The following is a 41310-nucleotide window of genomic DNA, read 5'->3' on the forward strand; positions in this document are numbered from 1 at the left end:
CTATAATCCCACGTTTTTTGCCTTCACTGCCTTCACCACCCACAGAAAAACACCTCACAACAACCTGATTCGCCTTTACAACCTTTGCTTTTCACCTCTATATCTTCACTCTTTCCCTTCACCTTGCCTTCACCCCTATTCCCCTGATTTTCAACCCCTCTCCCCCATCGGTGAAGGAGTGAAGGCAATTTGCACACAATATTATAGTGTATACGCGCGTGCGCGCGAAGGAGGCGAAAGGAAAGAATAGAGAGGAAGCGGGGGCGGGAAAAAAGGGTACAGCTCCTCACTTCACCTTTCTTTTCTTGGGCTTCGGTTCGGGGAGGGCCCGACAGGTGGCTCGAACAAGCGCGGCGAGGTAGTCGCGGTCTTCAACATCGGCGATATAAAAATAATCTTTTGCATCGGGATAGGGTGGCCGCATCTCCTCTGTGCGTAGCAAGGCGCGGCCGGGTTCAGTGGGTTTTATATACAGCCCATCGTTGCAAATGAGCCCAAAGATCTTGCCATTGCAATAAATGCAGTAGCCGCCAAACATCTTTTTGGTAGCGATTTCGCCGGCACCGGCACATTGATCGGCTACGTATTGTACAAAATCGGGGTTACAAGCCATGGTTTTTCCAATCGTTGAAAGTAATTTTGGTAAAATGCTCCGTGCGAACCTCGTTCAACAATAGAACAGGTTTATTGTCTTCTGTATGACTGTAAATGAATCCGCATTTCTCTTGTGCACGACGCGATTTTTCATTGCCGTCGTAATAACCGCACCAAACGGAAGAAAGATGCAAATCCTCGAAGGCGTGACGAAGTATTTCGCGTATGGCTTCGGGAATCAATCCTTGTCCCCAGTAGGGTTCACCAATCCAATAACCAATCTCGCATTCAGTGTCTGAAATCTTCACAGTGTGAATTTCGCTTCTTGCGGTCATTATTCCAATGCTGCCAATGGGTTCACTGGTTTCTTTCAATACAACAGCGTAGGATTCTTCGCCCGAGAGGACGGTTTTGATTATTTCTCGGCTGTTTTCAACGCTTGTGTGTGGCGGCCAGCCTGCAATCGGCCCGACGTTGGGATTGGCGGCATACTTGTACAGCGCTTCGGCATCGCTTTCCTGCCAGGGGCGTAGCAAGAGGCGCTCAGTTTCGAAGGTCTTTCTTTCCATAGTTTTACTTGTATCTTGATAATAATGAAACGGCCTCTTCGGTCGAGGTGGTGAAGTTTACCATGCGTCCTCTGTTACTTTCGACGATGAAAGCGGCGAAACTATGGCTGGTATATTTCAACCAATCACCGACAATAGCGAGACGGACGCGATAGTTAGAAAATTTTTGAAGGATTTCGCCTGCAAACTTGGTTTTCAAGTCGAAGAAGCGAGGGGTGAAACTCCCTTCATGGAGGATAATTCCATCGTAATATCGCCCAAAGAGTTCACCGAACAGGTCTAGGGCATCTTGCACATTGTTGACGAATTGACCTTCCGAGTTGATTTCAAGGAATGTTTGTCCGCCGATTTGATGAGAGATGACAGACTTTTCTTTCATGTTTTGTTGTTTTTGTGAACATCTAATTATTTTACAGCGACAAGTGAGATAACTCGTCATTCTTAACACTGGTACTCACCTACTTAACCTTTTACTTATTCTTCGGAAGTTTTTGCGAAGCTTGTTCCATCTTTTTCTCGTCTCGCGCCACCTTGCGTTCCAATTTCTTAATATCTTCTGCCGGTGGAAGCTCTTCAGGCTTGATGCCACGCTGTCCCAACATATCACGCACACTTTGGTTGTTTTGGATGTGTTCGTGCGTAATGGGCTGTTCTCCGTGCAGGTCTTTGTTTTCTACATTGTAGTTGGTCATTTCCGTGGCAAGGTTCTTGGCGGCTATGGTAAGGGTGGGCAGAAAGTCTGCCAACGGTCTGTTAGGCTTCACGCCCAGTCGGTTTTTCATATCTTCGGTGGTGTGTCCTCCGAAAAGTGCCGTGTCGCCTTTGGAGCGTATGCGCCCGAAGCCTTTGTCATCAACGCCTCGCTGATATATGTTCTGCGACAATTGTTTTTCTGCGGCTCTTAGTTTGTCGCGGGTTTCCAAGCGAGATAGTAGGTTTAGTCGCTCTTCTATCAATTCAGCTTTTCGTGTTTGTACGGCAAAGTAGCTTTGAGCGAAGGCTATTTCTTCTTTCTTTGGGTCGCCGTTTTGAGCGATAAGATAGCAGGCATAGCGGGTAAGCATAAAATCCGCGACTTCTCGTTTTCCACCTTTGCCTATTTCTATCATTTTCGTGACCTCACGAAAATGATCCTCGACATTGATATTCTGCGTTTTACACGAATCTACTGCACGGTGTATGGCAACGAGAAAGTTTTCCCAGCGCGCATAGCCTAATATCGTTTGCAGTTCGCGTGCAAACCACACTTCTACTTGTTCTTCTGCATCATCGCTTTCAATATATCGGACGATACTGTCGAACGATGATTTGTATTGTAATATGCTATTTTTGTCCATTATCTTTTGCCAAATTAAGAATAAAGGGTGACTTGATTCTCCGAGTTGATTTCAAAGAATGTTTGTCCGCCGATTTGATGGGAGATGATTGACTTTTCTTTCATATTTTGTGGTTCTCAGATTATTTTTGCGCACTCAATCCCGACGAAGAGCGCCACGAAACCCAAAGCAACACTCAGCCCTAAATAGAGCGCGCAAAGCAGCAGATTGCCGAGGTGCAGCAGCGTTGCGCTTTCGTTGATGAAGGTACTAAATGTAGTAAGTCCGCCGCAGAAGCCCACCGCCAGCAGGAGATGCAGCGACTCGCTACCGCCCAGTGCCTTTCCGAGCCATGTGGTGAGAAACCCGATGAGCAAGCACCCCACGACATTGGCCAAAAGCGTGGGAAGAGGAAAACTGCCCGTAAGTGCCAACGGCCAGATGCGAGCGATGAGGTAGCGCACTGCGCTACCCAAACCACCGCCAAGGGCTACTAAAAGAAGGTTACGTATCATGATGAAAGATGGGTTTCAAGTTTGGGGAGGTTGCTATCTTAATTGTAGAATATTCTCTATTTTGAACACCTACTTATCATCTCACAGCGAGCGCGGTCACTTTCGGCTTCCGCAACAGCCAAAGGCCGAAAGCCGTAAGCGCCCCATTCAGAAGAAGAAGTTCGTAGCCAAAAGTATAGTTCCACCAAAGAGGGGCATAGTGGTCGAGGGCGAGACAGAGCGTGGGTGCAAGCACAGCCACAAGGGGCACCCAACGGTCGCACACCTGGCGGCGGGTGTAAAGCCCATAGAAGAAAAGGCCGAGGAGCGGGCCGTAGGTATAGGAGGCCAGCACAAAGATGGTGTTGATGATGCTGCCCCGTCCGACGGCGTGGAAGAGCAAGAGGCAGAGGTAACAAAGCAGGGCGATGACAAAATGGACACGCCGACGCAAACGCTGATCGTCAGGACGGCGGAAGAAGTCGATGCAGACGCTGGTGGTAAGGGCGGTGAGGGCACCATCGGCAGCTGAAAAGGCTGCGGCCACGATGCCGATGCTGAACGGAACGATGACCCACATCCCAAGTTGGCCGCTGACAATGAGCGTGGGGAGTAGTTGGTCGGCCTTGGCAGGCAGGGAAATGCCGTGGAGCGCAGCGAGATGATAGAACAAGACGCCGAGAGCGAGCAAGAGGGCATTGATGGGAAGAAAGGTAAGGCCGTAGAGGCACATATCCTTTTGAGCAGAAGGAAGATCGCGGCAGGTGAGATTTTTCTGCATCATATCCTGATCCAGCCCCGTCATCACAATAACGATAAAGATTCCGCTGACGAATTGCCGCCAAAAGGATTGTGTGCTGCCTGCGTCCCATTCAAAAACGCGGCTCATAGGGCTGTCGGCAATGATGCGCCACGCTTCGACAGGAGAAATCCGGAGAGCGTGGAGTGTGGCGGCAGTGATACCGACCAGAGCAAGAAGGAGCATGAGGGTTTGGAACACATCGGTGTAGAGCAGTCCGGCTTGTCCCGAACGCCGGGTGTATGCCCATATCAGCAGAAGACAGACGGCTGTGGTGAGCGGGAGAGGAATGCCGAGCGGAGCCGCCACAAAGGTGTGCAGCACGAGGGTGGCCAAATAAAGACGTGCCGCTGCGCCCGTGAGTTTGCTCAGAAGAAAAAAGAGGGCACCAGTGCGGTGGGCAGTGAGTCCGAAGCGTTGCCCGAGATAGGCATAGATGCTGGTGAGATTCAGACGATAGTAGAGCGGAAGAAGGAGAAAGGCCACGGCCACATAGCCCAAAATGTAACCCATACACATTTGCAGATAGGTCATACCGATGCCGGCCACCCATCCCGGCACACTGATGAGCGTAACGCCTGAGATGCTGCCGGCAATCATCCCCACAGCTACGAGCGGCCACGGGGCACGGCGGTGGGCACGGAAAAAGGCTTCGTTGGAAGTGGCATCGGTGCGGCGTGTGCCCCATCGGGACACGCCCATCAAAAGGAGAAAATAAAGAACGAGCGTAGAAAGGACAATAATGGAAAAGAGAGGCATAGGGGCGGTTTAGTTAGGGTGTGCCTGACGGAGGGCTTGTCGAGCAATGTCGCGTGCCAGTTGGAGCAGGTGTTCAAACTCCGGCGCGGTGTGATAGGCGGTGTGCTTACGCAGCATTTCGTCATAAGGTGCAATGGCGTGGCGATAGGAGGCCAATTCGTTTTGCTTCTGCACGTTGTGGCAGGCCAAACGGGTGATGTCGCGCTCACGATCGCGCCGCAGGGCATCGCACACTCCGCTAAGGAGCGGGCCGACCACCACATCTACCAAGTCGTGCCCACGCATATAGAGATAGGCCGTAGCAGGTGTTACACCGAGGGCAACGATTTGCTCACGCAGCGGTTTGTAGGTCATTCGTCCTTGTGGAAAGCGATGTTGCAGCCAGTTGATTTTCTTATTGACACGATGGCGTAGTTGCTCAAGCGTCTCCTCCGGATGATGAAAATTGATGCGGCGCAATTCGACCACCGCGGCAAAGTCGGAAAGAGAGAATTGGCTGAACACGCCATACTTATAGCACCACACATTCCACACCAAGAGAGGGAAAACGATTTCGGAGAATCTCGTCATAAAACTTTCAAAATCGAAAAGATGCCGATCGTTGAGCGTGGCCATCACGCAGACGTTGTGGAGCGTAGCGGCGTAGCACTGGAAATTCTCGATGGAATAGACATGAGTGTGGAGCACGAAAGGAGAGGTGCAGAGCAAGGTGCTGGTGGGTGTGGCTCCCTGCATGAGGTAGTCGTAGTCGGCATCGACACAGGCTATCATGTGAGGGCCGAGCCGATTGGAAAGCGCGATTTTCTTGCCGCGCCCCAAGGAGGTGCGAGAGGGGAGCATCACCTCAAATTCAACGCGGTCGTCTTCAATCAGTGTGAGGAGGTCGTTCCAAAAGAAAATGTCGTCGTAGCTCTCGACATAGACCACAATTTTATGGCGCGACGCTCGGCTCTGCAAACGGTTGGCAGCAGAGATATAGGCCGAATTGAGGTGGGTAGTGAGGTGGGACGATGAGCGAGACATGGGGCGAAGCATTTAGACAGTGATGTCGGAAACCTCGGTGACGGTATCTTCCCACCCGTCCATAATCACAGCCGGCGAATGCGTGGTAAGAATAATTTGCGCATTAGGGTTGAGCATGCGCACCATCGAGATGAGTCGTTTCTGCCAGTCGAAATGCAGGCTCACCTCGGGTTCGTCCATGAAGAGAACGTAAGGTTGGCGGTCTTGGGTGAGGGTGGTGAGGAGGATGATGAGCATTTGTTTTTCGCCGGACGAAAGGATGTAGGGCGAAATCACCTCGTCATACTGGTAAAACCGCAGCTCGTTACTCTCGCGGTCGATGCGCTTTCCGGTTTCAGAAAAAAGGTCATCAACCAAATCGAGAAACTGCTGTTTGGCCGCCGAAGCCTCCGCCGCTCTCTCTCGGGCTTCAGGGTGTCCGCTGGTGAGGAGGGCAATCATGCGGTTGCCCACATTGACCTGATAGTCAAGGTAACGGCGCTGGAGCTGATAGAGCTGCCAATCGAGTTCGGTCGAAATGCGCCCATCGGAAAGGGTGGAGATGTGGTCGGCCGCTACCAGCTGCCGGTCGAAGGAGCGGATGATGTCGTAGCGGATGCAATCGGCATCGGAAGGCGAGAAGTCGACCTCCACACCCAAATGCGTTCCGCCACGAATGGCACCACTGGGGGCTAATCCACTGATGTGCTGCACAAGTCGGGCTAAGATGGTGCTTTTGCCTGCGCCGTTCTTCCCACTGAGCACATTGACACTCGGCGAGAGGGTCCACACGATGTGCTTGTGGCCGCTCCACAGACTCTTGATTTCGATTTTGGCAATGTAGTTGGCATATTTAGGCATAGCGCAAGAGGATTTGATTGCCACAAAGTTAGACAAAAAAGGAGAGACAGCGGCGGTTTCGTCTTCAAAAAAAGTGGTTTCATCGACTTTTGCAGCGCTTCGCGTGGCGGTTTCGGGAATAAATGGTCGAAATTGCGTACATTTGCAATCCTCCCCTCTCGCCACAGCAAGGCTTCCGGCGGTCTCACTCCGTGGATGCCGACGGTGCAGATGGGACGCAGTGGAGTTTTCAACACGGTGAAAAGACATTTTCAACGTGTTGAAAGATTGTTTTCTACACGGTGAAAACTCATTTTCATCATGTAGAAAACTCCACCACCTCACTCCCCGCGGCGACGCTCCTCCTATACAACACAAGACCTCACAACACAACAACACAGACTCATGACAAAACGTAAATTCTTGACTTTCGCCTTCCTGCTCGTCACCCTCGCCCTCGCAGCACAGCGCACCACCCACGTGGACGGCACCGTGGTGAGCGCCCGAGAGGCACGCCCCATCGAGATGGCCACCGTGCGTTTGCTCCAACTGCCCGACAGTACGCTGGCGGCAGGAGCGGTGACCGACTCGCTGGGCCGATTTGCCCTCACCGTCCCACAAAGCGGGCGGTTTGCCCTCAAAGTGAGCTATATCGGTCTGCCGAGCATCGTGAAAGCCATCGATCTTCCCACCGACCCCGATAGTCTGCACTTGGGTACGCTCGAGCTCAAGGGCGAAGACATTGCCCTACGTGCTGCCGTGGTCAAAGCCGTGCTGGCACGCGTGGAGCAGAAGGAGGATACCACGGTGTTCAACGCCGGCGCCTTCCGCACAGCCGAGGGCAGTACCCTCGAAGCGCTCGTCAAGCAACTGCCGGGAGCGGAAATTGCCGACGACGGCACCATCAAAATCAATGGGAAGACGGTGAAAGAGTTTCTCATCAACGGCAAGGACTTCTTCAAAGGCGACACGAAGGTAGCGATGAAAAATCTCCCCACCGACATCATCTCCAAGCTCAAGACGTACGACAAGAAGAGCGACTATGCCGAGCAGACGGGCATCGACGACGGCGAAGAGACATTCGTGCTCGACATCTCCACCAAGCGGGAGCTCAACCAGAGTTTCATCTCCAACATCGACCTCGGCGGCGGATGGGACTACGCCGACCGGGGGCTTTACGCCGGACGCCTCTTTGCCACGCGCTTCACCGACCGCACACGCTACACCGTCTTTGCCAACCACAACAACGTGGGCGACCGCGGATTTGGCGGGCCGCGCGGATTTAACAACAACACGGGACTCACCACCTCCTCGATGGTGGGCACCGACTTCTCGTGGAGCAACAACAAGAAGCGCTTCTCGCCGCAATACTTTGAGGCGGGCGGCAGCGTGCTCTATTTCCGTTCGGACAACGCCACCGAAAGCACCACCGCTTCGGAGACGTTCCTCAACTCGGGCACGGGAAAGAGCAGTTTTGCCAACACCCACGCTTGGAACACCAATCTCAATCAGCGCATCTTCTCACGCTTCAACCTCCAGTGGAGCCCCGACTCGCTCACCTCGCTCTCCTTCCGCCCGCATTTCACGTGGAGCCGGACGAACACGACCGGCAGTTCGCGCACGGCGACTTTCGATGCCGATCCCTTTGAGCGCTACGATGTGGACACGACGGACGAGGTGCTCAAACGCGCCTTCCGCAACACGCCTGCCGGTGGGGTAGTGACCACCACGGACGACTTTCTGGCCAACCTCACCCGGCGCGACCAGCGCGGACGGAGCACATCGACTTCGGCCGACGGCCATCTCGAAATGACACGCCGTCTCGGCGGACGCAAGGGGCGCAACATCTCGCTCCAAGCCGAAGGCAGCTACTCCAACAGCACGTCTTTCTCCTACTCCAAGGCCGACATCTATGCCCGCACCACGCCTGCCGGCACTTCGCCCGCCCTACTCACCGACAACGGCACGCACCAGTTTGCCGACAACGACTCCAAGACGTGGAGCTACCGCCTGGGCGCAGGCTACGTCGAACCCCTCTTCGGCAAACTCTACGGTGAGGTGCGCTATCATTTCGAACACAAGTTTACGGATGGCAACCGCTCGCTCTACAACCTCCACGACCTGCAAGCCTACCCCACCCTCGCGGCCTTCATGGCGGCTCATCCGGCCTACGGCGTGGTGAACAATGTTTACCTCCCCGGCGCCGACAAACTGACACCTTGGATGGATGCGGCACAGCTGCTCAGCACCCTTAACGCCACGGATGTGCAGGCGGCAGTGCGCGATGCGCAAAACTCACAGTACGCCACCTACCACTACAACACCCACAACGCCCAACTGCGACTGCGCTTCAACACGGAGAAAATCAACCTGAGCGCCGGCATCAGTTTCACCCCCGAACGCACCCGCTTGGACTACGAGCGCCCCATCGTGGGCCGGATGGACACCGTGCGCAACGTCTTCAACCTCTCCCCGCAGGTGCGCTTCCGCTACAACATCTCCAAGACCGACCGCCTCGACATCTTCTATCGCGGCAGTTCGTCGCAGCCCTCCATGACGCAGCTGCTCAACGTGGTCGACAGTTCCGACCCGCTCAACATCGCCGGCGGCAATCCCGGTCTTAAACCCGCGTGGAACGACAAGCTCCACGCTTTCTACAACGCCTACAACGCCGAGTGGCAACAGGGTACGATGGCCTACGCCAACTTCAACCACACACGCAACGCCGTCTCCACGCTCATGGTCTACGATGCCGCCACCGGCCGACGCTTCACCCGACCCGAAAACCTCTCGGGCAACTGGAATGCGGCCGCCGGCCTGACCTTCAACACACCGCTCGACAAGCAGAAGGTCTTCACCCTCGCCACCTCGACCAACGCGGCCTTCACCCGCAGCGTGGGCTTCGTCTCCTCCTCGTCGTCCACAGCCTTCAGCGGCATTCCCACCCTCGAACAGCTCAACGCGCTCTTCGCCTCCGTGGCGGCCGAAAAGAGTGTCAGCCGCGTCCTCACCTTGGGCGAAAACATCGACCTGGCCTACCGCCGTTCGCTTTGGGACGTGGCCCTCAACGGCCGTGTGAACTATCAGCACTCGCGCGCCTCCCTCCAAGCGGGCACCAATCTCGACACGTGGAGCTTCGCCTATGGGGCCACGGCCAACCTCAACCTGCCTTTCGGTCTGAGCCTCTCCACCGACATCCGCATGCAGTCGCGCCGCGGTTTCTCGGCCTCTTCGATGAACACCAACGAACTGCTCTGGAACGCCCAACTCTCGCAATCCTTCCTCCGCGACCGATCCCTCACGCTCAGCCTCCGCTTCTACGACATCCTCTCGCAGCAAAGCAACATCTCCCGCACGGTCAACGCCATGATGCGCGCCGACACGTGGAGCAACTCTCTCACCGCCTATGTCATGCTCCACGTCATCTACAAGCTCAACATCTTCGGCGGCAACGCCAAGACCGAAAACCCGGGCAACCGCCCCGGCCCCGACCCTCGCGGCCCGATGATGCCTCCTCCCGGCGGTGGCCACCGCGGTTTCGGCGGCCCCGGCCATTTCTAAGCCCATACTCTACACAAAAAGCGATGCCCGACACTTTCGTTGTGTCGGGCATCGCTTTTCTTTCTGAAAGCCTTTGTCTAAAAACTATGCAACTTTCCCACCACGCGGTAGAGTTGCAGAATGCGGCTGATGGGATAGCGCTCCACGCCAAACTCGGGGTTGCTCGCCACAAACTCCAGCATCGTCGGGTCGTCGGGCACGCGCCGCAACTTCTTCACCGTCCGCAGGTCGTCCAGCACCACAGCGTAGATGTGCCCCGGTTCGAGGTTGTCGAGCGTGCAGGCGCGCAAAGCCACTTTGTCGCCCGGCTCGATGTCGGGCACCATGCTCTTCCCCTGCACCGAACACCAGAGGTCGGCCGAGCGGTTCAGCGGCGTGTCGATGTAGTAGCTCGGTTGCAGCGTCTGGTCGTTCTCCGTTTCCCAAAATCCGCAGGTGAAGTCGCATTCGTACACCGGCAACCCCTCGGGACAGCTTTTCTTCGCCTTGGCTGCCTTGCGCTCCTCTTCGGCTTGGCGCGCTTCTTCGATTTCGCTCACCAGCATCGGCCCATCGCCCGAGATGAACCAGTCCACCGAAACGCCGAGCCGCTCGCGCAGGGCTTTCAGAAAGTCATACTTCGGCATCACCGCCCCCGTCAGATAGCTGCGGATGCGGGCCTCGCTCGTCTCCACGATGTGGGCAAACTGCGTGTTCTTGCCCTTGGCAAAACGGTCTATCAGAAGTTGTAGTCGAGCGATCATTTTCTTGCGAGATAATGTAGTGGTCAGAAATTCTGAAATCGCATCTCGGCCGTTCTTTGCGATTTACGCCTACCTCCGACACGATTTCACCGCAAAATTACGAATTTAGTTCGACTATTCAAAACTTTCATCGTGGCTTTCATCTCAAACAATTGCATCCTTGTACAAAATGGTAGAGTCATTCACCATCACCTTTTGCGGCTTTCATTTCTTCTCCTCTTCTCATGCCTTGTGGGATGTTCTTCCTCTTCCTCGCGCGCGTATACCCTACAATAGGCTGTGTTTTTTGCCTTCAATCCTTCACCCATAGGGGTAAACGTCTGATTTCCTTGGGATTGCAGGTGAAGGCAAAGTGAAGGCAAAGCTTCACCATAAGCAGTGCCTATCCAGCACTTTATCCAACGCGGTGAAGGCAGTGAAGGCAAAAAACGCCCTTATCGTGTAGTGTAACGCGCGCGTGGGCGCGTGCGAAAGGCGCGAAGGAAGCAAAAGATTTTTCATCAGAGGTAGTTTTGCGCCGCTCTGAGATAAATCAAACTGCCTCTGAGTTAAATCGACATTCTTGCCGGGAAGATGCGCAAGTGTTAAATTCAAGTTAAATCCGGGGATGAGTGGCTGAAATCAAAGTCGAGATGTCTATATATAAACAGAGGAAAGCCGATAGCAAAAACTACGGCTTTTCCACGCCATCTTTTTCGGTACCTCGCACAAACCAATGTTAATCCCCAATCGGTCATTAGACGGAATTGTGTTTGGCAAAGTGCCCATACAACACAGAGGGACGATGCCGTCGAAACCAGCGCCCATACGCCGCACGGGGTCCCCGAAGGGGGCTTCTACCAATAGCCGTAGTGTGAGGAGGACGAAGGACGACGAACCTACGGAACACAATCGTGCAGGGCCGTGCGTCCTCGAAGAGGGCGAATATCGGTTGACCAAAACCGGCAGTTGTGTTTCTACCGATAGGAGTCCCCTTCGGGGGCGTTCCTTTCGGTGTTGGGTGGTCCGTAGGTTCGTCGGGCAAGCCCTCCTCGCCTACGGCTATTCAGATTCGCCCCCTCCGGGGACGCTGCTGCCCACACGCGGTTCAGGGACAACATACCCTTACGACACAGAGGGACGATGTCGACGAAACATAATCCTCAATCGGTCATTAGGCGGAATTGTGTTTGACAAAGCGTCTCATCCCGAAGGTAGGGGCACTTTTCCTTAAGGCAAACGAGCAGAGTAAATGAGTGGAGCGAAATTTGAACTCTGCCATCGCGTGGAAAAGTCTCAAAGAAACGCCCTCTCCTTTTGGGTGGGCAAAATGACCAAAAATGCTCTAATGACCGATTGGAATTAAGTTAAAACGTACCGGTCGGTGCCCACAAATCGGTTTTTAATGTTTATCTTTGTCCCGATTTATATCTTCTACGCTATGCACCACACGATTGCTCTCTTTCTCTTCATTTGTTTGAGCCTTTCCCTGGGTTTGAACAGCAGTGCTCCTCCCGCCATGAAGGGGGAGAAACTGCGTGTGTTGTACCAACTGCCCTTTCAGACAGAACTGGACTACTACGACCTCTCAAACGATGGACTCACTGAATTTCCCAATCTCTCGATGTACAAGATTAAGCACCTCAATATCTCCCACAACGATATTGAGCGCATAAACGAGAGCGGCTATCATAAGAAAAAGGAGCAACAGATGGCTCCCTGCCTGCCCGAGGGCATAGAGACACTCGACATCTCACACAACAAGCTCCAGCAGCTTTTTATCCCTATGGACTATGCCCCTCAGTTAAAACGTCTCGATGCCTCCTACAATCGATTAGAAGGGCTGCAGCTTACTTGTAGAAACCTTAAGGAGGTCAATCTTTCACACAATAAAATAAATTTCCCGATGGAACTCAACAGCTGGGCCTACCCGCCTTGGAAAGTGCATCTCCATAAGCTCAATCTTCGCGACAATCCTCTAAATTGGATTCCCGACTATTATCAAGAGTATGTCGATACCCTCTTGTTTAATCCCCCCTTGGTCAATCATAAATGAGATGAAACGGATACTTCTCTTGTTGGGCTGTATGCTCTGCCTCGGTTGCAGTCCTCAGCGGCAAAAAGATGCAGCGGCAGCAGACAAGACAGCCCAGGATGACGCACCCGGAGCTGCACATCCGAAACTTTTACGGCTGCGCCGTCTGCCTTGGGGGACGCACATCGACACGCTCGATTTGAGCAACGATGGACTGCGCGAAATCCCCAGTTTGAGCATGTATTTCATCAAGCACATCAACCTTGCTCACAACTTGATAGACTCTATCAATGTGCATCGGTTGCCCAATGGGTTGCACAGCATAGATTTGTCCTACAATCGCCTAAAAGGACGCATAGACTATTGGGACGCTTCGATACACCAGCAACTGCGGAGTATCAATCTGTCGCACAATCGCATCACCATATTCCTGACCAATGCTGGTTCGGACTGGGCACTCCTCGACCTCTCGCACAATGACTTGCAGTGCTATTGTCCCCCGACGGAATATCATTGTCATCCGCCTCTCCGGGTAGACCTCTCGCACAATCCTCGCTGCTCGCACCTTGTCTTCCCTTGGTATCGCGACATCGGCACAAGTTTGCGCCGCACTCGGTTTGTTCGGAACGGCACAAAGGGGGAGCATCTGCCCCTTCGATTAGCGCCACGCGAGGCCTCGGAAAAGGAATGGCGCAAAGGCACGATACGCTTGATTTCTCCCCTCATCGAGATTATCAATTGAACACAAAAAAATCCCCTCGCTCGTTGAGCGAGGGGATTGGCATAAGTATGTGGTGTTGTATTATTCTGCAGTCTTTTCTTCTGCAACAACTTCTGCTTCAACAGCAGGAGTTTCGGCCACTTCGGCAGCAGGAGCAGCTTCGGCAGCCTTCTTGGAACGACGAGTGCGCTTAACCTTCTTTTCGGTCTTGGCCATGTTCTCGTTGTAGTCAACCAACTCGATGAAGCACATCGCAGCAGCGTCTTGGGCGCGGAAGCCGGTTTTGATGATGCGGGTGTAGCCACCGGGACGATCAGCTACCTTCGCACTTACTTCCTTGAAGAGTTCGGTGACAGCGTACTTATCTTTGAGGTAGGAGAAGACCACACGACGGCTGTTGGTGGTGTCTTGCTTCGACTTGGTGATAAGGGGCTCAACGTACTTCTTCAACGCCTTTGCCTTTGCTACAGTCGTAGTGATTCTTTTGTGCTTGATCAACGACACAGCCATGTTGGAGAGCATGGCAGCGCGGTGAGAAGCAGTACGACTGAGATGATTGAATTTCTTATTGTGTCTCATTTTTGTACTTTGTTTTAATGGGATAGTTGATCAATCGATCACGTTGGTGAACGTGGGATTAGTCCTTGTCCAATTTGTATTTTGAAATGTCGGTTCCAAACGACAGATTCAGACTCTCGAGCAAATCATCAAGCTCCGTGAGCGATTTCCTACCGAAGTTGCGGAATTTGAGCAGGTCGTTCTTGTTGTATTGAACGAGGTCGCCCAGTGTTTCGACATCAGCAGCTTTCAAGCAGTTGAGGGCGCGAACCGAGAGGTTCATGTCGACCAACTTGGTCTTGAGGAGCTGACGCATGTGAAGCACTTCCTCATCAAACTCTTCGTTTTCGATGTCTGGTGCATCGTCCACGGTAATCTTCTCGTCGGAGAAGAGCATGAAGTGATAGATGAGGATTTTTGCAGCCTCTTTCAAGGCATCCTTCGGGTGAATGGAACCGTCCGTCGATACTTCAAGCACGAGTTTGTCGTAGTCGGTCTTCTGCTCTACGCGGAAAGGTTCGACCGTGTACTTGACGTTACGGATGGGGGTGTAAATAGAATCGATGGGAATTACGTTGACATCGGTGCAGAACTCGCGATTTTCATCAGCGGGAACATATCCGCGGCCCTTGTTGATCGTAACTTCGATCGTCATCGTGGCTTTAGAATCCAAATGGCAAATGATCAACTCGGGATTGAGCACTTCAAAGCCCGAGAGCTGTTTGCCTATGTCACCTGCTTTGAACTCGGTGGAGTTCGAGATGGTGATACTTGCTTTCTCAGTCTCGAATTCTTCTACTAACTGTTTGAAGCGTACTTGCTTCAACTTGAGAATGATGTTGGTTACGTCCTCCTTCACTCCAGGCACCGAAGCAAATTCGTGTTCCACACCATCAATTTTGATGGCGCAGATGGCGAATCCTTCGAGCGAGGAGAGCAGGATGCGACGTAAAGCATTGCCGACGGTGGTACCGAAGCCGGTCTCCAAGGGACGGAATTCGAACTTTCCGTATTGGGCATCGTTTTCGAGCATAACCACTTTGTCGGGTTTTTGGAATGCTAATATCGCCATGAAAAATCGTATTATGTATTAGTTCTTAGAGTAGAGCTCGACAATCAGCTGTTCCTTGATATTCTCAGGGATGTCAGCGCGTTCGGGCTTGTGGAGGAGCTTACCGGACTTGGTAGCTTCGTCCCACTCAATCCAAGGATACTTGGAGTGATTGAAGCCGGCGAGTGCATCGGCGACAACTTCAAGCGACTTTGATTTCTCACGAACGGCGACGATTTGGCCGGGCTTCACGCTGAAAGAGGCGATGTTCACCACGCGACCATCGACGGTGATGTGCTTGTGGTTGACCAGCTGACGAGCAGCTGCGCGAGTGGGAGCAATGCCGAGGCGATAAACCACGTTGTCGAGACGGCACTCAAGACTCTGAAGCAGAATTTCACCGGTGATGCCGCTGGCGGAAGCCGCCTTGTCGAAGAGATTGCGGAATTGCTTTTCGAGGACGCCATAAGTGTACTTCGCCTTCTGCTTTTCGGCCAACATGATGCCGTATTCAGAGCTCTTGCGGCGACGCACGTTTTGGTTGCGTCCCTGCATGCGCTTGGTGGTGTTGCCAAAGATGTCTTCACCGAACTTGCGAGAAAGACGAACTTTAGGACCTGTATATCTTGCCATATTAAATGTTCTTGTTTATTTCGTTCAACAATAGGTCGAATTACACACGACGGCGCTTGGGAGGACGGCAACCGTTGTGAGGAAGCGGCGTCACGTCGATGATTTCGGTGACTTCGATGCCTGCACCATGGCAGGCACGGATGGCGCTTTCACGGCCGTTGCCGGGACCTTTGACGTAGGCCTTCACCTTGCGGAGGCCGAGGTCGAAAGCTACCTTGGCGCAGTCTTGAGCTGCCATCTGAGCAGCGTAGGGAGTGTTCTTCTTCGAACCACGGAAACCCATCTTACCTGCGCTCGACCAAGAGATGATTTGGCCTTCGCCGTTGGCGAGCGATACGATGATATTGTTGAAAGAGCTGTGCACGTGAAGCTGACCTTGTGCGTCAACTTTGACGTTACGTTTCTTTGCAGAGACAGTTTTCTTTGCCATAGTCTAATGATTATTTAGTAGCCTTCTTCTTGTTAGCAACAGTCTTCTTGCGGCCCTTGCGTGTGCGAGCGTTGTTCTTCGTGCTCTGACCACGGAGGGGAAGACCGATACGGTGACGAACACCACGATAGCAGCCGATGTCCATCAGACGCTTGATGTTCAACTGGATTTCAGAGCGAAGGTCACCTTCTACTTTGAATTCAGCACCAATGATTTCGCGGATTTTGGCGGCTTGGTCGTCCGTCCAATCCTTTACTTTGATGTCTCTGTCAATGCCGGCCTTATCCAAGATCTTAGCCGAACTACTGCGACCAATACCGAAGATATAGGTCAAAGCGATTTCGCCTCGTTTGTTTTGAGGTAAATCAACACCAACAATTCTTATTGCCATATACTTATTTTGTTATTTTCAAGTTGAATTAACCCTGACGAGTTTTGAACTTAGGGTTCTTCTTGTTAATCACATAGAGGCGGCCCTTGCGACGTACGATTTTGCAGTCGGCAGTGCGCTTCTTCAAGGATGCTCTTGTTTTCATATCTTGATATTTGTTTTATTTGTATCGGAAAACGATTCTGCCTTTCGACAAATCGTAAGGGCTCATTTCCACTTTCACTTTATCACCAGGCAGGATTTTGATGTAGTGCATACGCATCTTGCCAGAGATGTGAGCAGTGATGGGATGACCATTCTCTAACTCTACATGGAACATCGCGTTGCTCAAAGCCTCGATGATGGTTCCATCCTGTTCAATTGCAGTTTGTTTAGCCATAGATGTTCTTCTTTAATAGCGTTGTCCTTCTATTCGTTCAATCTCTTCAAACGTGGAGAGGATTTCGGCCTTGCCGTTGTGAATGGCAATCGTATGCTCAAAGTGCGCCGCGGGACGACCATCACGAGTGGTGACGCCCCAGAGGTCGGGCAGCAGCGCCAACTCGGGGCTGCCGAGGGTGACCATGGGCTCAATGGCAATGCAAAGGCCGTTCTTCAATTGCTTTCCGGTGCCGGGTCGGCCGTAGTTGGGCACTGAGGGTTCTTCGTGCATCTCACGGCCGATGCCGTGTCCCACGAATTCTCGAACAATGCCGTAACCTTGGGCCTCGCAATGGCGCTGGACAGCATGACCTATATCTCCCAGCCGACGCCCGGGGAGGGCTGTATCAATGGCTTTGTAAAGGCTCTCTTTGGTGGTACGAAGAAGAGTTTTAGTCTCTTCTGCCACCTCACCGACACAGAAAGTGTAGGCCGAGTCGCCACAAAATCCATTGAGGAAAGTGCCGCAGTCTATCGACACGATGTCGCCATCTTGAAGTGGGCAATCGTCGGGGATACCGTGGACGACTACCCCATTGACAGAGGCACAAATCGAAGCGGGAAAAGGCTTGGCGCCCGGCATCCCTTCGGGAAAGCCCTTGAAAGTGGGCACTGCGCCATGGTCTCTGATGAATTGCTCGGCCAAGGTGTCCATCTCCAAGGTGGACACACCCGGCTTCACAATCTTCGCAATTTCAGCAAGCGTTGCGCTGACCAATTGGTTAGCTTGGCGCAAGTAGCCGATTTCTTCTTCAGTCTTCAGATAAATCATCTGAGTAGAGGGTCTATTAGGCTTATACGTTTGAACGGTGGCGAGTGTGTCCCGCATTCAACATTCTATCGTAGTTGCGCACCGACATGTGGCTGTCGATTTGCTGAATGGTATCCAGCACGACACCTACCAAAATGAGCAGCGATGTTCCTCCGAAGAACTGTGCAAAACCTTGCTTGACCCCAATCAGGCTGGCGAAGGTGGGGAGGATGGCAATCAGGGCGATGAAGAGCGACCCGGGAAGCGTGAGGTGGGACATGACATTGTCGATATAGTCGGCCGTGTCCTTACCAGGCTTGATGCCGGGGATAAAACCATTGTTGCGCTTCATGTCCTCGGCCATTTGCACGGGGTTCATCGTGATGGCTGTGTAGAAGTAGGTGAACGCTACGATGAGGAATACAAATACGATGTTGTAGAGGACGCTGTGGTGATCGAGGAATTGATGCAGGATGGGGTTTTGACTGTTGAGGGTCTGCACCAGCATCATGGGGATGAACATAATGGCCTGAGCAAAGATGATCGGCATTACGTTGGCGGCAAAAAGCTTGAGAGGGATGTACTGGCGTGCACCACCCACTTGATTTTTGCCCTTTCCTTCGATACGCTTAGCGTACTGAACGGGAACTTTACGTACGGCGCGAACCAAGAGAATCGCTACCGCCATGACTCCAACCAAAGCGATGATTTCAATCAAGAACTTAATCAAACCACCTCCTTCTGCACCCGAGAGCGCCGAAACAGCCTCTTCGAAGAAAGCAGACGGCATGCGGGCGATGATACCAATCATAATGATGACGGAGACACCATTGCCGATACCTTTGTCGGTGATACGCTCACCCAACCAGAGCACAAACATCGAACCTGCAGCAAGAATTATCGTCGAAGAGATGATAAATCCGAGGCCGTCGCCCATGAGGAAAGCGGCTTCGCCGGTGGTCTGTTTGAGATGGAAGAGATAGGTTGGAGCTTGGAAAGTAAGAATGGCCAAGGTCAAAAAGCGCGTGTACTGATTGATCTTTCGGCGGCCACTCTCGCCCTCCCGCTGCATTTTTTGGAAATAGGGAACTGCAACTGCCAAGAGCTGAATAACAATCGAAGCTGTAATGTAGGGCATGATACCCAAAGCAAAGATTGAAGCTTGTGAGAATGCACCACCAGAGAACATGTCAAGGAGCGACATCAGGCCGCCCTGCGTTTGTTTCTGCAGCTCTGCCAACGCGTTTGAGTCAATGCCGGGAAGCACCACGGTCGAACCAAAACGATAGATGGCCACGAACAAGATGGTAATCAAGATTCGCATACGCAAATCCTCGATGCGCCAAATGTTCTTGAGGTTTTCGATTATTTTTTTCATTCTACTCTTAGGATTGAGTTAGTTTAGAGTTTCGTCGCAGTACCTCCTGCTGCCACAATCGCAGCTTCGGCACTCTTCGAGAAAGCATTGGCTTCCACTGCGAGCTTAGCTTTGAGCTCGCCATTGCCAAGAATCTTGTAGAGCGTCTTGGCATTGCTGATAAAGCCGGCTTCAACGAGTTCTGCAACACCAATCTTATCCAAGTTCTTAGCTTCGGCCAGGGTTTGGAGTGTGCTCAAGTTGATGCCCTTGTATTCTACGCGATTGATGTTCTTAAAGCCGAATTTGGGCAAACGACGTTGGAGCGGCATCTGACCACCTTCGAAACCAATCTTCTTGCTGTAGCCCGAACGTGCCTTGGCACCCTTGTGACCGCGGGTAGACGTACCGCCGAGACCCGAACCGGGACCGCGACCGATACGCTTGCGCGTTTGGGTGGAACCATTTGCAGGTTTGAGAGTATGTAATTTCATAATGATGTTACGTTTTGATTATTCTACTACAGTTACCAAGTGGTGAACCTTGCGAATCATACCGCGAGTGCAAGCGTTGTCTTCGAGTTCTACAACTTGATTGGGCTTATTGAGGCCGAGTGCTGCAAGCGTACGCTTTTGATCGATGGGAGCACCGATGCGGCTACGAGTTTGCTTAATCTTAATAGTTGCCATGATTAACCTCTGAAAACTTTATCCATTGATACTCCGCGATGCTGTGCAACTGTGCGTGCATCACGCATTTCACTAAGGGCTTGGATGGTGGCCTTCACCAAGTTGTGGGGGTTGGAAGAACCCTTAGACTTCGCCAAGACGTTGTGGATGCCCACGCTTTCGAAGACGGGACGCATCGCACCACCGGCCACCACTCCCGTACCTTCAGAAGCAGGAAGGATGAGCACTTCGGCGCCACCATAGCGAGCAGTTTGTTCGTGAGGAACAGTGCCTTTGATGATGGGAACTTTCACCAAATTCTTCTTAGCGGCTTCGACACCCTTAGCAATGGCTGCGGTGACTTCGCCGGCCTTACCGAGGCCATAGCCGATGACGCCCTGACCATCACCCACCACAACAATGGCAGCGAAAGTGAAAGTGCGTCCACCCTTGGTGACCTTGGTTACACGATTGATAGCAACGAGTCTATCTTTCAATTCTTCATTGTTTGCGTTTACTCTGTTTGCCATAATCTTTAGAATTTGAGACCAGCCTGACGAGCGCCTTCGGCAACTTCCTTTACGCGGCCATGATAGAGATAACCATTACGATCAAAAACGACAGTGGAAATACCGGCTTCGAGGGCTTTCTTTGCCACGGCTTCGCCCACCTTGAAGGCTTGTTCCTTCTTGGGGCAAGCTTCAAGTCCCAGAGAAGAAGCAGCAACGAGGGTGTTGCCCACTTCGTCGTTGATGATTTGAACATAGATCTGCTTGTTGCTGCGGAAAACGCTCATACGAGGACGTTCGGCCGTGCCTGAGATCTTATTGCGAACGCGATACTTAATCTTAACGCGTCTTGCATCTTTTTCTTTTGTCATAATCTTGAGTCGTGATTAGAGATTACTTAGCACCTGCTGACTTACCCGACTTACGACGGATTTGTTCGCCAACATAAAGCACACCCTTACCCTTGTAAGGCTCAGGTTTGCGGAAGGAGCGAATCTTAGCGCAAACGAGGCCAAGAAGTTGCTTATCGCAAGAAGTGAGGCAGATGTAAGGATTCTTGTTGCGTTCCATCTTTGTTTCAACCGACACTTCCTTGGGAAGCTCGATGACGATGGGGTGCGTAAAGCCCAAAGTGAAGGTCATTCGGTTGCCGGCGTTTTCCACGCGATAACCAACGCCGACCAGTTCCATTTCGGCTTTGTACTGTTCCGTCACACCTACGACCATATTGTTGACCAAAGCGCGGTAGAGACCGTGGAAAGCTTGCTTTTGCTTTTGCTCTACTTCGCTCTTTTCGTCAATGGCGAAAGTGATCTGACCATCTTCGATTGTGACAATGATAGAGGGATCAACAGCCTGAGAGAGTTCACCCTTCGGACCCTTAACGGTCACTACATTATCCTGGAGCGTTACATTGACACCCGCAGGGATGTTAATCGGCAATTTACCAATTCTAGACATTTTGTTCCTCCTGTTTTTTAATATACATAGCAAAGGACTTCACCGCCAATCTTCAAGGCAGCTGCTTCTTTGTCGGTCATCACTCCCTTAGAGGTAGAGATAACAGCGATACCCAAACCGTTGATTACGCGGGGCATATCACGATAGCCGGTGTACTTACGCATACCGGGGGTGGAAACGCGCTTGAGGCTCTTGATAGCACTCACCTTAGTGGCAGGATTGTACTTGAGAGCGATTTTGATGGTACCTTGAGGACCTTCTTCCTCAAACTTGTAGTTGAGGATGTAGCCCTTTTCAAAAAGGATTTTGGTGATGTCCTTCTTCAAATTTGACGCGGGCACTTCAACAACGCGATGCTTAGCTTGGATGGCGTTGCGAAGACGGGTCAAATAGTCTGCTATAGGATCAGTCATTATTGTGTGGTGTTTAATTTATCGGGACATTCCCGACAGTGTTAAATAAAAAATGAGTTTCTCTTGAAAGTTCCGATGCTTACCAAGAAGCCTTGCGAACACCGGGAATCAAGCCAGCCGAAGCCATTTCGCGGAATTGGATACGAGAGAGACCGAAGAGGCGGATGTAGCCTTTGGGACGTCCCGTGATCGCGCAGCGATTGTGCAGGCGGATGGGGTTGGCATTGCGAGGGATAGACTGGAGCTTCTGAGCAGCTTCGAAAGCAGCCTGAGGGTCGTCGCTGGTGTTGACGATTTTCTTCAGGGCGGCACGCTTTGCTGCATACTTAGCCACCATTTTAGCACGCTTCACTTCGCGCGCTTTCATTGATTCTTTTGCCATATCGCGAATTAGTTTTTAGCGTTCTTAAAGGGAAGACCAAACTCTTTGAGGAGTGCGTAGCCTTCTTCATCGGTGGGAGCAGAAGTCACGAAAGTGATGTTCATACCCAAGATGCTGTCGATAGCATCGATATTGATTTCGGGGAAGATGATTTGTTCCTGAATACCGAGGGTATAGTTACCACGGCCGTCAAACTTGCTTTCGATACCCTTGAAGTCGCGGATACGAGGGAGGGCAACGCGAACGAGCTTTTCGAGGAATTCGTACATGCGTTCACGACGGAGGGTCACCATCACGCCGATAGGCATTTTCTTACGAAGCTTAAAGTTGGCAACGTCCTTCTTCGACACCGTAGCCACGGCCTTTTGACCAGTGATGGCAGTGAGTTCGTTGATAGCCACATCAATAATCTTTTTGTCGGCAACAGCCTTACCAAGACCTTGGTTGATGACAATCTTTTTGAGGACGGGGATTTGCATAGAAGAAGAGTAGTTGAACTGCTTCATCAACGCAGGAGCAATACGCTCTTTGTATTCTTTCTTGAGTTGTGCGGTATTCATTACTTAATCTCCTCTCCTGATTTTTTAGCAATACGAACGAGTTTACCATCCTTGAGCTGACGGCCGATGCGTGTGGGCTTGCCGGTCTTGGGATCAACAACGTTCAAGTTGGAAATGTGAATGGGAGCTTCCGTCTTGACGAAACCACCCTGAGGATTCTGTGCGCTGGGCTTTTGGCTCTTCTGAACCATGTTCACACCTTCTACGACAGCACGCTGCTTGTCTACAAGCACGAGAACGACCTTACCGGTCTTTCCCTTGTCCTTGCCAGCGAGCACGCATACGGTGTCACCCTTCTTAATATGTAACTTACTCATTTGAGATCGTATTCTTTATTCGTGTGGGATTAAAGTACTTCGGGTGCCAAAGAAACCACCTTCATGTTTACTGCACGAAGCTCACGGGCAACGGGGCCGAAGATACGGCTGCCTCTCAACTCACCTGCATTGTTCAAGAGAACGCAAGCATTGTCATCAAAGCGGATGTAAGAACCGTCAGCACGACGGATTTCTTTCTTCGTACGAACAATCAGGGCCTTAGATACAGCACCTTTTTTAATGTCACTTGACGGGATGACGCTCTTTACAGAGACAACGATGATATCGCCCACCGAAGCGTAGCGACGACGCGTACCGCCAAGCACGCGAATGCAGAGGGCTTCACGAGCACCACTGTTGTCGCAAACAGTCAATCTTGATTCGGTTTGGATCATAATTACTTAGCTCTTTCTACGATGTTAACAACTCTCCAACGCTTAGTCTTGCTCAAAGGGCGAGTTTCCATGATGAGCACTGTATCACCGACGTTGCAGTCGTTCTTCTCGTCGTGTGCGTGGTACTTCTTGGTCTTGGAGACGAATTTACCATAAATGGGGTGCTTTTCTTTAAACTTGGCAGCCACAACGATGGTCTTGTCCATCTTGTTGCTCACCACAACACCCTGTCGAGTCTTTCTTAAATTTCTTTCCATTCTGGATTGGTATTGATATGGTTTCGATGGTTGCAGGCTCTCCGTCATGCGCACTGCCCATTCCGAGCGATACATCCGCCTTCGAGTGTCATCAGTTGCCGTCTCGGGGGAGGAACGTTGTCGGAGGTTTGCCTCCATCTCATCCCGTTTTTACTTCTCGTTCAACACAGTCTTCATCTGCGCGATGGTGCGACGAAGCGTCTTGATCTGTGCAGGATTTTCCAGGGGAGAGATGCTGTGGTTGACAACCATCTTTTCGTAGGCGGCAACCTCAGCGGCAAGGCGCTCTGCGAGTTCGCCGTTGCTCTTGAGTTCACGAATTTCTGCAATTTTCATAATCAAGCTTTTTTGTCGTAGTCGTGTCTAACAATGAACTTCGTGGTTACGGGGAGCTTCTGAGCTGCGAGGCGGAGGGCTTCCTTGGCCACTTCGAAGGGAACGCCTTCGATTTCGAAAATGATGCGACCGGGCGTGATGGGGAAAACGTAACCTACGGGGTCACCCTTACCCTTACCCATGCGGACGTCAGCAGGTTTCTTAGTGACGGGTTTGTCAGGGAAGATACGAATCCAGCTCTGACCTTCACGCTGCATATAGCGCGTCATTGCGATACGAGCAGCTTCGATTTGACGGCCGGTAATCCAGTGTGTATCGAGGCTTTTGATACCAAAGCTACCGAAAGCAAGCTGGTTGCCGCGCTGTGCTGTGCCTTTGCTGCGACCCTTATGCGGGCGGCGATATTTTGTTCTTTTAGGCTGTAACATAATGTTCTAAACGGATAGAATTAACGGTTAGAATTTCTTCTGTTGCGGTTGGGGCGACCGCCTTCACGACGTCCACCTTCGCGGCGACCATTGTCCTTTTCAGGGGTGAAGTTGGGGGCGAGGTCCTTCTTACCGTAAACTTCGCCACGGCAAATCCAAACCTTGATGCCGAGGATACCGACTTTCGTCAGGGCTTCAGTTTGGCAGTAGTCGATATCTGCGCGGAAAGTGTGGAGAGGCGTACGGCCCTCCTTGAACATTTCGCTACGGGCAATTTCTGCACCATTCAGACGACCGCTAATCTGCACCTTGATACCTTCAGCGCCACCACGCATTGCATTTTCGATGGCCTTCTTGATGGCACGACGATAAGCGATTTTGCCTTCGATCTGGCGAGCGATGCTCTTACCGACGATGTTGGCATCAATATCTGCCTTCTTCACCTCGTAGATGTTGATTTGGACATCCTTGTTGGTGATTTTCTGAAGTTGTGCTTTGAGGGCTTCTACATCCTTACCACCCTGACCGATGATCATACCGGGACGGCTGGTGCAGATGGTGATGGTCACGAGCTTGGGCGTGCGCTCAATCACCGTGCGAGAGATGTATTCGTAAACGCTGGTGTATTCTTTCTTGCTGGCATTACCACGACCAGGCTTTTCGATGTAGCTCTTGAAACGAGCATCGAGGTATTCGCGGATTTTGCTATCTTCGAGGATGTTTTTGCCAAAGTTAGAACCACCGAACCAGTTGGAGTCCCAACCGCGGATAATGCCAAGTCGGTTGGCGATAGGATTAATCTTTTGTCCCATGTTTGTTTCTAATTAGTCGATGTTTTCTTCTTTCGTTCCCACGAAGATGGTTACGTGGTTAGAACGCTTGCGAATGCGATAGCCGCGACCTTGCGGAGCGGGACGCATACGCTTAAGCGTAGCACCACCGTCTACGAAGATTTTCGTTACGAACAATTCGCCTTCTTCTGCTTTGCGATCATTCTTTTGTTCCCAGTTGGCAATGGCCGAACGAAGGAGAAGTTCGACGTCCTTGGCGGCAGCCTTCTTGCTGAAGTGGAGCGTACCGAGGGCACGATTCACTTCCATTCCGCGTACCATGTCTACAACGTAGCGCATCTTACGGGGCGAAGAGGGGCAATCGTTCAGCTTTGCAAAATATTGGGTTTGGAGAGCTGCCTTGCGAGCTTGAGCAGCCAATCTTTTTCTTGCTCCCATTATTTAAGTGAGATTTTAGTTTTAATTGGATTGAGGTTGTTGGGTAACCGGCCTTCTGCCTTACTTCTTCTTGTTACCACCGTGGCCGCCAAACTTGCGGGTGGGTGCAAACTCACCGAGCTTATGGCCAACCATGTTTTCGGTTACGTAAACAGGGATGAACTTGTTACCATTGTGCACTGCGACGGTATGTCCCACGAAATCGGGGGAAATCATCGAAGCGCGAGCCCATGTCTTCACCACATTCTTCTTGCCATTTTCGTTCATGGCGAGAATCTTCTTTTCGAGAGATACTGCGATGTAGGGACCTTTCTTAAGAGAACGACTCATATTGCGATTCTTTTAGTGCTGTTATTTCTTACGTCTTTCGATAATGTACTTGCTGCTCTGCTTCTTGGGTGCACGAGTCTTGAGACCCTTAGCATAGAGACCAGTACGCGAACGTGGGTGACCACCGGATTGGCGACCTTCACCACCACCCATGGGGTGATCGACAGGGTTCATAACCACACCACGGTTGTGAGGACGACGGCCCAACCAGCGGCTGCGACCGGCCTTACCGCTCGATTCGAGAGCGTGGTCGGAGTTACCTACGCTACCGATGGTAGCCTTACATGCACTGAGAATCTGACGAGTTTCACCAGAAGGAAGTTTGATGACACAATACTTACCTTCACGAGAGGTGAGCTGAGCGAAGTTGCCGGCGGAGCGAACGAGGAGTGCGCCTTGACCGGGACGGAGCTCGATGTTGTGGATAACCGTACCCACGGGGATGTTCTGAAGGGGAAGTGCATTACCAATTTCGGGAGCTGCTTCAGCACCGGAGAGCAATTGGTCGCCAACCTTCAATCCATTGGGAGCGATGATATAACGCTTTTCACCGTCAGCATAGTAAAGAAGGGCGATGCGAGCCGAACGGTTGGGATCGTACTCGATGGTCTTTACCACTGCGGGAACTCCATCTTTCTCACGCTTGAAGTCGATGAGGCGATACTTACGCTTGTGGCCACCGCCGAGATAACGCATGGTCATCTTACCGACGTTGTTACGACCACCGCTGATGCGCTTACCGTAAACGAGAGATTTTTCCGGTACTGATGCAGTAATTTCTTCGAACGTACCGATAGCTTTGTGTCTTTGGCCCGGAGTTGTGGGCTTAAATTTACGTACTGCCATTTCTTTGATTAGATATTGCTATAGAAATCGATGGTCTCGCCTTCCTTCACGGTGACGATGGCCTTCTTGAAAGCGTTGGTACGTCCACGGAGGAGACCAGCGCGAGTATAGCGAGATTTGCTCTTACCAGCGTACACCATAGTGTTAACGTCGGTAACAGTCACGCCGTAACGAGCCTCAACCTCAGCTTTAATCTGAAGCTTGTTGGCTTCGGGCTTAACGACGAAGCCGAATTGATTCTGCTTCTCCGCCAGCTTTGTCATCTTTTCAGAGACGAGGGGTTTGATAATGAATGCCATTACTTCGTTTTGTTATTGGTGATTTACTTGGCGAGAACTTCTTCAATCTTAGCGACTGCGCTTTCCGTCACCACCATCACAGCGGCATCAAGCACGCCGTAAGTGTTCAGGTCGGCAGCAGCAGCAACTTTTGCCTTGGGAAGGTTGCGAGAAGAGAGATACACATTCTTATCAGCACCGGCCACAACAACGAGCGCCTTCTTGTCGGCAATCTGCAAGTTGTTGAGCAGTTCGATAAAGCTCTTCGTCTTGGGAGCATCAAACGTGAAGTCTTCCACCACGATGAGAGCATCTTCCTTGACCTTGTAAGAGAGTGCAGAACGACGAGCCAACTGCTTCACCTTCTTGTTGAGCTTGAAGTCGTAGTTGCGGGGCTTAGGACCGAACACGCGTGCACCACCTACCAGTACAGGAGAGTTGATGTCACCGCGACGTGCGCCACCGCCGCCCTTCTGACGACCGAGCTTGCGAGTAGAGCCACTCATTTCGCTGCGTTCCTTAGACTTTGCAGTGCCTTGACGCTGTGCAGCGAGATACTGCTTCACATCGAGATAAATGGCGTGATCATTGGGTTCAACACCGAAGACACCGTCGTTAAGGGTTACCTTCTTCGAGGTGTCCTGACCCTTGATATTCTTTACGATAACTTCCATGTCTTACTTTTCGATAATTACGATTGAACCATTGCAACCCGGAACGCTGCCCTTCACCAAAAGAAGGTTGTGTTCGGGGATTACCTTTAACACTCTCAAGTTCTGAGTAGTAACGCGCTTGCCGCCCATTTGGCCACCCATGCGCAGACCCTTGAAGACCTTTGCGGGATAAGAACAAGCACCAATCGAACCGGGCTTGCGAAGGCGGTCATCCTGACCGTGGGTTGTCTGACCGACACCACCAAATCCATGGCGCTTCACAACACCTTGGAAACCTTTACCCTTGGAGGTTCCTACTACATCGACGAAGTCGTTTTCACCGAAAAGCTCCACAGTGATAGCATCACCGAGATTATGCTCTTCATCATAAACGAATTCAGCCAAATGACGCTTGGGCGTAACACCTGCTTTCTTGAAGTGACCCAGTAGAGGAGCTGATACATTCTTCTCCTTTGCGTCCTGGAAACCCACTTGAACTGCAGCATAACCGTCATTTTCGACAGTTTTGATCTGAGTTACTACGCAAGGACCGCATTCGATAACTGTGCACGGCACATTCTTGCCGTCGGCACTGAAAACGGAAGTCATTCCGATTTTCTTTCCTAATAATCCTGGCATTTGGAATTTATTGATTTTTGAATTTCGTAGCCTGCCAAAAGTCTCTACTCCGGCAGGGCGAATGGTTATTGATTAATTGTCAAAATTGCTATATAACCGATTGATTTTCACGGCACAAACGCCGTGTAAGAGCGATTGCCTCTTACTTTTGCCCTGCAAAGATACGAACTTATCCTCAATCGAACAAGACTTAACCGCTTATTTTTCAAGATTTTTCAGAAAGATTTTTTCGGAAAGATTTTCTCGGAAAACCTTTTCGCTCAAAAACAAAGCCTACAACGAAAGTCTCAAAAGCACTTTCGTTGTAGGCTGCAGAGGTTATTCCCAAGGAATCTTGTTCTCCCCTCGGCTGGTTCACTGCCAAGCCGCAGCAATGGCGGCCTGCAGTTTGGTGGCATCAGGGGTGTCCACATCATTGAAGGCAGCGGTCACCTTCCCTTCGCGATTGATCACATAAACCCGAGGAATCACGGCTTGGGCAAAAAGGCGATAGATGGCGCGGTCTCCCTGAGCAGAATAAGGTACGGTGAATTGCTGTGCCGTCCAATAGTGGGTCACATCGGCATCATTTTGTGCCCGACTGATGGCGACAAATCGCGTCTGAGCGAGAGGAGCAGCAGCGGTCTTCACCTGCCGATAGGCCGCTTCAAGTTGTGGCAGAAAACGGCGGCAATCGCCACAGGTGGTGTTGAAAAAGGTGATGACCGTCACCTTTCCTTCGAGTGTCCGACTGTCGAACGTCGTACCATCGTGGAGGGTCACTTGAAAGGCCGGAACGCGGTCGCCCACGCGGACAGTGTCCACCGGCTTAATACCATCTTCGCCATCGTTGCAAGCGGCCAACAACCAACCGCTCACCATGGCAAGCAGAAGCAATAAGAGATTTCGTTTCATCAGTTTGTCTTTTTTGTGTTTCAGTGTTTAGTGATGCCAACGTTCCAAAGTTTCGCTCAACGCTTTCCAGTGTTCGGGCGTCATGCTCTCAGCCGAAAACAGCGAGAGGCCACGTGCCCCGGCCCGCAAAGCCCCCTCCACAGCCTCACGCAGTTCGTCGGGAGTCAGTCCGGAGTTTTCGGGGTCGACCACGTTGGCTTTGTTGCGCCAATCGCGGCAGATGAAGAGGCCGCTATAGACAGGTTGCCCCCATCGGGCGCGGACGGTTTCTACCTCCTCGCGTGTGACCTCGCCCACCCAAGAGGCCGGACGCAGATAGAAATCGTTGTAGTTCATCGGGAAATAAGCATCCACGTGCCATCGGTCCCACTGCTGCCGCACCATGCGTTCGGCATGGCGCTTCGGCCCGGGAAAGACATCGGCACTCACCCGCTTGCCCTGTGCATGAACCGCGGCACAGATGGCATTCACGCAGCGCGTCACGTTGTCGCAGCGAAATTGCGCCCATTCCTGCACCTTCGAGGGGTCGGACACCGCACGAATGTCGATGCCCGTCTGCCGTCGGAAATCCTCCACGCAGTCGTCGCAATAGCAATAGTCAGCCGGAGGGTACTCCTCGTGCATCACCAGTCCGTACTTTTTCCACAAGCCTTCGGCCAAAATCACATCGGCATAGCGGATGTAGTCCAGCTGCACATAGTCCACCTCGGGAATGGCGGCCACACGGGCATATTGCTCGCACAGCCAGTGCACTACCTGCGGGTTGTGGGGGTCGAGCGTGGTGTAGTAGGGCACATAGGCCGGGCGGCGGTAGGCACTCTCGCCATGACGGTTGACGGCATACCACGTGGAATCGCAATCGGGCTGCATCATGGCCGGCGCCCATGCGTGAAATTCCAGCCCCTCTCGCTTGGCCACTCTTGCGGCCAAGGCAATCCGTTCCATCTGAAAACCAGCATTGAAGCAGACGCCTTTCACTTGATGGGTGCGAAGGATATGGAAATCGCGCTCCAAACTCTCCTCACTGATCGAGTCGTTCCAGTGCTGCCAGACGTAGACGGGCACATCGGCCGCAGCGGGCAGCATTGCGGCCCAACCTCCCAAGAGGTAAATCAAGAACAGAAAAAATGGTTTCATAAGCAGAAAGTTCTATGATGTCGGGACAAAAGTACGAAAAAAAGATGAGAAAGAGGATTTGAGCGTACAAAAGTAACTTTTCGACTGCCGTCCTCCTCGCGCGCGCGTTACACTCTATATAGGCCTATTTTATCCTTCACTGCCTTCACCCAATGCACAAATGGCTGAAATTCGGAGATTTAGAGGTGAAGGCAAAAACGCGATTTCCCTTCACCACTCCTGTGCCGAAATGCAGGGAGGGTGAAGGCAGTGAAGGAAAAAACAACGACTACGTGTAGTGTATACGCGCGCGAGGGAAAACGGGGAAATCATCTGTAGCACCCACAATCTCTGAGGTCAATCAATTTAGGTCTGAGGTAAATGAAACTACCTCTGAGGTAAATGAATCTGTCTCTGATGTAGTTGGCATGACGTCCTCTTTCGGGCAGGCCATGATGCGGAATAAAGCCCTGCCTCTCGAGACGAAATGTTAAATCCGTGTTAAAGTCGGGGGTGAGTGGCGTTTTTGATGGGCGAGATGTCTATATATCCATAGGGACACGTTCGCGAAAGGGATGTCCACGAAGGAGAGGGCTATTTCAGGAAAAGACCGATATTCGCTCCCATCGGAGAGGAAACGCACAAAACGAAAGGGGGCGGCACATCAACGAGGGGGTGGGGAGGGATGACCTTCCACCATCCATCCTCTCGGGGATGGATGGTGGACCGATCTCCCCAAAAAAGGATAAAGGCTACCTTCTTCCTCCTAACGCTCCTGCTGAGATAGACTCATCAGGAGCCTCTTGTATAATCCTCGCCCCTATCCAACCATTGCCATCTCTAGTATACACAATACCTTCACAGAAAAATATTTCAGGTACTCCCAAGAAATCATTATCTGTAATACTGGGTTTCATCTTTACTTTTGGAGTAGAACCGCCAAAGTTGATAGAGAGCTCCAACATAATATTTCTATAATACTTCAGGAAAGTATTATTGATTCTATAACCACCTCCATTCCATGTGATGTCATTACTAAAAAAACTATATATGGCTTTGTCATTCTCGGAAAAGAATTGTATCTGTTTCCCTGAATTACTTGTATCCAACCCTGAGAAGAAATGTATTCCTTTGTTTACGAGAAAGCGGTCAAGTTGCTTAGCTATTTTTTCAGAGGCTTTATTCTCCCCTAATACATTATAAACACTCTCTCCAATAATCGGGATAATATAAGAGCTTTTTGAGGGAATTTCATTATACTCTGTATTCCATTTATTTTGTATTCCTCCTTTAAAGTTATTTGTAGCTTCTGTGTAGCTTGTAAATTGATGATTACTAAGACTTTTCCATTGTTCTTGCAATATAGACTTATTGAATTTCATAAAGTCATTAAACGCAGGCTCTTTAATTTTTTGCTTTACAATCAATGAGGAAAGACCATAATAAATACCATCATCCCAATGCACCATTCTTCCCCAGCTTAGGCCATGCCAAAGCTTCTTCATGACTTTACAGTCAAGACCAATCGACACTCCAAAAACATAATCATATCTATACAACGAAACGTAAAGTTTCCTATTGGGATTTGACCTAAATCTAATTTTTGTATGATTGAGATAACTAGGAGAAAACCTGATAACCTTATCCGCAATATGGACTTTAACCGATCCAATCGTAGGAAATTTTTCAACATCTTCTCTCGTTAAATCATGGCCAGTTACAGCCCTCGTTATTGGCGAGCTTGGTATAATAACCTCATCTTCATCTTCATTGAAATAATTTTCATTCTCTATCGGATTAGAGGATTTACTGTTCCATATGCCGAAAGTATCTTTCAATTTTACGTTACCTAATTTCTTCAGGTCTCTGTCAACATTCTCGAATTCATCCACTTTCTCAATTGCCTCCTCCAGTTCTTTTCTATTAGAACGATGAGTAAAGAATGTTCCATTTTTAGTTATACGATACAAGGTGTCACCAACTATAATTTCCAAATTCTTATTTAAGAAATGTCTAATTTTTTCATTAGGAACAAGAAATCCTATTTCTTCTGTATTTTCACCCTCTCGTGATGGATTGTTATAGACATCTTCAATAGATGAAAAGGCTGTCAAAGACCTTGTTATATTTTTTGTATCATCATAGTTGTCGAGTGCTTTCTTGAAATCATCCTTACTATCAAAAGTCATAATTTCAGAGGTAACATCTTCATAAGATTTGAAGTCATTCTTTTCCACTTGTTCAGCAACATCTTCTGAACAGCAAGCGCACATAAGTAATCCGACAGAAACTGTCATTAGGTAATTTTCATTTGCATTTTAATTAAAACTTATAACCAAGACTTATATAAGGGTAAATTACTGCGGCACGGTCAACACCATACTCTTCTCTTCCCAAAAGGTCGTACCTACCCAATGCTACACCAGGATTGATTCCCGCACGTATCATAAGGCCCTGCTTAGATTGATAGCGATAGCCCAAGTCCAAAAAGCCAAATGTACCCGTTCTGTCATATTCGACTTCCCTATTAACTTTATCATGATACATGCAAGTGTAAAAGCCAAAACTGAAACCGATGCCAATTTCTGCCTGATGTCTACCTTTACCTATCAGATGATTTACTGCTATGGGGAAACTCCAACCTCTTGTGCGCTCTGGAGCAGACTCAAAAAAATCTTGAGATTTAGAATGGGTATAGGCAATACCGATTCTCCCCCCCCAAGAGGTATAATCATTAAATCGCGTATCATAGTGAACGCCCACCGAAGTTGACGATCCCAAAAATTCCACAAATATCCCTTGTTCTCGCTGAGCACATACAGTGTTGGCTATCATAAATCCAGATAGAAAAGCAAGTGTGTTCAAAAACTTCAAATTCATGGTATTTTTAGTTATGATGTAATACAGTTAATAGCAAAAATGATTTGTCCTGCCGTTTGTCTTGGTCGATTATTTGCGGCAGAAGCGGGAGGCGATGTCAGTGGCTGTGACATCGGACCATACGGAAGAGACGAAGGTTGGTGATGTGGGCGAACATCGGTCTCAAATACAACCACAGTGAGTCTTACCGATGGACGCCCTCTATTCGGAAAGTTTGTCGCCATAGCAGAGGTCGCCGGCATCCCCCAATCCAGGCACGATATAGGCCACGTCGTTGAGCATAGGGTCGATGGCGGCAATCCAGAGCGTCACATCGTCGGAGGGGAAGAGTTGCTTGAGACGCTCCACGCCCTCTTCGCAACCGATGACGGCACAGATGTGCAGGTGGGCGGGTGTGCCTTTCGTCAGGTAGGCTTGATAGGCCAGATTGAAAGAGCCACCGGTGGCCAGCATCGGGTCGACCAGCATAAAGGTGCAACCATCGAGGCAGGGGGAGGCGATGTATTCGACACACACCTCAATATCTTCCTTGCGCCCCTCCTTGCGATAGGCACTCACAAAGGCACTGTCGGCCTCGTTGAAGACGTCCAAAAAACCTTCGTGGAGGGCAAGGCCGGCACGCAGGACGGTGCCGATGACAATACGGTCGTCGATGGTGTTGGCTTCGGCTTGGGCAAGAGGAGTCTGCACCATCTTGCGGCTGTATTGCAGGGTACGCGACACTTCATAGGCCATGGCGTGGCCGATGCGACGGAGGTTTTGACGAAACCAGGCGCGATTCTTCTGAATGTTGATGTCGCGGAGTTCGGCAATGTAGTTGTTGATGACGCTGTTGTGTTCGGCGAAATTGATTACTTTCATAGACTAATCGGGGTTGTTCAAGTGTATAAGTAGGTATAGAGAAAAAGATTCGGCGACTGTGGGCGCAAAAAAACTCCCCTTGGAGATGTCGAGACGGCATCTCCGAGGGGAGGCGAAAAAAGAATTAGTGTCGCTGTCGGCGCACGGAATAGGAAGTAGATGAAGGTGATTTCTTGGGTTTAGGCGTTTCGGGCTTGGTGGTGACTTCGGCCTTGACGGTGGTGCGACGTGTGCGGCGTGTGCGGCGCGGTGTGTCTGCCGCTTCGGAAGGTGGCGCATCGGCGGCAGAAAGCGAGTCTGTCTTGACGGCATCGGGAGTGGTCGGTTTGAGGTCGTTGCCCCAAACGTGGTCTTCAAACTCTTTGAGTTCGCCCTCGATGCGCGTCCGCTCCTTGACCTGTGCCGAGTCGGTCACGGCATATTGCGCGATGATGCGGTCTTGGAGGTTGGTGGTCTTGTAGATGTCGCCTTCGTAGCGATTGGTGGCGAAATAGTCGTCGGCCGAAATCTCGGCAGCGTTGTTGAGGTTGCTGCCCATCAGGGAGAGTTTGGCGAGATGAGGAGCGGCTTCCTCGTAATTGACCCAGAAGAGGGGAATCTGCTGCTGTTCGCTCTCCCCAAATTCGCTGGTGCCGCTCACCACAACCGGGCAGAGAGCGGTGACTTTGGTGCGGAAGATGGCAGTGCGCTGGTCGTAGTAGACACTCTCTTTGAGGAAATAGACTTTGACATCTTCGGAGGGAAGGTCGGCATCGTTGAGTCGCATTTTGCCATCGACCGACTCATAGAAGATGTGGTTGTCGTCGAGGATTTTCTTGCCCTTCACCACATGGGCCTCATCGAAGTGCTCATTGGCATCGCGCGTGTATTCGTAAGCCTTGATTTTGTTGCGCAGGATGAGGTGGAAAAGATAGACAAAAAGATTTTCACGCCCATTCTGTGGAAAGATGGGATAGTAAAGAGGTGCATTGGCATCTTTGCGCAAGTCCACCCGACGGTAGACATCACGCCGCCACACCACGTCCTGCGGCATGGTTGCAGCCGTGGGAAACTCGCGGATAGAACCCAAAGCTGCAGCGGAACGCGACTTTTCGGCCGCGGGTTTTGCTCCGTTTTGAGTTTTGTCCGTAGCGGCAGCTTCTCGCTGTCGTGCCGGAGGTTGCGCCACCCCGTGGAGGGCGAGGAGGAGCAAAAGTAGGCTGAAAATACGTTTCAAATTCATGAGCGTGGAAACGAGGATTTTTAGTTGATGATGACTTCGAGCGCTCCGGAGAGGGTGCGCTCAATGCCGTCGGGGCCGATGGCGCGCACGGAACTGATGTAGAAGCGGTTGTTGCGCGAAAGGCTGCGGATGATGTTGCGCTGGTCGTCGGTGAAGTCGGCACCGGCAGAACGGCGTTGGATGGTGTTGCCCAAGCGGTCGAAGAAGACGCACTCGAAGGAGAGAACGCGGAAGGGGATGTTGAGCAGGCCATCGTCGATAGCGGCACCGAGACGCTTGGCACCGATGATGTTGCCTTTGGCAATCTTACCGCCGCGGAACATATCGTCGCCCACGGTGATGTAGGCCGTGGGGTCGGGAAGTTTGCGCACTTTGAAAGAGAACGCGCCCATGGTTTGCGATTTGCCGCCCACTACACCGGTGACGGTGAAGGAGACGTCTTGTCCAACTTTGGCAGGACGCGCCACATATTTTCCATTGCCGCGCGAAACGAGGCTGCCGCCGCTCATGGCTACCGAGATTTTATCGGCCGACACGCCGGAGGCGCTGACGGAGATGGGGTTTTCGTAGCCGGCATAGAGGACGTTCATCAAATCGGCCGCCACAGTGGCACCCACCGGAGGAGCGATGACGTTGTATTTCTGCTTGAATTCCCGTCGCACGATTTCGCCGGCAGCGTTGGGCATGGAGATGTAGCCGCCGAAAGTGTATTCGCCTGGTGCGCCCACGTGGAAATTGTATTGGCCATTGGCACTGATGCGGCGACCATTGACGTAGATTTCGGGGCGCTGGGTGGTGTCGACGGCTGCCATGAAGATGTGGCTGCGAAACTCGTCGCCGGGGAAGAGCGTCGTGGATTCGGGCAGCACGTAAGCGCTCAGTTCATTGACGCGGATGTCTTTCACATCAATGTTGGCGGCCAGTGTGTGAATGACCTCGTTTTCGGCCTTGCGCACATCGCTTTGCAGTTTGCTCAACATCGTGATGGCAGCGATGGAGGGCATGGATTCGAACATGTACTCCTGCCAATTCTTTCCGATGTTGTCGGGGGAGGCGGGGACATCGGTGCTGAGGTTGGAGGCAATGATGGCTTTCTGTCGCGCATCGGTAACGTTGCTCAGGATGAAGTTGCGATAGGCATTGATTTGCTTGAACAACTTTCGGCCGTGTTGCGAAACGGGATTGAGCAGGATGGTGGCCGCGGCGTCAAGGTCTTCCTTGTTTTGGATGTTGCGCGGATCGCCCTCTTTGCCGTCCGTTTCTCGGGCAATCGCCCATTTGTAAGTTTCAGCCATGGCACAAAGGCTGTCGGAAGCTCGCTTCACGGCCAGTGCACGGTCGTACCAAGGGCGCACTTTGGTAGGGTTGGCTTTGAGTTGTGCTGCAAAATCCTCGTAGATGGACTTATTCTCCTTCTCTGCGTTGGTGATGGTGCGGTCGAGGCTGTCGCCCACCAAGACAAAGCCCTTGAGAACGTCCTGCGAGACGTTGAGCGCCAACATCGCCATCAGTACCACGTACATGAGGTTGATCATCTTTTGGCGCGGAGACACCGGTTTTTTCTTGGTTGCCATGCTTTGTGAGTGGGAAAGAGAAAGTTTGCTATTCTTGTGTGCCGGAAGCAGCTGAGTCACTTGCAGAAGCAGCGGCCATAGGGTTTCCCATGACGTTGAGCGTCTGCATCATACGGGCATAAATGCGGTTGACCTCTTCGATTTTGGCCGCCAGTTGCTGGGTTTGCGCGTTGATATCTTCAATCGTGGTGACTTGGCGGGAGATGGAGGCAAAGTGGAGGTCGTAGACCTTGTTGATGCCAATGAGGGTGCGGTTGAGATTTTCCATCTCTTGTGAATCGCGAGTGAGCCGGGCACTCTGTTCGTCGACCTTCGAGAGGGTTTCGTTGAGGGTACGGAGCTTTTCGATGTAGTCCTGTGTGGCAGCCTCCATCTCGGGCGAAAGCACGGCTTGAGCACGGCGGAGGAGTTCATCGTTGGCCAGTCGGATGATGGTGGCCAGTTTGTCGGCTTCTTTTTCCACGGTGGCAGTACCTTCGGGGGAGTCGAAATGTGCAGATACAGCGGTTTGAAGCGGTGCTACGGGCGTTCCGATTTCGGCCGTGGGCGAAGCCGCAGGAGTAGGAGAAATAGAAGACGGAGAAGCAGAAGTGCCACCACCTACAACAATCACGGTACCCGAAGCCCCAACAATCCCTCCACCTACAACAGAAGTCGCCGTGGGAGCAGTTTGGCTTTGCACAGCATCGGCCGCAACAGACGTAACTTTGGGAGCGGTTTCGAGGGTTGCGGTTTCGGAAGCGATGGTTTCGGAAGCTTCTTGGTCGGCTAAATCTGAGGTTGCTTCCCAACCTTCGGCACGCTCAATCTCTTCGTCGGACTCAAAGTCGTGTGCCAATTCCTTGTCGATTTCTTGTTTATCGAAAGGACGGTCGAAAGCAGCGAGGAAGAATACCACGGCCTCTGTGCCCATACCGATGAACAGCATGAAGTTACCGCCCGGAAGGTGGGTGAGTTTGAAGAGCGCTCCCAAAATCACGATGGCAGCTCCCCACGAGTAGGCATAGTTCAGGAAAGTTTGTCCGGGCACACTGTCCATCCAGTGTTGCAGGCGCACAACGATGTTGAGTTTAGACATAATAGATAAGGTGATAAGGTGAAAGAAAACAATCCCTCACCAAAAGTTATCGTCTCTTTTTGATTTCAGCATTGCTGCTGGCGGTGGCGGCTTTGGTGAGCACACAGCGGAAGCCCACAAAGGAGCGGGGCTGATTTTGATATTCCCACGTGCGCCATGCCGAACGGATAAAGGAAAGGGGGTCTTTCCACGAACCACCGCGCACGCTCTTACGCTTGAGGAAGTAAGGGTCTTCCTTTGCGGCTTCGTAGCGCAACTCCGGATTGACATCGGCCATCGACTCCACACCGGCTTCAGTGAAAACGGTGTTGGTCCATTCGGCCACGTTGCCCGCCATATCAAAGAGTCCGTTGCTGTTGGCGCCGTAAGTACCTACGCGAGAAGTGATGAGGTTGCCGTCTTCGGTGTAGTTACCGCGGTCGGGCTTAAAGTTGGCGTAGAAACACCCCTTTTCGTTCTTCGTGTCGGTCGTCTCCCAAGGGAAAGGATTGCCTTCACGTCCGCGGGCGGCATATTCCCACTCGACCTCCGACGGCAGGCGGTAGCGCTGGAAAAAACGCGCTTCGGGGCCCATCGCCCGCAGGCGGTGCTCGGTGCGCCAGGCACAGAAAGCCTGTGCCTGCTCCCACGTCACGCCCACCACGGGATAGTCGTTGTAGGCCGGAGAAGAGAAGTAGTTTTTCATGTACATCTCGTTGTGAGCATTGGGAAAGTCGTTCACCCACACGGTGGTGTCGGGATAGACAGCCACGATATAGGTGTTCAAAAAGTCGTAGGAGGAGGAGAGGGGGCGGTTGATGGTTTCGCGCACCACACGGCCATTGTCGTCGACATAGGCGGTGTCTTTCGAAATCATCACCTGATCTTCGGGATTTACGCTCACATCGGTGTTGAGCACACGCTCTTCGGGATTGAGGCGGTACTTGCGCAGTGCCGCCTTTTCGTAGTCGAAGATTTCGTAGCGGAAGAGCATCTGGCGCTCATCGAGCATTTTCGTGCCGTCAATGTGGGTGGTGTAGAGGCTGTTGATGGCACGCTCCTGGTCTTCATTGGGTTTGCGCCAAGGGAGGGGTTTGTTCCAGTTGAGATGCGGCTTCACAGGATCGCCATAGCGGTCGGTTTCAATCTTGTAGGTTTCATCGCCCCCGAAGGCCGGGTCGGCCAGTCGCTCGCGGAGGATACTGTCGCGCACCCACTCCACAAACTGCCGATACATCGAGTTGGTCACCTCGGTTTGATCCATCCAAAAGCCATCGACCGAAATCTCACGATCGGGCACAACGGTGCCCCAAAGCGAGTCCTGCTTGCCAAGACCCACTTTCAGAAAACCGCGTTTCACTTCGACCATACCATAAGGCGTAGGTTCCATGGGCGTAGCAGAGCGACGTCCCACCACCTCACCTCCATTGCGCATGGCAGCCCCGCCTCCGCCAAAGCAGGAAACGAGCGTTGCGGTGGAAAGCAAACCGATGACGAAAAGAAGAAGTTGCTTCATATTGTGATTGAATAGAAGAGTAGATTGAAAAAACGATGAAAGCCGGCCCACCTATACCTTTTCACAGCCACCGCACACTTTTGTGCAGGTTGCGAGTGCGACGACCGAGGTTAAGGTCCATCTTGTAGCCTATGGTGACTTCGTGCTGTCCGGCACCGACGCCCATACCCGAAGTGTTGGCTTCGTAGCCGTAGGTGATGTCGACCCCACGGAGCGTACCGCCTACAAAAAGGCCGACGCTGCGCCCCGGGGCATAGTTGAGCCCGCCGTAAAGGTGGCGTTTCTCAAAGGAATAGTTGCCGCGGAGGGTGAGGTCGAGGCGATAGTCGCTCAAATCGGTGCGCAACATCGCCGAGGGGGTTATCGTAAAGAACGGACTTTGAGTGGCGATATTGTATGCTGTGCTGAGATTTAGCAATCTTTTCACTTCCATCCGGTAGGTTTCGCCCATCTCGACCGTCGGAGCGAGCAGGTGGAGCGCCGAAGCGCCAACGCGCAGCGGCCCTCGCTCGAAGTGCAAACCCAGAGAGGCATCAAAGGCAGAACCATTCACTTTGCTGGAGGGGAAAGCGGGATCGTTGCCTGTCCCTAAATCGGCTTTCGAACCATCCAAATCTTCCTGCAACATGTCGGCTTGCACACCGATGGAGAGGCGACCGCCCCAAATCCGGTGGTGGTAGGCATATTGCAGGGCAAAGCGCTTGTGAGAGAAGAGGCCGATTTCGTCGTTGAGGAACGAGGCGCCCACACCGTGGTTCGTTTCGCCTAAACGAAAAGCCATATCGGCCCCTGCCCACATGGTGCTGCCCGCTTGGCTAAATCCCGAGGCGTGAGTTTGCACCGCACCGTTGATCGAAAGTTGCGGCGACCGCCCTACGGCAGCGGGGTTCCAAAGGGTTTCCACCCGCCAATATTGCTGAAAGGCCACATCTTGCTGTGCCTGCACACGCCCAAAGCCCGCTCCGAATACCAGAACGAGCAGCCACAATTTGCAGCACAGGAAGGAAGAACTCATCCGATGCCCAATGCGGCAAAAGGAGTGTCTCACGACAGAGACCCACCGGTGGTTTGAAATGTTCAACATATTTCTTGGCCACAAAGTTACAACATTTCGCGCGTTCACCCAACGATTGCCCGCATCTTTTCGCTTTTTCACGCATCGACCTTTTTTCTCATATCTTCCTTTTTCCGGCGGTTCTCCGAAAACTGCAACATCATTCTCCATTCTTCTCGCGTACGCGCGCGCGTCCCTCTATATAGTCGTCCCTTAAAAAGCTTTGATAAGTGAAAAGTCATTCTTCCCCTTCCTCTCGCTTATTATTTTGAGCAGCGACAAAAGAACTCTCATGGCTCTTTTGAAGTTGTAAGCAGCTGCAGCCATCAGTATGTTTACAGTGTCTCCTACCACACCTTTGTAAAAGTTGCGGCCTAAACGATGATCTGCTTTCAAATGTCCAATGGTAGGTTCTATGCCTGCCCGCTTGCAGAATAGTTTGTGTTTCTTGCGCCTTTGATATCTGCTCTCTGATGGCTTGGGGCTGTCCGGTATTAAAATCTGAGTACCATTCACCTCTTTCCTACCTCGATAACCTCTGTCCCCTGCAAGTATTTTAATCTTTCGTTGTGTGAAACGTTCAACTTGCCCTAACGCAGCTTCTATCGTGTGTCCGTCATATTCATTACGAAAAGACATCGCACCAAGAATGATACCCGTAGCCGAACGTATGATGGAGACCTTGTTGCCGAATTCGTACTTCTTGTGTTCTTTTCCCTTACTGATACATTGCACCTGGGCTTCGTGAATGGAATAAAGCTTTTTGCGACTGTTACGTCTTTATGAAAGAATGGTTTGAAATCTATCAATGAGTTCAGTGTAGAGAGAATTCTCTCCAAGATTGCGCTTGAGCTCTCGAACCAACCGCCCGGCTATTGTCCGCAATTTTCGGTCTGCTCTCAGTGCCTTCTTGCGATTCTTGGGGTGATTGCG

At 51.6% G+C, this 41310-nt stretch carries 51 protein-coding genes and 1 pseudogene; 3 read left to right on the forward strand and 49 right to left on the reverse strand.

The annotated features are described in order from the left end of the window. Positions 1 to 286: 286 nt before the first annotated feature. The 8 genes from H8527_RS08815 to H8527_RS08850 form a co-directional block, all read right to left on the reverse strand. The gene (locus H8527_RS08815; RefSeq protein WP_187547472.1) at positions 287 to 613 is read right to left on the reverse strand and encodes a TfoX/Sxy family protein; all 327 of its coding nucleotides are present in this window, start codon (positions 611 to 613) and stop codon (positions 287 to 289) included. Further along, positions 603 to 1163 (reverse strand): GNAT family N-acetyltransferase, encoded by a 561-nt coding sequence (locus H8527_RS08820; protein WP_187547474.1) that lies wholly within the window; start codon positions 1161 to 1163, stop codon positions 603 to 605. The genes H8527_RS08815 and H8527_RS08820 overlap by 11 nt, the downstream gene beginning before the upstream one ends. 4 nt (positions 1164 to 1167) lie before the next feature. Further along, complete coding sequence (locus tag H8527_RS08825; RefSeq protein WP_187547476.1) at positions 1168 to 1542, reverse strand: DUF4180 domain-containing protein; 375 nt, start codon at positions 1540 to 1542, stop codon at positions 1168 to 1170. 91 nt (positions 1543 to 1633) lie between these two features. After that, positions 1634 to 2500 carry a DNA damage-inducible protein D gene (gene dinD, locus H8527_RS08830; protein ID WP_187547478.1) on the reverse strand — a complete coding sequence of 289 codons (867 nt, stop codon included), beginning with the start codon at positions 2498 to 2500 and terminating at the stop codon, positions 1634 to 1636. Between the two features lie 116 nt (positions 2501 to 2616). After that, positions 2617 to 2994 carry a fluoride efflux transporter CrcB gene (crcB, locus tag H8527_RS08835; RefSeq protein WP_187547480.1) on the reverse strand — a complete coding sequence of 126 codons (378 nt, stop codon included), beginning with the start codon at positions 2992 to 2994 and terminating at the stop codon, positions 2617 to 2619. Between the two features lie 76 nt (positions 2995 to 3070). Continuing rightward, positions 3071 to 4531 (reverse strand): sodium:solute symporter, encoded by a 1461-nt coding sequence (locus tag H8527_RS08840; RefSeq protein ID WP_187547481.1) that lies wholly within the window; start codon positions 4529 to 4531, stop codon positions 3071 to 3073. A 9-nt stretch (positions 4532 to 4540) separates the two neighbouring features. Then, positions 4541 to 5554, reverse strand: a complete 1014-nt coding sequence (locus tag H8527_RS08845) for a DUF4435 domain-containing protein (protein WP_187547484.1) — start codon at positions 5552 to 5554, stop codon at positions 4541 to 4543. Positions 5555 to 5566: 12 nt separating this feature from the next. Continuing rightward, positions 5567 to 6394 (reverse strand): AAA family ATPase, encoded by an 828-nt coding sequence (locus H8527_RS08850; protein ID WP_187547485.1) that lies wholly within the window; start codon positions 6392 to 6394, stop codon positions 5567 to 5569. A gap of 384 nt (positions 6395 to 6778) precedes the next feature. Here H8527_RS08850 and H8527_RS08855 point away from each other — a divergent pair, with 384 nt between their 5' ends. Beyond that, positions 6779 to 9934 (forward strand): outer membrane beta-barrel protein, encoded by a 3156-nt coding sequence (locus H8527_RS08855; protein WP_187547487.1) that lies wholly within the window; start codon positions 6779 to 6781, stop codon positions 9932 to 9934. A 77-nt stretch (positions 9935 to 10011) separates the two neighbouring features. On the opposite strand, the gene H8527_RS08860 is transcribed toward H8527_RS08855, so the two are convergent. Then, positions 10012 to 10677 carry a LexA family transcriptional regulator gene (locus tag H8527_RS08860; protein ID WP_187547489.1) on the reverse strand — a complete coding sequence of 222 codons (666 nt, stop codon included), beginning with the start codon at positions 10675 to 10677 and terminating at the stop codon, positions 10012 to 10014. A gap of 1384 nt (positions 10678 to 12061) precedes the next feature. Between H8527_RS08860 and H8527_RS08865 the strand changes: the two genes are divergently transcribed. Both H8527_RS08865 and H8527_RS08870 read left to right on the forward strand, forming a co-directional pair. Further along, entirely contained in the window at positions 12062 to 12712 is a 651-nt protein-coding gene (locus H8527_RS08865; RefSeq protein WP_187547491.1) for a leucine-rich repeat domain-containing protein, read from the forward strand. Position 12713: 1 nt separating this feature from the next. Beyond that, positions 12714 to 13433: a hypothetical protein gene (locus H8527_RS08870; RefSeq protein ID WP_187547493.1), complete on the forward strand. Its 720-nt coding sequence runs from the start codon at positions 12714 to 12716 to the stop codon at positions 13431 to 13433. A 60-nt stretch (positions 13434 to 13493) separates the two neighbouring features. Here the strand turns inward: H8527_RS08870 and rplQ are convergent, their stop codons facing one another. The 40 genes and pseudogenes from rplQ to H8527_RS09070 all read right to left on the reverse strand — a co-directional run. Then, entirely contained in the window at positions 13494 to 13991 is a 498-nt protein-coding gene (gene rplQ, locus H8527_RS08875; RefSeq protein ID WP_187547495.1) for a 50S ribosomal protein L17, read from the reverse strand. A gap of 58 nt (positions 13992 to 14049) precedes the next feature. Further along, the gene (locus H8527_RS08880; RefSeq protein WP_187547497.1) at positions 14050 to 15042 is read right to left on the reverse strand and encodes a DNA-directed RNA polymerase subunit alpha; all 993 of its coding nucleotides are present in this window, start codon (positions 15040 to 15042) and stop codon (positions 14050 to 14052) included. 18 nt (positions 15043 to 15060) lie between these two features. Beyond that, positions 15061 to 15654 (reverse strand): 30S ribosomal protein S4, encoded by a 594-nt coding sequence (rpsD, locus tag H8527_RS08885; RefSeq protein ID WP_187547499.1) that lies wholly within the window; start codon positions 15652 to 15654, stop codon positions 15061 to 15063. Positions 15655 to 15694: 40 nt separating this feature from the next. Continuing rightward, complete coding sequence (gene rpsK / locus H8527_RS08890) at positions 15695 to 16084, reverse strand: 30S ribosomal protein S11 (RefSeq protein WP_187547501.1); 390 nt, start codon at positions 16082 to 16084, stop codon at positions 15695 to 15697. 10 nt (positions 16085 to 16094) lie between these two features. Next, a complete protein-coding gene (gene rpsM, locus H8527_RS08895; protein ID WP_187547502.1) occupies positions 16095 to 16475 on the reverse strand; it encodes a 30S ribosomal protein S13 in 381 nt (126 codons plus the stop codon). A gap of 28 nt (positions 16476 to 16503) precedes the next feature. Next, positions 16504 to 16620, reverse strand: a complete 117-nt coding sequence (gene ykgO / locus H8527_RS08900; protein WP_009752289.1) for a type B 50S ribosomal protein L36 — start codon at positions 16618 to 16620, stop codon at positions 16504 to 16506. Between the two features lie 15 nt (positions 16621 to 16635). Continuing rightward, on the reverse strand, positions 16636 to 16854 hold the full coding sequence (gene infA / locus H8527_RS08905) for a translation initiation factor IF-1 (RefSeq protein ID WP_187547504.1): 219 nt from the start codon (positions 16852 to 16854) through the stop codon (positions 16636 to 16638). A gap of 12 nt (positions 16855 to 16866) precedes the next feature. Then, positions 16867 to 17667 carry a type I methionyl aminopeptidase gene (map, locus tag H8527_RS08910; protein ID WP_187547505.1) on the reverse strand — a complete coding sequence of 267 codons (801 nt, stop codon included), beginning with the start codon at positions 17665 to 17667 and terminating at the stop codon, positions 16867 to 16869. Positions 17668 to 17689: 22 nt separating this feature from the next. Then, positions 17690 to 19024 carry a preprotein translocase subunit SecY gene (gene secY, locus H8527_RS08915; protein ID WP_187547507.1) on the reverse strand — a complete coding sequence of 445 codons (1335 nt, stop codon included), beginning with the start codon at positions 19022 to 19024 and terminating at the stop codon, positions 17690 to 17692. Positions 19025 to 19047: 23 nt separating this feature from the next. Beyond that, positions 19048 to 19497, reverse strand: coding sequence for a 50S ribosomal protein L15 (gene rplO / locus H8527_RS08920; RefSeq protein WP_187547509.1), 450 nt, complete (start codon positions 19495 to 19497; stop codon positions 19048 to 19050). Positions 19498 to 19515: 18 nt separating this feature from the next. Continuing rightward, positions 19516 to 19692 (reverse strand): 50S ribosomal protein L30, encoded by a 177-nt coding sequence (gene rpmD, locus H8527_RS08925; RefSeq protein ID WP_187547511.1) that lies wholly within the window; start codon positions 19690 to 19692, stop codon positions 19516 to 19518. Positions 19693 to 19694: 2 nt separating this feature from the next. Next, positions 19695 to 20201 (reverse strand): 30S ribosomal protein S5, encoded by a 507-nt coding sequence (gene rpsE, locus H8527_RS08930; protein WP_187547512.1) that lies wholly within the window; start codon positions 20199 to 20201, stop codon positions 19695 to 19697. 5 nt (positions 20202 to 20206) lie between these two features. Then, the gene (gene rplR / locus H8527_RS08935) at positions 20207 to 20551 is read right to left on the reverse strand and encodes a 50S ribosomal protein L18 (RefSeq protein WP_222935141.1); all 345 of its coding nucleotides are present in this window, start codon (positions 20549 to 20551) and stop codon (positions 20207 to 20209) included. 22 nt (positions 20552 to 20573) lie between these two features. Then, positions 20574 to 21140, reverse strand: coding sequence for a 50S ribosomal protein L6 (gene rplF / locus H8527_RS08940; RefSeq protein ID WP_187547514.1), 567 nt, complete (start codon positions 21138 to 21140; stop codon positions 20574 to 20576). Positions 21141 to 21157: 17 nt separating this feature from the next. Then, positions 21158 to 21553: a 30S ribosomal protein S8 gene (rpsH, locus tag H8527_RS08945; RefSeq protein ID WP_187547515.1), complete on the reverse strand. Its 396-nt coding sequence runs from the start codon at positions 21551 to 21553 to the stop codon at positions 21158 to 21160. Positions 21554 to 21632: 79 nt separating this feature from the next. Further along, entirely contained in the window at positions 21633 to 21935 is a 303-nt protein-coding gene (gene rpsN / locus H8527_RS08950; RefSeq protein WP_187547517.1) for a 30S ribosomal protein S14, read from the reverse strand. An 8-nt stretch (positions 21936 to 21943) separates the two neighbouring features. After that, positions 21944 to 22495 carry a 50S ribosomal protein L5 gene (rplE, locus tag H8527_RS08955; protein WP_187547519.1) on the reverse strand — a complete coding sequence of 184 codons (552 nt, stop codon included), beginning with the start codon at positions 22493 to 22495 and terminating at the stop codon, positions 21944 to 21946. Next, positions 22495 to 22812, reverse strand: a complete 318-nt coding sequence (gene rplX / locus H8527_RS08960; RefSeq protein ID WP_187547521.1) for a 50S ribosomal protein L24 — start codon at positions 22810 to 22812, stop codon at positions 22495 to 22497. Before rplX ends, rplE begins: the two co-directional genes overlap by 1 nt. A 29-nt stretch (positions 22813 to 22841) precedes the next feature. Further along, the gene (rplN, locus tag H8527_RS08965) at positions 22842 to 23207 is read right to left on the reverse strand and encodes a 50S ribosomal protein L14 (protein ID WP_187547523.1); all 366 of its coding nucleotides are present in this window, start codon (positions 23205 to 23207) and stop codon (positions 22842 to 22844) included. A 2-nt stretch (positions 23208 to 23209) separates the two neighbouring features. After that, on the reverse strand, positions 23210 to 23464 hold the full coding sequence (rpsQ, locus tag H8527_RS08970; RefSeq protein WP_187547525.1) for a 30S ribosomal protein S17: 255 nt from the start codon (positions 23462 to 23464) through the stop codon (positions 23210 to 23212). Positions 23465 to 23614: 150 nt separating this feature from the next. Next, complete coding sequence (gene rpmC / locus H8527_RS08975; RefSeq protein ID WP_187547527.1) at positions 23615 to 23800, reverse strand: 50S ribosomal protein L29; 186 nt, start codon at positions 23798 to 23800, stop codon at positions 23615 to 23617. Positions 23801 to 23802: 2 nt separating this feature from the next. Beyond that, positions 23803 to 24228 carry a 50S ribosomal protein L16 gene (gene rplP, locus H8527_RS08980; RefSeq protein ID WP_124931101.1) on the reverse strand — a complete coding sequence of 142 codons (426 nt, stop codon included), beginning with the start codon at positions 24226 to 24228 and terminating at the stop codon, positions 23803 to 23805. Positions 24229 to 24248: 20 nt separating this feature from the next. After that, on the reverse strand, positions 24249 to 25040 hold the full coding sequence (gene rpsC / locus H8527_RS08985; RefSeq protein WP_187547528.1) for a 30S ribosomal protein S3: 792 nt from the start codon (positions 25038 to 25040) through the stop codon (positions 24249 to 24251). Between the two features lie 12 nt (positions 25041 to 25052). Next, positions 25053 to 25457 carry a 50S ribosomal protein L22 gene (gene rplV / locus H8527_RS08990; RefSeq protein WP_187547530.1) on the reverse strand — a complete coding sequence of 135 codons (405 nt, stop codon included), beginning with the start codon at positions 25455 to 25457 and terminating at the stop codon, positions 25053 to 25055. A 60-nt stretch (positions 25458 to 25517) separates the two neighbouring features. Next, on the reverse strand, positions 25518 to 25787 hold the full coding sequence (gene rpsS / locus H8527_RS08995; protein ID WP_187547532.1) for a 30S ribosomal protein S19: 270 nt from the start codon (positions 25785 to 25787) through the stop codon (positions 25518 to 25520). A gap of 21 nt (positions 25788 to 25808) precedes the next feature. Continuing rightward, positions 25809 to 26633 carry a 50S ribosomal protein L2 gene (rplB, locus tag H8527_RS09000; protein ID WP_187547533.1) on the reverse strand — a complete coding sequence of 275 codons (825 nt, stop codon included), beginning with the start codon at positions 26631 to 26633 and terminating at the stop codon, positions 25809 to 25811. Between the two features lie 8 nt (positions 26634 to 26641). Next, positions 26642 to 26932, reverse strand: coding sequence for a 50S ribosomal protein L23 (rplW, locus tag H8527_RS09005; RefSeq protein ID WP_187547534.1), 291 nt, complete (start codon positions 26930 to 26932; stop codon positions 26642 to 26644). Positions 26933 to 26955: 23 nt separating this feature from the next. Next, positions 26956 to 27585 (reverse strand): 50S ribosomal protein L4, encoded by a 630-nt coding sequence (rplD, locus tag H8527_RS09010; protein ID WP_187547535.1) that lies wholly within the window; start codon positions 27583 to 27585, stop codon positions 26956 to 26958. Positions 27586 to 27588: 3 nt separating this feature from the next. Next, positions 27589 to 28203 (reverse strand): 50S ribosomal protein L3, encoded by a 615-nt coding sequence (gene rplC, locus H8527_RS09015; RefSeq protein WP_187547536.1) that lies wholly within the window; start codon positions 28201 to 28203, stop codon positions 27589 to 27591. Positions 28204 to 28557: 354 nt separating this feature from the next. Continuing rightward, positions 28558 to 29097, reverse strand: coding sequence for a TlpA disulfide reductase family protein (locus H8527_RS09020; RefSeq protein ID WP_187547537.1), 540 nt, complete (start codon positions 29095 to 29097; stop codon positions 28558 to 28560). Between the two features lie 27 nt (positions 29098 to 29124). Continuing rightward, the gene (locus H8527_RS09025) at positions 29125 to 30234 is read right to left on the reverse strand and encodes a hypothetical protein (protein ID WP_187547538.1); all 1110 of its coding nucleotides are present in this window, start codon (positions 30232 to 30234) and stop codon (positions 29125 to 29127) included. 731 nt (positions 30235 to 30965) lie between these two features. Then, the gene (locus tag H8527_RS09030; RefSeq protein WP_187547539.1) at positions 30966 to 32510 is read right to left on the reverse strand and encodes a hypothetical protein; all 1545 of its coding nucleotides are present in this window, start codon (positions 32508 to 32510) and stop codon (positions 30966 to 30968) included. Between the two features lie 25 nt (positions 32511 to 32535). Next, entirely contained in the window at positions 32536 to 33093 is a 558-nt protein-coding gene (locus H8527_RS09035; RefSeq protein ID WP_187547541.1) for a hypothetical protein, read from the reverse strand. Positions 33094 to 33294: 201 nt separating this feature from the next. Beyond that, a complete protein-coding gene (upp, locus tag H8527_RS09040) occupies positions 33295 to 33954 on the reverse strand; it encodes a uracil phosphoribosyltransferase (RefSeq protein ID WP_187547543.1) in 660 nt (219 codons plus the stop codon). A 124-nt stretch (positions 33955 to 34078) separates the two neighbouring features. Beyond that, positions 34079 to 35170: a gliding motility protein GldN gene (gene gldN, locus H8527_RS09045; protein WP_187547544.1), complete on the reverse strand. Its 1092-nt coding sequence runs from the start codon at positions 35168 to 35170 to the stop codon at positions 34079 to 34081. Positions 35171 to 35196: 26 nt separating this feature from the next. Continuing rightward, positions 35197 to 36750, reverse strand: a complete 1554-nt coding sequence (gldM, locus tag H8527_RS09050) for a gliding motility protein GldM (protein WP_187547547.1) — start codon at positions 36748 to 36750, stop codon at positions 35197 to 35199. Between the two features lie 28 nt (positions 36751 to 36778). Continuing rightward, the gene (gene gldL / locus H8527_RS09055) at positions 36779 to 37828 is read right to left on the reverse strand and encodes a gliding motility protein GldL (RefSeq protein ID WP_187547549.1); all 1050 of its coding nucleotides are present in this window, start codon (positions 37826 to 37828) and stop codon (positions 36779 to 36781) included. Positions 37829 to 37874: 46 nt separating this feature from the next. Then, positions 37875 to 39323, reverse strand: a complete 1449-nt coding sequence (locus H8527_RS09060; protein ID WP_187547555.1) for an SUMF1/EgtB/PvdO family nonheme iron enzyme — start codon at positions 39321 to 39323, stop codon at positions 37875 to 37877. A 61-nt stretch (positions 39324 to 39384) separates the two neighbouring features. Further along, positions 39385 to 40338: a PorP/SprF family type IX secretion system membrane protein gene (locus tag H8527_RS09065; protein ID WP_187547557.1), complete on the reverse strand. Its 954-nt coding sequence runs from the start codon at positions 40336 to 40338 to the stop codon at positions 39385 to 39387. Positions 40339 to 40590: 252 nt separating this feature from the next. Beyond that, positions 40591 to 41310, reverse strand: a pseudogene (locus H8527_RS09070) (transposase); the annotation flags it as partial.

The organism is Alloprevotella sp. Lung230 (assembly GCF_014385435.1).
Lineage (GTDB): Bacteria > Bacteroidota > Bacteroidia > Bacteroidales > Bacteroidaceae > Alloprevotella.

Bases quoted from the DNA above. Each gene is read 5' to 3' on its own strand.
- secY (WP_187547507.1), bottom strand. From the start codon at position 19,024: ATGAAAAAAATAATCGAAAACCTCAAGAACATTTGGCGCATCGAGGAT.
- H8527_RS08820 (WP_187547474.1), bottom strand. From the start codon at position 1,163: ATGGAAAGAAAGACCTTCGAAACTGAGCGCCTCTTGCTACGCCCCTGG.
- rpsQ (WP_187547525.1), bottom strand. From the start codon at position 23,464: ATGGAAAGAAATTTAAGAAAGACTCGACAGGGTGTTGTGGTGAGCAAC.
- H8527_RS08865 (WP_187547491.1), top strand. From the start codon at position 12,062: ATGTTTATCTTTGTCCCGATTTATATCTTCTACGCTATGCACCACACG.
- H8527_RS08840 (WP_187547481.1), bottom strand. From the start codon at position 4,531: ATGCCTCTCTTTTCCATTATTGTCCTTTCTACGCTCGTTCTTTATTTT.
- rplP (WP_124931101.1), bottom strand. From the start codon at position 24,228: ATGTTACAGCCTAAAAGAACAAAATATCGCCGCCCGCATAAGGGTCGC.
- rpsM (WP_187547502.1), bottom strand. From the start codon at position 16,475: ATGGCAATAAGAATTGTTGGTGTTGATTTACCTCAAAACAAACGAGGC.
- rpsE (WP_187547512.1), bottom strand. From the start codon at position 20,201: ATGGCAAACAGAGTAAACGCAAACAATGAAGAATTGAAAGATAGACTC.
- rplV (WP_187547530.1), bottom strand. From the start codon at position 25,457: ATGGGAGCAAGAAAAAGATTGGCTGCTCAAGCTCGCAAGGCAGCTCTC.
- rplQ (WP_187547495.1), bottom strand. From the start codon at position 13,991: ATGAGACACAATAAGAAATTCAATCATCTCAGTCGTACTGCTTCTCAC.
- H8527_RS09025 (WP_187547538.1), bottom strand. From the start codon at position 30,234: ATGAAACCATTTTTTCTGTTCTTGATTTACCTCTTGGGAGGTTGGGCC.
- crcB (WP_187547480.1), bottom strand. From the start codon at position 2,994: ATGATACGTAACCTTCTTTTAGTAGCCCTTGGCGGTGGTTTGGGTAGC.
- rplF (WP_187547514.1), bottom strand. From the start codon at position 21,140: ATGTCTAGAATTGGTAAATTGCCGATTAACATCCCTGCGGGTGTCAAT.
- rplX (WP_187547521.1), bottom strand. From the start codon at position 22,812: ATGAGTAAGTTACATATTAAGAAGGGTGACACCGTATGCGTGCTCGCT.
- rplC (WP_187547536.1), bottom strand. From the start codon at position 28,203: ATGCCAGGATTATTAGGAAAGAAAATCGGAATGACTTCCGTTTTCAGT.
- rplN (WP_187547523.1), bottom strand. From the start codon at position 23,207: ATGATCCAAACCGAATCAAGATTGACTGTTTGCGACAACAGTGGTGCT.
- rpsN (WP_187547517.1), bottom strand. From the start codon at position 21,935: ATGGCAAAAGAATCAATGAAAGCGCGCGAAGTGAAGCGTGCTAAAATG.
- H8527_RS08870 (WP_187547493.1), top strand. From the start codon at position 12,714: ATGAAACGGATACTTCTCTTGTTGGGCTGTATGCTCTGCCTCGGTTGC.
- H8527_RS09035 (WP_187547541.1), bottom strand. From the start codon at position 33,093: ATGAATTTGAAGTTTTTGAACACACTTGCTTTTCTATCTGGATTTATG.
- gldM (WP_187547547.1), bottom strand. From the start codon at position 36,750: ATGGCAACCAAGAAAAAACCGGTGTCTCCGCGCCAAAAGATGATCAAC.
- H8527_RS09060 (WP_187547555.1), bottom strand. From the start codon at position 39,323: ATGAAGCAACTTCTTCTTTTCGTCATCGGTTTGCTTTCCACCGCAACG.
- rpsK (WP_187547501.1), bottom strand. From the start codon at position 16,084: ATGGCAAAGAAAACTGTCTCTGCAAAGAAACGTAACGTCAAAGTTGAC.
- H8527_RS09030 (WP_187547539.1), bottom strand. From the start codon at position 32,510: ATGACAGTTTCTGTCGGATTACTTATGTGCGCTTGCTGTTCAGAAGAT.
- H8527_RS08850 (WP_187547485.1), bottom strand. From the start codon at position 6,394: ATGCCTAAATATGCCAACTACATTGCCAAAATCGAAATCAAGAGTCTG.
- rpsD (WP_187547499.1), bottom strand. From the start codon at position 15,654: ATGGCAAGATATACAGGTCCTAAAGTTCGTCTTTCTCGCAAGTTCGGT.
- rplE (WP_187547519.1), bottom strand. From the start codon at position 22,495: ATGAATACCGCACAACTCAAGAAAGAATACAAAGAGCGTATTGCTCCT.
- rplB (WP_187547533.1), bottom strand. From the start codon at position 26,633: ATGGCAGTACGTAAATTTAAGCCCACAACTCCGGGCCAAAGACACAAA.
- rpsS (WP_187547532.1), bottom strand. From the start codon at position 25,787: ATGAGTCGTTCTCTTAAGAAAGGTCCCTACATCGCAGTATCTCTCGAA.
- rplD (WP_187547535.1), bottom strand. From the start codon at position 27,585: ATGGAAGTTATCGTAAAGAATATCAAGGGTCAGGACACCTCGAAGAAG.
- rplW (WP_187547534.1), bottom strand. From the start codon at position 26,932: ATGGCATTCATTATCAAACCCCTCGTCTCTGAAAAGATGACAAAGCTG.
- ykgO (WP_009752289.1), bottom strand. From the start codon at position 16,620: ATGAAAACAAGAGCATCCTTGAAGAAGCGCACTGCCGACTGCAAAATC.
- rplO (WP_187547509.1), bottom strand. From the start codon at position 19,497: ATGAAATTACATACTCTCAAACCTGCAAATGGTTCCACCCAAACGCGC.
- H8527_RS08860 (WP_187547489.1), bottom strand. From the start codon at position 10,677: ATGATCGCTCGACTACAACTTCTGATAGACCGTTTTGCCAAGGGCAAG.
- rpsC (WP_187547528.1), bottom strand. From the start codon at position 25,040: ATGGGACAAAAGATTAATCCTATCGCCAACCGACTTGGCATTATCCGC.
- H8527_RS08815 (WP_187547472.1), bottom strand. From the start codon at position 613: ATGGCTTGTAACCCCGATTTTGTACAATACGTAGCCGATCAATGTGCC.
- rpsH (WP_187547515.1), bottom strand. From the start codon at position 21,553: ATGACTGATCCTATAGCAGACTATTTGACCCGTCTTCGCAACGCCATC.
- H8527_RS08880 (WP_187547497.1), bottom strand. From the start codon at position 15,042: ATGGCGATATTAGCATTCCAAAAACCCGACAAAGTGGTTATGCTCGAA.
- infA (WP_187547504.1), bottom strand. From the start codon at position 16,854: ATGGCTAAACAAACTGCAATTGAACAGGATGGAACCATCATCGAGGCT.
- H8527_RS08845 (WP_187547484.1), bottom strand. From the start codon at position 5,554: ATGTCTCGCTCATCGTCCCACCTCACTACCCACCTCAATTCGGCCTAT.
- rpmC (WP_187547527.1), bottom strand. From the start codon at position 23,800: ATGAAAATTGCAGAAATTCGTGAACTCAAGAGCAACGGCGAACTCGCA.
- H8527_RS09020 (WP_187547537.1), bottom strand. From the start codon at position 29,097: ATGAAACGAAATCTCTTATTGCTTCTGCTTGCCATGGTGAGCGGTTGG.
- dinD (WP_187547478.1), bottom strand. From the start codon at position 2,500: ATGGACAAAAATAGCATATTACAATACAAATCATCGTTCGACAGTATC.
- map (WP_187547505.1), bottom strand. From the start codon at position 17,667: ATGATTTATCTGAAGACTGAAGAAGAAATCGGCTACTTGCGCCAAGCT.
- H8527_RS08825 (WP_187547476.1), bottom strand. From the start codon at position 1,542: ATGAAAGAAAAGTCTGTCATCTCTCATCAAATCGGCGGACAAACATTC.
- rplR (WP_222935141.1), bottom strand. From the start codon at position 20,551: ATGACAAAAGAAAAAGATGCAAGACGCGTTAAGATTAAGTATCGCGTT.
- rpmD (WP_187547511.1), bottom strand. From the start codon at position 19,692: ATGGCAACTATTAAGATTAAGCAAACTCGTAGCCGCATCGGTGCTCCC.
- H8527_RS08855 (WP_187547487.1), top strand. From the start codon at position 6,779: ATGACAAAACGTAAATTCTTGACTTTCGCCTTCCTGCTCGTCACCCTC.
- gldL (WP_187547549.1), bottom strand. From the start codon at position 37,828: ATGTCTAAACTCAACATCGTTGTGCGCCTGCAACACTGGATGGACAGT.
- H8527_RS09065 (WP_187547557.1), bottom strand. From the start codon at position 40,338: ATGAGTTCTTCCTTCCTGTGCTGCAAATTGTGGCTGCTCGTTCTGGTA.
- upp (WP_187547543.1), bottom strand. From the start codon at position 33,954: ATGAAAGTAATCAATTTCGCCGAACACAACAGCGTCATCAACAACTAC.